51 protein-coding genes and 1 pseudogene (2 of these 52 cut by a window edge) are annotated in these 57,363 nt (G+C 73.9%); 39 read left to right on the forward strand and 13 right to left on the reverse strand.

Features of this window, described 5'->3' with window-relative positions; translation table 11 throughout:
• The 4 genes from AB0953_RS18660 to AB0953_RS18675 form a co-directional block, all read left to right on the forward strand.
• Nucleotides 1–1,338, forward strand: the 3' portion of a protein-coding gene (locus AB0953_RS18660; RefSeq protein WP_366860575.1) for a glutamine synthetase family protein. The gene continues 27 nt to the left of window position 1, outside the view; 1,338 of the gene's 1,365 nt are visible here — the last part of the coding sequence; its start codon lies off the left edge, out of view; it ends in the stop codon at nt 1,336–1,338.
• 186 nt (nt 1,339–1,524) lie between these two features.
• Nucleotides 1,525–2,904: an aldehyde dehydrogenase family protein gene (locus AB0953_RS18665; RefSeq protein ID WP_366860576.1), complete on the forward strand. Its 1,380-nt coding sequence runs from the start codon at nt 1,525–1,527 to the stop codon at nt 2,902–2,904.
• Between the two features lie 5 nt (nt 2,905–2,909).
• Complete coding sequence (locus tag AB0953_RS18670) at nt 2,910–3,713, forward strand: 3-oxoacyl-ACP reductase (RefSeq protein ID WP_366860577.1); 804 nt, start codon at nt 2,910–2,912, stop codon at nt 3,711–3,713.
• A 143-nt stretch (nt 3,714–3,856) separates the two neighbouring features.
• Complete coding sequence (locus AB0953_RS18675) at nt 3,857–5,194, forward strand: haloacid dehalogenase-like hydrolase (protein ID WP_366860578.1); 1,338 nt, start codon at nt 3,857–3,859, stop codon at nt 5,192–5,194.
• A 10-nt stretch (nt 5,195–5,204) separates the two neighbouring features.
• On the opposite strand, the gene AB0953_RS18680 is transcribed toward AB0953_RS18675, so the two are convergent.
• Nucleotides 5,205–6,410 (reverse strand): amino acid deaminase/aldolase, encoded by a 1,206-nt coding sequence (locus AB0953_RS18680; RefSeq protein ID WP_366860579.1) that lies wholly within the window; start codon nt 6,408–6,410, stop codon nt 5,205–5,207.
• Between the two features lie 580 nt (nt 6,411–6,990).
• Here AB0953_RS18680 and AB0953_RS18685 point away from each other — a divergent pair.
• Genes AB0953_RS18685 through AB0953_RS18695 form a run of 3 tightly spaced genes read left to right on the forward strand, consistent with a single transcriptional unit; the run spans nt 6,991 to nt 9,706 of the window.
• On the forward strand, nt 6,991–7,758 hold the full coding sequence (locus AB0953_RS18685; RefSeq protein WP_366860580.1) for a hypothetical protein: 768 nt from the start codon (nt 6,991–6,993) through the stop codon (nt 7,756–7,758).
• On the forward strand, nt 7,755–8,960 hold the full coding sequence (mycP, locus tag AB0953_RS18690; RefSeq protein WP_366860581.1) for a type VII secretion-associated serine protease mycosin: 1,206 nt from the start codon (nt 7,755–7,757) through the stop codon (nt 8,958–8,960). The genes AB0953_RS18685 and mycP overlap by 4 nt, the downstream gene beginning before the upstream one ends.
• Nucleotides 8,961–8,962: 2 nt before the next feature.
• Entirely contained in the window at nt 8,963–9,706 is a 744-nt protein-coding gene (locus AB0953_RS18695; protein ID WP_366860582.1) for an SseB family protein, read from the forward strand.
• A gap of 134 nt (nt 9,707–9,840) precedes the next feature.
• On the opposite strand, the gene AB0953_RS18700 is transcribed toward AB0953_RS18695, so the two are convergent.
• Nucleotides 9,841–10,227, reverse strand: coding sequence for a DUF1844 domain-containing protein (locus AB0953_RS18700; RefSeq protein ID WP_366860583.1), 387 nt, complete (start codon nt 10,225–10,227; stop codon nt 9,841–9,843).
• Between the two features lie 359 nt (nt 10,228–10,586).
• Between AB0953_RS18700 and infC the strand changes: the two genes are divergently transcribed.
• From infC to AB0953_RS18745, 9 genes are all read left to right on the forward strand, one after another.
• Entirely contained in the window at nt 10,587–11,288 is a 702-nt protein-coding gene (gene infC / locus AB0953_RS18705) for a translation initiation factor IF-3 (RefSeq protein WP_366860584.1), read from the forward strand.
• 105 nt (nt 11,289–11,393) lie between these two features.
• A complete protein-coding gene (gene rpmI / locus AB0953_RS18710) occupies nt 11,394–11,588 on the forward strand; it encodes a 50S ribosomal protein L35 (RefSeq protein ID WP_114056849.1) in 195 nt (64 codons plus the stop codon).
• A gap of 107 nt (nt 11,589–11,695) precedes the next feature.
• Nucleotides 11,696–12,088: a 50S ribosomal protein L20 gene (rplT, locus tag AB0953_RS18715; protein ID WP_008741875.1), complete on the forward strand. Its 393-nt coding sequence runs from the start codon at nt 11,696–11,698 to the stop codon at nt 12,086–12,088.
• A 132-nt stretch (nt 12,089–12,220) separates the two neighbouring features.
• Nucleotides 12,221–13,084, forward strand: a complete 864-nt coding sequence (locus AB0953_RS18720; protein ID WP_366860585.1) for an RNA methyltransferase — start codon at nt 12,221–12,223, stop codon at nt 13,082–13,084.
• Nucleotides 13,085–13,140: 56 nt separating this feature from the next.
• Entirely contained in the window at nt 13,141–14,298 is a 1,158-nt protein-coding gene (locus AB0953_RS18725) for an ATP-binding protein (RefSeq protein WP_366860586.1), read from the forward strand.
• 145 nt (nt 14,299–14,443) lie between these two features.
• The gene (gene pheS, locus AB0953_RS18730) at nt 14,444–15,574 is read left to right on the forward strand and encodes a phenylalanine--tRNA ligase subunit alpha (protein ID WP_366860587.1); all 1,131 of its coding nucleotides are present in this window, start codon (nt 14,444–14,446) and stop codon (nt 15,572–15,574) included.
• A complete protein-coding gene (pheT, locus tag AB0953_RS18735; protein WP_366860588.1) occupies nt 15,574–18,102 on the forward strand; it encodes a phenylalanine--tRNA ligase subunit beta in 2,529 nt (842 codons plus the stop codon). Before pheS ends, pheT begins: the two co-directional genes overlap by 1 nt.
• Nucleotides 18,103–18,758: 656 nt before the next feature.
• Nucleotides 18,759–20,099 (forward strand): transcriptional regulator, encoded by a 1,341-nt coding sequence (locus AB0953_RS18740; protein WP_366860589.1) that lies wholly within the window; start codon nt 18,759–18,761, stop codon nt 20,097–20,099.
• 52 nt (nt 20,100–20,151) lie between these two features.
• On the forward strand, nt 20,152–20,682 hold the full coding sequence (locus AB0953_RS18745) for an NUDIX domain-containing protein (RefSeq protein ID WP_366860590.1): 531 nt from the start codon (nt 20,152–20,154) through the stop codon (nt 20,680–20,682).
• Here the strand turns inward: AB0953_RS18745 and AB0953_RS18750 are convergent.
• Nucleotides 20,679–22,043, reverse strand: a complete 1,365-nt coding sequence (locus AB0953_RS18750; RefSeq protein ID WP_366860591.1) for an acyltransferase — start codon at nt 22,041–22,043, stop codon at nt 20,679–20,681. The genes AB0953_RS18745 and AB0953_RS18750 overlap by 4 nt on opposite strands.
• 75 nt (nt 22,044–22,118) lie before the next feature.
• On the reverse strand, nt 22,119–23,012 hold the full coding sequence (locus AB0953_RS18755; RefSeq protein ID WP_366860592.1) for a 3-hydroxybutyryl-CoA dehydrogenase: 894 nt from the start codon (nt 23,010–23,012) through the stop codon (nt 22,119–22,121).
• A gap of 155 nt (nt 23,013–23,167) precedes the next feature.
• Between AB0953_RS18755 and AB0953_RS18760 the strand changes: the two genes are divergently transcribed.
• Nucleotides 23,168–24,478, forward strand: coding sequence for a family 10 glycosylhydrolase (locus tag AB0953_RS18760; protein ID WP_366860593.1), 1,311 nt, complete (start codon nt 23,168–23,170; stop codon nt 24,476–24,478).
• 37 nt (nt 24,479–24,515) lie between these two features.
• On the opposite strand, the gene AB0953_RS18765 is transcribed toward AB0953_RS18760, so the two are convergent.
• Complete coding sequence (locus AB0953_RS18765) at nt 24,516–24,713, reverse strand: DUF1918 domain-containing protein (protein WP_366860594.1); 198 nt, start codon at nt 24,711–24,713, stop codon at nt 24,516–24,518.
• A 62-nt stretch (nt 24,714–24,775) separates the two neighbouring features.
• Complete coding sequence (locus tag AB0953_RS18770; RefSeq protein ID WP_366860595.1) at nt 24,776–25,807, reverse strand: DMT family transporter; 1,032 nt, start codon at nt 25,805–25,807, stop codon at nt 24,776–24,778.
• Between AB0953_RS18770 and AB0953_RS18775 the strand changes: the two genes are divergently transcribed.
• The 8 genes from AB0953_RS18775 to AB0953_RS18810 all read left to right on the forward strand — a co-directional run bounded on the left by AB0953_RS18775 (nt 25,806) and on the right by AB0953_RS18810 (nt 33,724).
• Nucleotides 25,806–27,239: a PLP-dependent aminotransferase family protein gene (locus AB0953_RS18775; protein WP_366860596.1), complete on the forward strand. Its 1,434-nt coding sequence runs from the start codon at nt 25,806–25,808 to the stop codon at nt 27,237–27,239. The genes AB0953_RS18770 and AB0953_RS18775 overlap by 2 nt on opposite strands.
• 31 nt (nt 27,240–27,270) lie before the next feature.
• Entirely contained in the window at nt 27,271–27,846 is a 576-nt protein-coding gene (locus AB0953_RS18780; protein ID WP_366860597.1) for a histidine phosphatase family protein, read from the forward strand.
• A gap of 40 nt (nt 27,847–27,886) precedes the next feature.
• Nucleotides 27,887–28,660, forward strand: a complete 774-nt coding sequence (locus AB0953_RS18785; RefSeq protein ID WP_366860598.1) for an N-acetyltransferase — start codon at nt 27,887–27,889, stop codon at nt 28,658–28,660.
• Between the two features lie 45 nt (nt 28,661–28,705).
• A complete protein-coding gene (gene argC, locus AB0953_RS18790; RefSeq protein ID WP_366860599.1) occupies nt 28,706–29,734 on the forward strand; it encodes an N-acetyl-gamma-glutamyl-phosphate reductase in 1,029 nt (342 codons plus the stop codon).
• A gap of 109 nt (nt 29,735–29,843) precedes the next feature.
• On the forward strand, nt 29,844–31,001 hold the full coding sequence (argJ, locus tag AB0953_RS18795; RefSeq protein WP_366860600.1) for a bifunctional glutamate N-acetyltransferase/amino-acid acetyltransferase ArgJ: 1,158 nt from the start codon (nt 29,844–29,846) through the stop codon (nt 30,999–31,001).
• Complete coding sequence (gene argB / locus AB0953_RS18800; protein ID WP_366860601.1) at nt 30,998–31,915, forward strand: acetylglutamate kinase; 918 nt, start codon at nt 30,998–31,000, stop codon at nt 31,913–31,915. Before argJ ends, argB begins: the two co-directional genes overlap by 4 nt.
• Nucleotides 31,912–33,150, forward strand: a complete 1,239-nt coding sequence (locus tag AB0953_RS18805; protein ID WP_366860602.1) for an acetylornithine transaminase — start codon at nt 31,912–31,914, stop codon at nt 33,148–33,150. The genes argB and AB0953_RS18805 overlap by 4 nt, the downstream gene beginning before the upstream one ends.
• A gap of 7 nt (nt 33,151–33,157) precedes the next feature.
• Nucleotides 33,158–33,724, forward strand: coding sequence for an arginine repressor (locus tag AB0953_RS18810; RefSeq protein ID WP_366860603.1), 567 nt, complete (start codon nt 33,158–33,160; stop codon nt 33,722–33,724).
• A gap of 24 nt (nt 33,725–33,748) precedes the next feature.
• On the opposite strand, the gene AB0953_RS18815 is transcribed toward AB0953_RS18810, so the two are convergent.
• Nucleotides 33,749–34,456, reverse strand: a complete 708-nt coding sequence (locus AB0953_RS18815) for a L,D-transpeptidase family protein (RefSeq protein ID WP_366860632.1) — start codon at nt 34,454–34,456, stop codon at nt 33,749–33,751.
• 9 nt (nt 34,457–34,465) lie between these two features.
• Nucleotides 34,466–35,028, reverse strand: a pseudogene (locus AB0953_RS18820) (pyridoxamine 5'-phosphate oxidase family protein).
• Nucleotides 35,029–36,656: 1,628 nt separating this feature from the next.
• Between AB0953_RS18820 and AB0953_RS18825 the strand changes: the two are divergent.
• Nucleotides 36,657–37,850 (forward strand): argininosuccinate synthase, encoded by a 1,194-nt coding sequence (locus tag AB0953_RS18825; protein ID WP_366860604.1) that lies wholly within the window; start codon nt 36,657–36,659, stop codon nt 37,848–37,850.
• A 91-nt stretch (nt 37,851–37,941) separates the two neighbouring features.
• On the forward strand, nt 37,942–39,372 hold the full coding sequence (argH, locus tag AB0953_RS18830) for an argininosuccinate lyase (protein ID WP_366860605.1): 1,431 nt from the start codon (nt 37,942–37,944) through the stop codon (nt 39,370–39,372).
• Nucleotides 39,373–39,567: 195 nt separating this feature from the next.
• On the opposite strand, the gene AB0953_RS18835 is transcribed toward argH, so the two are convergent.
• A complete protein-coding gene (locus AB0953_RS18835; RefSeq protein WP_366860606.1) occupies nt 39,568–40,758 on the reverse strand; it encodes a hypothetical protein in 1,191 nt (396 codons plus the stop codon).
• Nucleotides 40,759–40,853: 95 nt separating this feature from the next.
• Nucleotides 40,854–41,369, reverse strand: coding sequence for an HAD domain-containing protein (locus AB0953_RS18840; protein WP_366860607.1), 516 nt, complete (start codon nt 41,367–41,369; stop codon nt 40,854–40,856).
• Between the two features lie 82 nt (nt 41,370–41,451).
• Between AB0953_RS18840 and AB0953_RS18845 the strand changes: the two genes are divergently transcribed.
• From AB0953_RS18845 to AB0953_RS18855, 3 genes are all read left to right on the forward strand, one after another.
• On the forward strand, nt 41,452–42,003 hold the full coding sequence (locus AB0953_RS18845; protein ID WP_366860608.1) for a helix-turn-helix domain-containing protein: 552 nt from the start codon (nt 41,452–41,454) through the stop codon (nt 42,001–42,003).
• Entirely contained in the window at nt 42,000–43,559 is a 1,560-nt protein-coding gene (locus AB0953_RS18850; protein ID WP_366860609.1) for an MFS transporter, read from the forward strand. Before AB0953_RS18845 ends, AB0953_RS18850 begins: the two co-directional genes overlap by 4 nt.
• Nucleotides 43,560–43,628: 69 nt before the next feature.
• Nucleotides 43,629–45,128, forward strand: a complete 1,500-nt coding sequence (locus AB0953_RS18855; protein WP_366860610.1) for a membrane-associated oxidoreductase — start codon at nt 43,629–43,631, stop codon at nt 45,126–45,128.
• Nucleotides 45,129–45,144: 16 nt separating this feature from the next.
• Here the strand turns inward: AB0953_RS18855 and AB0953_RS18860 are convergent, their stop codons facing one another.
• Nucleotides 45,145–45,774 carry a lysophospholipid acyltransferase family protein gene (locus AB0953_RS18860; protein ID WP_366860611.1) on the reverse strand — a complete coding sequence of 210 codons (630 nt, stop codon included), beginning with the start codon at nt 45,772–45,774 and terminating at the stop codon, nt 45,145–45,147.
• Nucleotides 45,775–46,030: 256 nt separating this feature from the next.
• Here AB0953_RS18860 and AB0953_RS18865 point away from each other — a divergent pair, with 256 nt between their 5' ends.
• From AB0953_RS18865 to AB0953_RS18875, 3 genes are all read left to right on the forward strand, one after another.
• Nucleotides 46,031–47,227 carry a glycerophosphodiester phosphodiesterase gene (locus AB0953_RS18865; protein ID WP_366860612.1) on the forward strand — a complete coding sequence of 399 codons (1,197 nt, stop codon included), beginning with the start codon at nt 46,031–46,033 and terminating at the stop codon, nt 47,225–47,227.
• A 105-nt stretch (nt 47,228–47,332) separates the two neighbouring features.
• On the forward strand, nt 47,333–47,848 hold the full coding sequence (locus tag AB0953_RS18870) for a sigma-70 family RNA polymerase sigma factor (RefSeq protein WP_366860613.1): 516 nt from the start codon (nt 47,333–47,335) through the stop codon (nt 47,846–47,848).
• Nucleotides 47,849–47,885: 37 nt separating this feature from the next.
• Complete coding sequence (locus AB0953_RS18875) at nt 47,886–48,389, forward strand: GNAT family N-acetyltransferase (RefSeq protein WP_366860633.1); 504 nt, start codon at nt 47,886–47,888, stop codon at nt 48,387–48,389.
• Nucleotides 48,390–48,414: 25 nt separating this feature from the next.
• Here the strand turns inward: AB0953_RS18875 and AB0953_RS18880 are convergent, their stop codons facing one another.
• On the reverse strand, nt 48,415–48,864 hold the full coding sequence (locus AB0953_RS18880) for a hypothetical protein (protein ID WP_366860614.1): 450 nt from the start codon (nt 48,862–48,864) through the stop codon (nt 48,415–48,417).
• Complete coding sequence (locus tag AB0953_RS18885; protein ID WP_366860615.1) at nt 48,857–49,225, reverse strand: hypothetical protein; 369 nt, start codon at nt 49,223–49,225, stop codon at nt 48,857–48,859. The genes AB0953_RS18880 and AB0953_RS18885 overlap by 8 nt, the downstream gene beginning before the upstream one ends.
• 614 nt (nt 49,226–49,839) lie before the next feature.
• Here AB0953_RS18885 and AB0953_RS18890 point away from each other — a divergent pair.
• The 6 genes from AB0953_RS18890 to cobT all read left to right on the forward strand — a co-directional run.
• Entirely contained in the window at nt 49,840–50,949 is a 1,110-nt protein-coding gene (locus tag AB0953_RS18890) for an ATP-binding cassette domain-containing protein (protein WP_366860616.1), read from the forward strand.
• A complete protein-coding gene (locus tag AB0953_RS18895) occupies nt 50,946–51,614 on the forward strand; it encodes a methionine ABC transporter permease (protein WP_366860617.1) in 669 nt (222 codons plus the stop codon). Before AB0953_RS18890 ends, AB0953_RS18895 begins: the two co-directional genes overlap by 4 nt.
• Nucleotides 51,615–51,762: 148 nt before the next feature.
• Nucleotides 51,763–52,626: a MetQ/NlpA family ABC transporter substrate-binding protein gene (locus tag AB0953_RS18900; RefSeq protein WP_366860618.1), complete on the forward strand. Its 864-nt coding sequence runs from the start codon at nt 51,763–51,765 to the stop codon at nt 52,624–52,626.
• Nucleotides 52,627–52,857: 231 nt separating this feature from the next.
• The gene (locus tag AB0953_RS18905) at nt 52,858–53,541 is read left to right on the forward strand and encodes a GNAT family N-acetyltransferase (protein ID WP_366860619.1); all 684 of its coding nucleotides are present in this window, start codon (nt 52,858–52,860) and stop codon (nt 53,539–53,541) included.
• Between the two features lie 164 nt (nt 53,542–53,705).
• The gene (cbiE, locus tag AB0953_RS18910) at nt 53,706–54,983 is read left to right on the forward strand and encodes a precorrin-6y C5,15-methyltransferase (decarboxylating) subunit CbiE (RefSeq protein ID WP_366860620.1); all 1,278 of its coding nucleotides are present in this window, start codon (nt 53,706–53,708) and stop codon (nt 54,981–54,983) included.
• A gap of 259 nt (nt 54,984–55,242) precedes the next feature.
• Nucleotides 55,243–57,363, forward strand: the 5' portion of a protein-coding gene (cobT, locus tag AB0953_RS18915; protein WP_366860621.1) for a nicotinate-nucleotide--dimethylbenzimidazole phosphoribosyltransferase. Its footprint extends 1,386 nt past the window's final position; only the first 2,121 of its 3,507 coding nucleotides appear in the window; it begins with the start codon at nt 55,243–55,245; its stop codon lies beyond the right edge, outside the window.

A 57,363-nucleotide genomic window follows, 5' to 3' on the forward strand; every position in this document is an offset into this window, starting at 1 on the left:
CCAGAGGAGCTCCGCGCCCTCGTCGCCAGCGGTGAGATCGACACTGTCGTCCTGGCCTTCCCCGACATGCAGGGGCGGCTCCAGGGCAAGCGGTTCGCCGCACCGTTCTTCCTCGACGAGGTCCTCGAGCACGGCACCGAGGGCTGCAACTACCTCCTCGCCGTCGACACCGACATGAACACCGTCGACGGCTACGAGATGTCCTCCTGGGAGCGGGGCTACGGCGACTTCGCCATGCACCCCGACCTCAGCACCCTGCGCAGGATCCCCTGGCACCCCGGCAGTGCCTTCCTCCTCGCCGACCTCGCCTGGAACGACGGCACCCCCGTGGTCGCCGCACCCCGGCAGATCCTGCGCCGCCAGCTGGAGCGCCTCGGCGAGCAGGGCTACACGGCCATGGTCGGCACCGAGCTGGAGTTCATGGTCTTCCAGGACACCTACGAGCAGGCCTGGAACGCCGACTACCGCCGACTGACCCCCGCCAACCAGTACAACATCGACTACTCGGTCCTCGGGACCGGTCGCATCGAGCCCCTGCTGCGCCGGATCCGCAACGAGATGCAGGGCGCCGGCCTGACCGTGGAGTCCGCCAAGGGGGAGTGCAACCTCGGCCAGCACGAGATCGCCTTCCGCTACGACGAGGCCCTGACCACCTGCGACCAGCACGCCGTCTACAAGACCGGGGCCAAGGAGATCGCCGCGCAGGAGGGCGTCTCGCTCACCTTCATGGCCAAGTTCGACGAGCGCGAGGGCAACTCCTGTCATATCCACCTCTCGCTCACCGATGCCGACGGACGCAACGCGATGGCCGGCGACGGCCCGGGCGGCATGTCACCGGTCATGCGGCACTTCCTGGCCGGCCAGCTCGCCGCACTGCGCGACTTCTCCCTTCTCTACGCCCCGAACATCAACTCGTACAAGCGTTTCCGGCCCGGATCCTTCGCCCCGACCGCCGTCGCCTGGGGCGTGGACAACCGCACCTGCGCCCTGCGCGTCGTCGGCCACGGCCGCTCCATGCGCTTCGAGAACCGCCTCCCCGGCGGCGACGTCAACCCCTACCTCGCCGTCGCCGGCCTGGTCGCGGCCGGCCTCTACGGCATCGAGAACCGCCTCGAACTGCCCGAGGCCTGCGCCGGCAACGCCTACACCGGCGACTTCGAACACGTCCCCGCCACCCTGCGCGAGGCCGCGGAGCTGTGGGAGAACAGCGAGATCGCCAAGGCCGCCTTCGGCCCCGAGGTCGTCGCCCACTACCTCAACATGGCCCGCGTCGAACTGGACGCCTACGACTCCGCGGTCACCGACTGGGAGCGCCGCCGCTCCTTCGAACGCCTGTAGTCCCGGCGCCCGCACCCTGCGCCCCGTGCGGGCCCGGGCCCGGCCGGCGGGCCGGCCGCACCGGGCACCGACCCGTACGGACCACCGACCCGTACGGACCGGCGGCCGCACCGGGCACCGGCCGCACCGGGCACCGGCCGCACCGAGCACCACCACCGACCGCACCGACCGTCTGAGAGGCACCCCGTGTCCGACGCGCTGGCACCCGACCACCTGAGGGTTCTGAATCCGGCCACCGAGGAAACCGTCGCCATCGTCCCGGCCGCCACACGGGACGATGTCGACGCCGCAGTCGCCCGGGCCGCCGCCGCGCAGCGCGCCTGGGCGGCCGCGGCCCCCGCCGACCGCGCCCGGCTGCTGCGCCGCTTCGCCGCGGTCGTCGACGGGCACATCGAGGAACTGGCCCAGCTGGAGGTGGCCGAGGCCGGCCACACCGTCGGCAACGCCCGCTGGGAGGCAGGCAATGTCCGCGACCTGCTCGACTTCGCCGCCGGCGGGGTGGAGCGGCTCTCCGGCCGCCAGATCCCCGTCCCCGGCGGCATCGACGTCACCTTCCTCGAACCCCTCGGCGTCATCGGCGTCATCGCCCCGTGGAACTTCCCCCTGCCGATCGCCGCCTGGGGCTTGGCCCCGGCGCTCGCCGCGGGCAACGCCGTCCTCCTCAAGCCCGCCGAGACCACCCCCCTCACCGCCCTGCGCCTCGCCGAGCTCGCCCTCGAAGCCGGGATCCCCGAACACCTCTTCCAGGTGCTCCCCGGCCACGGGGCGGTCGCCGGCGACGCGCTCGTCGAGCACCCCGGAGTCGCCAAGATCGTCTTCACCGGCTCCACCCGGGTCGGCAAGCAGATCATGGCCAAGTGCGCCGACCGGGTGAAGCGGGTCACCCTCGAACTCGGCGGCAAGAGCCCCAACATCGTCTTCGCCGACGCGGACCTGGATGCCGCGGCCGCCGCGGCGCCCATGGCCTTCCTCGACAACACCGGCCAGGACTGCTGCGCCCGCACCCGGATCCTCGTCCAGCGCTCCGCCTACGACCGCTTCCTGGAGCTGCTCGTCCCCGGCATCGAGGCGGTGCGCGTCGGCGACCCCGCCGACGAGAAGACCCAGATGGGCCCGCTGATCTCCCGCGCCCAGCTGGACCGCGTCCGCTCCTACGTCACCGACGACCTCACCACCGTCCGCGGCACCGCCCCCGAGGGCCCCGGCTTCTGGTACCCGCCGACCCTCGTCACGGACGTCGCCCCCACCGCGCCCGTGGCCGCCGAGGAGGTCTTCGGACCCGTCGCCGTCGTCCTGCCCTTCGAGGACGAGGAGGACGCCGTACGCCTGGCCAACGCCACCGAGTACGGCCTGTCCGGCTCCCTGTGGACCCGCGACGTCGGCCGCGCCCTGCGCGTCTCGCGCGCCGTCGCCGCCGGCAACCTGTCCGTCAACTCCCACAGCAGCGTCCGCTACTGGACCCCCTTCGGCGGCTACAAGCAGTCCGGACTCGGCCGCGAGCTCGGACCCGACGCCCTGACCGCTTTCACCGAGACCAAGAACGTCTTCATCAGCACGGAGGCCTGAACAGCATGAGCACTGAAGCGACCGCAGCCACTGAAGAGACCGTCTGCCGCCGCCTCGTCGGCCGCACCGCCGTCATCACCGGAGCAGGCAGCGGCATCGGCCTGGCCACCGCCCGCCGCCTGGCCTCCGAGGGCGCCAACGTCGTCTGCGGCGACATCGACGAGAGGGCCGGCAAGGCGGCGGCCGAGGAGGTCGGCGGCACCTTCGTCCGCGTCGACGTCACCGACCCCGAGGAGGTCGAGGCCCTGTTCAAGACCGCCTTCGACACCTACGGCTCCGTCGACATCGCCTTCAACAACGCCGGCATCTCGCCCCCGGACGACGACTCCATCCTCACCACCGGCCTGGAGGCCTGGAAGCGCGTCCAGGACGTCAACCTCACCTCCGTCTACCTGTGCTGCAAGGCCGCCCTGCCCTACATGCAGCGCCAGGGCCGCGGCTCCATCATCAACACCGCCTCCTTCGTCGCCATCATGGGCGCCGCCACCTCCCAGATCTCCTACACCGCCTCCAAGGGCGGCGTGCTCGCCATGTCCCGCGAACTCGGCGTGCAGTTCGCCCGCGAGGGCATCCGCGTCAACGCGCTGTGCCCGGGGCCCGTGAACACCCCGCTGCTGCAGGAGCTGTTCGCCAAGGACCCCGAGCGGGCCGCCCGCCGCCTCGTCCACATCCCCGTCGGCCGCTTCGCCGAGGCCGAGGAGATCGCGGCCGCCGTCGCCTTCCTCGCCAGCGACGACTCCTCCTTCATCAACGCCACCGACTTCCTGGTCGACGGCGGCATCTCCGGCGCGTACGTCACCCCCCTGTAGCCGGACCCGCGGGCGGGCGGACGGACGCCCACCGACCGTTCACCCGCACTCCACCCACCCGACAGCCGGGCGTCGCACGACGCCCGGCTGTCGTGCCATACCGTCCGCGACGATCTTCGTCCGAACCAGGAGAGTCCCGCGCCGTGACCCGACCCACCCCCGCCCCCCTGCCCGTGCCCGTACGCCGGCTCCGGGCCGCCGCCGCTGCCGCGGCCGCCGCCGCGCTGGCGGCCGGCACCCTCGCCGCCGCCGCGCCGGCCGCCCAGGCGTCCGCCGCGTCCGGCCGCGCCGGCGCCCCCTGCACCGCCCCGCGGGTGGCCGCCGGCTGGTACGGCGACAACCAGGCCCGGCTCCAGCAGCTCATCGACACCCACGGCGCGTGCAACCCGTACCGCCCGAGCCGTGCCAAGCCCGTCGCCGTCTTCGACTGGGACAACACCGTCGTCAAGAACGACGTCGGCGACGCCACCCTGTACTGGCTCCTGCGCAACGGCAGGATCCGCCAGCCCGCCGCCGGCGACTGGACCACCACCAGCCGCCACCTCACCCCGGCCGCCGCCTCCGCCCTCGCCGCCGCCTGCACCGGCCTCGCCGCGCCCGGGAGCCCGCTGCCCACCGGCACCCCCGAGGGCACCGCCTGCGCCGACGAGATCGCCGCCGTCTACGGCACCGCGGCCACCCGGGCCGGCGCCGCCGCCTTCGCCGGCTGGAACCACCGCACCACCGAGCCCGCGTACGCCTGGCTGCCCCAGCTGATGCAGGGCTGGACCGCCGCCGAGGTCCGCGGCTTCGCGGCCGCCGCCCGCACCGAGAACCTCGCCGCGCCCGTCGGGGCGACGCAGCAGGTCGGCAGCGGCACCGCCACCGGCTGGGTCCGCTACTACGACCAGCAGAAGGACCTCATCGCCGCCCTGCAGAAGGCCGGCTTCGACGTCTGGATCAGCTCGGCCTCCCCGCAGCTCGTCGTCGAGGTGTGGGCCGCGGGCGTCGGCATCCGCGCGGACCACGTCATCGGCATCCGCAACACCACCGCGCCCGGCGGGGCGCTCACCCCCCACCTCCAGGGCTGCGGCTCGGTGCCGGACGGCGCCGACACCATGACCACGTACATCGACGGCAAGCGGTGCTGGATCAACAAGGAGGTCTTCGGCGTCCGAGGGGCCGCCGCCGAGAAGGTCCAGCCGGCCGCCCGCCGCCAGGTCTTCGCCGCCGGCGACTCCGACACCGACGTCTCGTTCCTGCGGGACGCCACCGCCCTGCGGCTCGTGGTCAACCGCAACAAGAACGAGCTGTTGTGCCGCGCGTACGACAACAGCGACGGCAAGTGGATCGTGAACCCGATGTTCATCGAGCCGAAGAAGCCGAAGACCGCGCCGTACCCCTGCTCCACCACGGGCTACGTGGACCGCGACGGCACCCCGGGCCCCGTCCGCCGCGCCGACACCAGCATCATCCCGGACCAGCAGGACACGGTGTACTGACGGCGGGCCGCTAGAGGAAGGTGCGGCCCTCGCCCCGGTAGGTCGGCACGGTGGCCGTGACCCGGTCGCCCTCGACCAGGTGCAGCGCCTCGAAGCGCTCGCACAGCTCGCCCGCCTTCGCGTGCCGGAACCAGACCCGGTCGCCGATCAGCAGATCGTCGGCCGGGCTGCCGAGCAGCGGGGTCTGCACCTCGCCGGCGCCCTCCTGCGGGTCGTAGCGCAGCCCCTGCGGCAGGTACGGCTCGGGCAGCCGGTCCGCGCCCGCCGCGCCGGAGGCCGGGTAGCCGCCGCCCAGCACCGTCACCACGCCCACCCCGGGCCGGCGCACCACCGGCTGGGCGAACAGGGCCGCCGGACGGCCGCGGAACGAGGTGTAGTTGTCGAACAGCCGCGGCACGTACAGCCCCGAACCGGCGGCGATCTCCGTGACCGCCTCCTCGGCGGCGGTCTGCTGCACGCTGCCCGTGCCGCCGCCGTTGACGAACTCCAGGTCCGGCACCACCGCGCGCACGGCCCGCACCGCCTCGGCGCGCCGCGCCGCCAGCTCCCGGCGGGCCGCCGCCTGCATGAGCCGGATCGCCCGGGAGCGCAGCGGGCGTCCCGCCAGGGCGTCCCCCACGCCGGCGACGTGGCCCTCGTACCCCATGAGCCCGACCACGCGGAACCCCGGCCGGGCGGCGACGGCCCGCGCCAGCTCGGCGAGCTCGCCGGGCTGCCGCAGCGGGGAACGCCGGGCGCCGACCCGGACGCGGCCGCCGAACAGGTGCAGGGCGGTGTCCAGTTCGAGGCAGACGCGGACCTCCTCGGCGCCGCCGGCCCGGGAGCGGTCGATCAGCTCCAGCTGCGCCGGGTCGTCGACCATCACGGTCACGGCCGCGGCCAGCTTCGGATCGCCGGCCAGCTCGGCGAAGCCGGCGCGGTCGGCGGAGGGGTAGGCGAGCAGGACGTCCTCGAAGCCGGAGCGGACCAGCCAGATCGACTCCGCGAGGGTGTACGACATGATCCCGGCGAACCCCGGGCGGGCCAGGACCCGTTCGAGCAGGGCCCGGCAGCGGACCGACTTGCTGGCGACCCGGACCGGCTTGCCGGCGGCGCGCCGCACCAGGTCATCGGCGTTCGCGTCGAACGCGTCGAGGTCCATGATGGCGAGGGGCGCGTCGAGGTGCGCGGTGGCCCGGTCGTACCGGGCCCGGTCCCGGGCGGCGGCGAAGTCCATGCGGGGCAGCTTGCCACGCCGCGTTACCGCTGGGTACCCCCGTCGCCCCGCCTCGATCTCCGACTGCGCCCCGCCGCCGGCGGCTCATGGCCGCCTCAACCGCCGGCGAGGCCGGATTTGCTCCCCGGCGGCCGGGGTTGGGCCGATGGTGGGGGCTGCGGCGCGCTGTCGACCGGCGGCAGGGCCAGCTGCGGTCCCCGGCCCTGCGGCCGTTCGCCGGCCGGGGTCTTGGGGTGGCCCGGACGCCGATCGGGGCTGTTCAGACCCGCCGGCGTTCGAGGCGACGGGACCGCCCCGCGGGCCGTACCTGGTGTCGGCGGCACGTGCGGCTTCGTACGCCCAGGGGGCGGCGTTCGGGCCCCGGGGGCAACCGGCCGGCTCGGGCCGCCGTGTCAGCCGGGGTGCGGGGCACCACCCCCAGTCCCGCCGGCGATTGAGCAGCCCCGGGGCGCGGCCGACGGGGACGGCCGCCGTTGGGGCGACGCGGAGCCGTGGGGCGGGGGACCGGGGCGGCCCCGGCGGCGACGGCGCGTAGAGTACGGCTCAGGCAGCCGGACGGGACGGGGGGCGGAGCCGCCGGATGAGCATGGCGACAGCGCAGGCCGCGGCCCCCGCCGAGCCCGGTTCCGGGGACGGGCGGCGGGCGTTGGGCGCCGTGCTCTGCGCGGTCCTCGGGATCGGCTGCCTCGGCGGGGCCGCCCTCGGCGGCTGGGCCGAGCACCATGCCGCACACCGGCCTCCGACCGCCGAGGCCGCCTACCGGCGGGCCGGCTCGCTGTGGCACACCGCGCCCGTGGACAGCCTCTTCCCGCCCGTCCTGGCCACCCCCGACACCGGCCCCGGCGGAGCCGACCGCACCTGGACGCGCGTCGCGCTCGCCCCCGACTCCGAGTGCGGGCCCGCGCTCACCCCCGACTGGCAGGCGGCCCTCGCCCCCACCGGCTGCACCCGCGTGCTCCGCGCCACCTACACCGACGCCACCCGCAGCTCCCTCGTCGCCGTCGGCCTGGTCTTCACCCCCGCCGACGCCCCGGCGGCGATGGCCGCGCTGGACGGCCGGCTCACCGCGCCGCCGGCCTACGGCTTCGGCGACGGCCGGCGCGCCGCCTGGACCGCGGCCGTGCTCCCCGACGCCCCCGTGGTCGTCTACACCGTCTCCGCCTTCGCCGACGGCCGCACCCTCCCCGCGCCCGTCCCCGCCGCGGACGCCGTGCGCAAGGACGCCGCCGGAGCGGTCGCCCAGGCGGGCCTGGGCCACGGGGCCAAGGCGGTCGGCGAGGGACTGGAGCGCACCGTGCGGGAACTGGTCGCTGCGCCGTCCGGCGAGGCGGCCGGGGGCGACCGGTGAGGCGTGCCCGCCCCGTCGCGTCCGGAGCCGTCCTCGGCCTCGTCCTCGCCGCCGCGGCCGCGGCCACCGCGCCCCCGGCCGCCGCCGACGCCGACTCCGTCCGCAACCGCCAGTGGGCCCTGACCGCCCTGCGCGCCGAGGAGGCCTGGGGCACCACCCAGGGCAGCGGCGTCACCGTCGCCGTCCTCGACACCGGCGTCGACCCAGGCCACCCCGACCTCGCCGGGCAGGTCCTGGAGGGCGTCGACCTGGTCGGCCTCGGCGCCGGCCCCGGCGACCGCGCCTGGGCCCGCCACGGCACCGCGATGGCCGGGATCATCGCCGGCCACGGGCACGGCCGCAACCGCCGCCAGGGCGTCCTCGGCCTCGCCCCGCAGGCCCGCATCCTCCCGGTCCGTGTGATCCTGGAGGAGGGCGACGCGGGCCGCGACCGGGCCCGCGAGAGCAAGGGCGCCGCCCTCGCCGAAGGCATCCGCTGGGCCGCCGACCACGGCGCCGACGTGATCAACCTCTCGCTCGGCGACGACAGCGCCTCCGCGCACCACGAGGCCGCGGAGGACGAGGCCGTCCAGTACGCCCTCGCCAAGGGCGTCGTCGTGGTCGCCTCCGCAGGCAACGGCGGCCGCGACGGCGACCGCACCTCCTACCCGGCCGCCTACCCCGGCGTGATCGCGGTCACCGCCGTCGACCGCAGCGGCCGCAAGGCCCCGTTCTCCACCAGGAACTGGTACGCGACCGTCAGCGCGCCCGGCGTCGACGTGGTCATCGCCGACCCCGACCGCGCCTACTACGAGGGCTGGGGCACCAGCGCGGCCGCCGCGTTCGTCTCCGGCGCGGTGGCCCTCGTCCGGTCCGCCCACCCGGACCTGTCCCCGGCCCAGATCAAGAAGCTGCTGGAGGACACCGCCACCGACACCCCGGTCGGCGGCCGCGACGACTCCCGCGGCCACGGCCTCGTCGACCCGGTCGCCGCCCTCCAGGCCGCCGCGGCGCTGCACCCCGAAGCGCCGGTCCCGGTGCCCGTCGCGGCCGCGCAGCGGTACTTCGGCCCCGGCCCCGGCCCGGCCCGTACGGCCCCGCGGGGCGAGGGGCTGCACGTCCCGGCGGCCGCCGGCGCCGGCCTGGCGCTGCTCGCCCTCTCCGCCGTACTGGCCCGCCGCCCGCGCACGGCCCGGCCGGCACGGCGGGATAGGGTCGGGTAACTGTGGCGAACAAAACCATCCCCGACCCCGGCTTCTCCGACGACGACGGCTCCGCCGACCCCCGGCTGAGCGCGGCCCTGGCCGCCTGGTCCGAGGACCGGGCCAAGGAGCCGGAGGTGCTGGCCGCGCTCAAGGGCGCCCGCCTGCTCGTCCCGGTCGTCGCGGTCCTCGGCGAGGTCGAGACCGACCCGGAGACCGGCCTGAAGCGCGAGAAGACCAGCGACATGGCGGTGCCGACCCTGCGCGCGGGGGACCGCCGGGCCCTGCCCGCCTTCACCTCGATCGCCTCGCTCGCCCTGTGGGACCCGGCGGCCCGCCCGGTCGCCGTCCCGCTGCACCAGGCGCTGGCCGCCGCCGCGCACGAGAAGGCCGACACCGTGGTCCTGGACCTGGCCGGCCCCGTCCCCTACCAGCTGACCGGCCCCGCGCTGCTCGCGCTCGCCGAGGGCCGCACCGACACCGACCCGCTGGCCGACCCGGCCGTGCGGGAGGCCGTACGGGCCGCCGTGTCCGCGGAGCCGGCCGTGCTGCGGGCCCACCTCGGCCCCGGCGGGGCGGACGCGGACGGCACCCTGGCGGTCGTGCTGGCCGCCGGCCCCGAGGCCCCGGCAGCCGCGGCCCGCCGCGTCGCCGAGGCGCTGGCGGCCGACGAGACGCTGCGGGCCCGGCTGGTGCGCGGCCTGGACCTGGCGCTGCTCCCGGAGACGGCCCCGCCCCCGCCCGGGGAGCCGCTGTACTGCCGCTGAGCCGACCGCGGCCCCGGATACGGCAGAGGGCCGGGGCGGCATCGCCCCGGCCCTCTGCCGTCGTCCTGGTGCCGTCGTCCTGCGGCCCGGTACGGCCCGGCGGATCCGGTGTCGTCCGTACCGCGCCCGGCCCCTCAGGCGAAGACCGGTCCGGTGAACTTCTCGCCCGGCCCCTGGCCCGGCTCGTCCGGCACGATCGAGGCCTCGCGGAAGGCGAGCTGGAGCGACTTCAGGCCGTCGCGCAGCGGGGCCGCGTGGAAGGAGCTGATCTCGGTGGCGCTGGCCGTGACCAGGCCGGCCAGGGCCGTGATCAGCTTGCGGGCCTCGTCGAGGTCCTTGTGCTCGGAGTCCGGCTTGTCCAGGCCCAGGTTGACCGCCGCGGCGCTCAGCAGGTGCACGGCCACCGTGGTGATCACCTCGACGGCGGGCACATCCGCGATGTCACGCGTCATGGCGTCGTAGTCGGGAGCGTCCGGCGTGGCGCCGGCCTCGGTGGCGGGGGTGGGGGTCGCGTCAGTCATGCCACACACGATAAGCCGGGCCGCGGAGCTCCCCGCTCCGCAGGCCGCCGGGTGAGCGGACCCGGCGCCGAATGCTATATTGGGCTAACGACCGGCCGGAGACGTATGTCCCCGGCCCACAAGTGGAGGCTCCGTTCTCCCACCTGACCGCCCTCCGGGGCGGCGGGTCACCGGTCAGGCGGCATCCATCGTTCCGTACGGACGATGGAAAGCTGCCCGAGTCTGCGCCCCGCGGTTCGCACCCGGCGGTGCTCCGGTTGTATTGGAGCCCCTGCCTGTGCCCGTCGGGGCATTTTTGGTGTTCCGCCGCGGTTGGTCGTAGACGACACAAGACGTCAGCGGCTGTCTCCCGGACAGCCGTGTGGTGCTACCGAGGAGGATCCATCAGCACCGAGCCCCGCATCAACGATCGGATTCGTGTCCCTGAGGTGCGACTCGTCGGTCCCAGCGGCGAACAGGTGGGCATCGTCCCGCTTGCGAAGGCGCTTGAACTCGCGCAGGAGTACGACCTGGACCTGGTCGAGGTCGCAGCGTCTGCACGCCCGCCGGTCTGCAAGCTCATGGACTACGGCAAGTTCAAGTACGAGTCGGCCATGAAGGCCCGTGAGGCGCGCAAGAACCAGGCGCACACGGTCATCAAGGAGATGAAGCTCCGGCCGAAGATCGACCCGCACGACTACGACACCAAAAAGGGTCACGTCGTTCGGTTCCTCAAGCAGGGCGACAAGGTCAAGATCACGATCATGTTCCGTGGTCGCGAGCAGTCCCGCCCGGAGCTCGGCTACCGACTGCTGCAGCGCCTGGCGGAGGACGTCCAGGAGCTCGGTTTCGTCGAGTCGAACCCGAAGCAGGACGGCCGCAACATGATCATGGTCCTCGGTCCGCACAAGAAGAAGACCGAGGCGATGGCCGAAGCCCGCGAGGCCCAGGCCGCCCGCAAGGCCGGGCGCCAGGGTGCCGCCGCCGACGACTCCAAGGGAGCCGCCGCGGAGGACACCGGAGTCGCCTCCGCCGAGGCCACCGAGGACGCCTCCCCCGAGGCTCCGGCGGCCGACGCCTGATTCCGGGGCAGCCTGTCCCGGATCACCCGACACAACATGACGTTCCCGCAAGCCGGTCCGGTACCGGACCGGTGGGGACGCCACCGACGAGGAGATAACGGCGCCATGCCGAAGAACAAGACGCACAGCGGTACCAAGAAGCGCTTCAAGGTCACCGGCTCCGGCAAGGTGCTCCGCGAGCGCGCCGGCAAGCGCCACCTGCTCGAGCACAAGTCGTCCAAGCTGACGCGTCGCCTCACCGGCAACGCCGAGATGGCCCCGGGCGACGCCGCGAAGATCAAGAAGCTTCTCGGCATCTGACGTCCCCCCGCCCGGTCACCGCCGGGCCAGGGACGCCGAGACCGGTACCCCATCGAACTTTCGGGCCGTGTGAAGACACCCGCGGCCCCGCTACAAGGAGTTAAAAAGTGGCACGCGTCAAGCGGGCAGTAAACGCCCACAAGAAGCGCCGGGCGATCCTCGAGGCGGCCTCCGGCTACCGCGGTCAGCGTTCGCGCCTGTACCGCAAGGCCAAGGAGCAGGTCACCCACTCGCTGGTCTACAACTTCAACGACCGCAAGAAGCGCAAGGGCGACTTCCGTCAGCTGTGGATCCAGCGCATCAACGCCGCTGCCCGCCAGAACGGCATGACGTACAACCGCCTCATCCAGGGTCTGAAGGCCGCCAACATCGAGGTGGACCGCAAGATCCTCGCGGAGCTGGCCGTCAACGACGCCAACGCGTTCGCCGCGCTGGTCGAGGTCGCCCAGAAGGCGCTCCCGGCCGACGTGAACGCCCCGAAGGCCCCCGCCGCCGCCTAAGCACCACGCGCGCGAGCAAGCCCTTCACTGGCTTCAGCCCGGACCCGCAGGCCCCGTGCCTGCGGGTCCGTGCGTTGTAGCCGACCAGCCCCACGCCACACCGCAGTACGTACGGAAGCGAGCCGACCGCCCATGGGTACCCCCGCCCCCGCCGAGCCGATCTCCCCCCGATCCCCGCGGGTGGCCGCCGCCAGGCGCCTGGCGCGGCGCAACTTCCGCACCAAGGAGCGCCGCTTCCTCGCCGAGGGCCCCCAGGCCGTCCGCGAGGCCGTCGCCCACCGCGGGGCCACGGGCGCGACCCTGATCGAGCTCTTCGCCACCGCCGAGGCCGCCGAGCGCTACGCGGACATCGTCGCCGCCGCCCGCGAGGCCGGCGCCCGCGTCCACCACGCGTCCGACGAGGTCCTCGCCGAGGTCTCGCAGACCGTCACCCCGCAGGGGCTCGTCGGCGTCTGCCACTTCCTCGACTCGCCCTTCGAGGACATCCTCGCCGCCCGGCCGCGGCTCGTCGCCGTCCTCGCCCACGTCCGCGACCCCGGCAACGCCGGCACCGTACTGCGCTGCGCGGACGCCGCCGGGGCCGACGCTGTCGTCCTGACCGACGCCTCCGTGGACCTGTACAACCCCAAGTCCGTCCGCGCCTCCGTCGGCTCCCTCTTCCACCTGCCCGTCGCCGTCGGAGTACCCGTCGAGCAGGCCGTCGAGGGGCTGCGCGCCGCCGGCGTACGGATCCTCGCCGCCGACGGGGCCGGCCAGGACGACCTCGACGCCGAACTGGACGCCGGCACCATGGGCGGCCCCTCCGCCTGGGTCTTCGGCAACGAGGCGTGGGGCCTGCCCGAGGAGACCCGCGCCCTCGCCGACGCCGTCGTACGGGTCCCGATCCACGGCAAGGCCGAGAGCCTGAACCTCGCCACGGCCGCCGCCGTGTGCCTGTACGCGTCCGCGCGTGCACAGCGGGCGCCCGGAGGGTGCCGCTCCGTGACCCCCAGCTAGTAATGTGGCGGCCCGGGGGGCCCACTGCGCTCCTCGGAGATGTGGGGTACGGGGACATGACCGTCGGTACGAACAGCTCGCCAGGAGCCGTGGAGGCGGCCGGTACGCCGTCCCCGTCGGCGGCCGCCGACGGGGACGCGCCCGCGGGCCTCGGGATCGACCCCGACGACCTGCCCGACGGGCTCGTCGTCGCCGACCGGACCGGCCGGGTGATCTGCTTCAACTCCGCCGCCGCCCGCCTCACCGCGCTCGCCCCCGCCGAGGCCCTCGGCACCCGCATCGAGCAGGCCCTGCCGCTGGAGGACCTCGACGGCCGCCGCTGGTGGGCGCTGACCGACCCGTACGGGGGCCTCGCCATCCGCCGCGGCCAGCCCGAGCGCAACCTCCTGCTGCCCGGCGGCCGCGAGGTCCTCGTCTCCGCCCGGTACGTCCGCCCCCACCCCACCGGCCCGCTGCACCGCCTCGTCGTCACCCTGCGCGGCACCGAGGCGCGCCGCCGCACCGAGCGCAGCCACGCCGAGCTGATCGCGACCGTCGCGCACGAGCTGCGTTCCCCGCTGACCTCCGTCAAGGGCTTCACCGCGACCCTGCTCGCCAAGTGGGAGCGGTTCACCGACGACCAGAAGCGCCTGATGCTGGAGACCGTCGACGCCGACGCCAACCGCGTCACCCGCCTGATCGCCGAACTCCTCGACATCTCCCGCATCGACTCCGGCCGCCTGGAGGTCCGCCGCCAGCCCGTCGACATCGCCACCGCGGTCGGCCGCCACGTCCAGGCCCTCACCGCGAACGGCCAGGCCCCCGACCGCTTCCTCGTCCGGGTGAGCCGCGCCCTGCCCGACCTGTGGGCCGACCCCGACAAGATCGACCAGATCCTCGGCAACCTGCTCGAAAATGCGGTGCGGCACGGCGGCGGAACCGTCACCATCGACGTATCGCCGAGCAGCCTGACGAACGCAGCGGGCAAGACCGAGAAGGGAACCGCCGTCACCGTGACCGATGAGGGCCCCGGGATCCCCGAGGAGTCGATGGGCCGCGTCTTCACCCGCTTCTGGCGGGGCAGCAAACGCGGCGGCACCGGCCTGGGCCTGTACATCGTCAAGGGGATCGTGGAAGCCCACGGCGGCACCATCACCGTGGGCCGCGGCCCCGGCGGCGGCGCGGAATTCCGATTTATCCTGCCCGTCGGCGCGCCCGCGTACCTCACGCAGTAGCACTGCGGAGCGTCTCGCCAGGCGGCCCACGGGCTCCTCCGCCCCCCGCGGCCCGTAGACTCGTCCTTTGGCACCTTTGTGTCCTTGTATCGAGCTCCATGAGTCGCGGGGACCTCCAGCCAGCCCATCGGAAGCACGGGAAGAGATGTCGGCACCGAACAAGTCGTACGACCCTGTCGAGGTCGAGGCACTGAAACCGGAAGAGATCGAGCGCATGCGGGACGAGGCGCTCGCCGCCTTCGCGGCCGCCGGCGACCTCGACGCACTGGCGCACGCGAAGACCGCCCACACCGGGGGCACCTCGCCGCTCGCCCTCGCCAACCGCGAGATCGGCGCGCTGCCCCCGCAGGCCAAGGCCGAGGCGGGCAAGCGCGTGGGCCAGGCCCGCGGCGCGGTGAACAAGGCGTTCGCGGAGCGCCTCGCCCAGCTCGAGGCCGAGCGCGACGAGCGCGTGCTCGTCGAGGAGGCGGTGGACGTCACCCTGCCGTACGACCGTGTCCCGGCCGGCGCCCGCCACCCCCTGACCACGCTGATGGACCGCATCGCGGACATCTTCACGGCCATGGGGTACGAGGTCGCCGAGGGCCCCGAGGTCGAGGCCGAGTGGTTCAACTTCGACGCACTCAACTTCACGCCCGACCACCCGGCGCGCCAGATGCAGGACACCTTCTTCATCCAGGGCCCCGAGGGCTTCCAGGGCGACGAGTCCGGTGTCGTGCTGCGCACCCACACCTCCCCGGTGCAGGCCCGCTCGCTCCTGGAGCGCCGCGAGCCGCCCGTGTACGTCGTCTGCCCCGGCCGCGTCTACCGCACCGACGAGCTCGACGCCACGCACACCCCGGTCTTCCACCAGGTCGAGCTGCTCGCCGTCGACGAGGGCCTGACGATGGCCGACCTCAAGGGCACCATCGACCACATGGTCAAGGCGCTCTTCGGCGACGACGTCACCACCCGCCTGCGCCCGAACTTCTTCCCGTTCACCGAGCCGTCCGCCGAGATGGACATGCAGTGCTACGTGTGCCGCGGCGAGTCGGTGGGCAACCCCGAGCGCCCCTGCCGCACCTGCTCCAGCGAGGGCTGGATCGAGCTCGGCGGCTGCGGCATGGTCAACCCCAAGGTGCTCACCGCCTGCGGCGTGGACCCCGAGAAGTACAGCGGGTTCGCCTTCGGCTTCGGCATCGAGCGGATGCTGATGTTCCGGCACAACGTGGAAGACATGCGAGACATGGTCGAAGGTGACGTCCGGTTCACCCGGCCCTTCGGGATGGAGATCTGATGCGGGTCCCGCTTTCCTGGCTGCGGGAGTACGTCGACCTGCCTGCGGGCGAAACCGGTCGTGACGTGCAGGCCAAGCTCATCGACGCCGGTCTGGAGGTCGAGACCGTCGAGCAGCTCGGCGCGGACCTCACCGGCCCCCTCGTCGTCGGCCAGGTGCTGACCATCGAGGAGCTGACCGAGTTCAAGAAGCCGATCCGCTTCTGCACCGTCGACGTCGGCACCGCCAACGGCACCGGCGAGCCGCAGGAGATCGTCTGCGGCGCCCGCAACTTCGCCGTCGGCGACAAGGTCGTCGTGGCGCTGCCCGGCGCCGTCCTGCCCGGCGACTTCGCGATCGCCGCGCGCAAGACGTACGGCAAGAACTCGCACGGCATGATCTGCTCCGGCGACGAGCTCGGCATGGGCGACGACGGCACGCACGGCATCATCGTGCTGCCGCCGGAGCACGAGGTCGGCACCGACGCCATCGAGCTGCTCGAGCTGCGCGACGAGGTCCTCGACATCGCCGTCACGCCCGACCGCGGCTACTGCCTGTCGCTGCGCGGCGTGGCCCGCGAGACCGCCACCGCGTACGGCCTGCCGCTGCGCGACCCGGCGCTGCTCGACGTGCCCGCGCCCAACTCCTACGGCTACCTCGTCAAGATCTCCGACCCGGCCGGCTGCGACCGCTTCACCGCGCGCACCGTCACGGGCCTGGACCCCGAGGCGAAGTCCCCGATCTGGCTCAAGCGCCGCCTCCAGAAGGCCGGCATGCGCCCGATCTCCCTCGCCGTGGACGTCACCAACTACGTGATGCTGGAACTCGGCCAGCCCCTGCACGCGTACGACCGCTCCCGCCTCGACGGCGCGATCGGCGTCCGCCGGGCCGAGCAGGGCGAGAAGTTCACCACCCTCGACGGGGTCAAGCGCACCCTCGACGCCGAGGACCTGGTGATCACCGACAGCAGCGGGCCGATCGGCCTCGCCGGTGTCATGGGCGGCGCCAACACCGAGATCGCCGACGCCGTCGCCGACCCCGAGACCGGCCAGGTCGCGGGGACCACGGACGTGGTGATCGAGGCCGCGCACTTCGACCCGATCACCATCTCGCGCACCGCCCGCCGCCACAAGCTGTCCTCGGAGGCCTCCAAGCGCTTCGAGCGCGGCGTCGACCCGCAGGCCGCCTCCGCGGCCGCCCAGCGGACCGTCGACCTGCTCGTGCTGCTCGCCGGCGGCACCGCCGAGGCCGGCGTCACCGAGCTCACCGCGCCGGGCGCCCCGCGCACCGTCGCGATGCGCGCGGACCACCCCGACAAGGTCGCCGGCGTCGCCTACGGCCGCGAGACCGTCGTACGCCGCCTCCAGGAGGTGGGCTGCGACGTCTACGGCCAGGACGAGCTCGTCGTCACCGTCCCGTCGTGGCGGCCCGACCTCGCCGAGCCGAACGACCTCGCCGAAGAGGTCATCCGGCTCGAGGGGTACGCCAACCTGCCCTCCACCCTGCCCCAGGTGCCCTCCGGCCGCGGCCTCACCGCCCGGCAGCAGCTGCACCGCCGGGCCGGGCGGGCGCTGGCCGGCGCAGGCTACGTCGAGGCGCTGAACTACCCGTTCATCGGCGAGGGCGTCTTCGACCAGCTCCAGCTGGCCGCCGACGACCCCGCCCGCCGCGTGGTCAGGCTCGTCAACCCGCTCTCCGACGAGGAGCCGGCGCTGCGCACCACGCTGCTGCCGGGGCTGCTCGGCGCCCTGCGCCGCAACGACAGCCGCGGCAGCCACGACCTCGCCCTCTTCGAGACCGGCCTGGTCTTCCGGGCCGGCGAGGAGCCGGGCGTCGCGGTGCGGCTGCCCGTCGACCGCCGTCCCACGGACGAGGAGGTCGCCACGCTCGACGCCGCCCTGCCCGCGCAGCCGCGGTACGCCGCCGTCGTGCTGGCCGGCGCCCGCGAGCAGGCCGGCTGGTGGGGCAAGGGCCGTCCGGCCGACTGGGCGGACGCGGTGCAGGCCGCCCGTGCGCTGGCCGCCGAGGCCGGTGCCGAGCTGGTCGTCCGGCAGGGGCAGTACGGGCCGTGGCACCCGGGCCGGTGCGCCGAGCTGGTCGTCACCCTCGACGGCGCCGAGCAGGTCATCGGCCACGCCGGTGAGCTGCACCCGCGCGTGGTCAAGGCCCTGGGCCTGCCGGCCCGCACCAGCGCCATGGAGCTCGACCTGGACCGCCTGCAGGCGGCCGGCGGCGAGGCCGTGCAGGCGCCCCGGATCTCCACCTTCCCGGTGGCGACCCAGGACGTCGCGCTGATCGTCGACGCGTCCGTTCCGGCGGCGGACGTCGAGGCGGCCCTGCGCGACGGGGCGGGCGAACTCCTGGAGTCCCTCCGCCTGTTCGACGTCTTCACCGGCGACCAGGTCGGCGAGGGCAAGAAGTCCCTCGCCTACGCCCTGCGGTTCCGTGCGGCCGACCGGACCCTCACGGCCGAGGAGTCCACGGCTGCCCGTGATGCGGCGGTGGCGTTGGCCGGCGAGCGCACCGGGGCGGTCCTGCGCGGCGCGTAGCCCGCACCCCCTCGAGGGGCGCACCCCACCCGGGGCTGCGCCCCTCACCCATGTCCCGCCCGGTCCACCGCTGCGCGGAGCCGTTCCCCCTCCCCGCCCCTTCCCGAAACCGGGCTTCGCCCGGACCCTTTTCGCCTCAGACGCCGGCGGGGCTGATTTATCAGCCCCGCCGGCGTCTGAGGCGCGGGGGTCGGGGGGCGGAGCCCCGCCACGCGGCGGAGCCGCAGATCCGGCACAGCGGGAAGGGGCGGGGAGGGGACAGCTCCGCGCAGCGGCGGCGGCAGCGCGCGCCGGGCCCCGGTGGGAGGGCCCGGCGCGCGGTCGCCCGGCTCCCGGCCGGGACCCGGCGACCAACCGGGCCCCGGCGGAGCCGAGGCGCGTCGCCCGCCCGCCGTGGAGTGTCGGGCAGACAGCGGGGCGGGCGACGCGGTGACGGGTCGTCGCACTGTACGAGGGGGGAGCCGACGACCCGGGCTGCCTCTTTGGCGAGGCTCTTCAGTGAACCGCCCCCACCCGCCTCCCCGGCAGGGTGCGTATCGCATTTATGCGCGTACTCACTTCACACCCCGTGTGAATCCCGGGCAGTCGGCCCCCGCGCGCACCGGCCAGCCACTAGCCTGGGGGCGGGCCGGACCGGAGAGCCCTGGGAGGGGTCCATGCAGCCCAACGCCCTGCTCGACGCCCTCCTCGCCGAGGCGGGCATGTCCCACGCCGGACTCGCCGCGCACGTGAACCAGGCGGGCCGCTCCCGCGGACTGGCGCTGCGGTACGAACACACCGCCGTCACCCGGTGGTTGAAGGGCCAGCGCCCGCGCGGCCAGGTCCCGGACCTGATCTGCGAGGTGCTCGGCAGCCGGCTGCGCCGCCCGGTCTCGCTGGACGACGTCGGCCTCGGCCTGCCCGGCCAGGCCGCCGCCCCGCACGCCTCCCCGCTCAGCGGTTTCGTCGACCGGGCCGCCGCCCTGTGGCGCAGCGACGAGCAGGGCCGCTTCCCCCTGCTCACCGCGGAAGCCCTCACCGGCACCCCGGCCGTGATCCCGGTCTGGGAGTGGGAGAACCCGCCCGAGGACGCCGACGTGTCCAGGGACGGGCCCCGCCGGATCGGCCCGGAGCACATCGAGATCCTGCGGGCGGCCCGCGCGCACTACGAGCTGATGTACCGCCGGGCCGGCGGAGTCGCCACCCGGGCCCGGATCGTCCGCTTCCTCGGCACCGAGACCGCGCCGATGCTGCGCGGGAGTTACCCCGACGACCTGGGCCGCCGACTGCACCGGGCCGCCGGCTCCCTGGTGGCGGTGGCGGGGATCTGCGCGTACGACTCCGACGCCCACGGCCTCGCCCAGCGCTACTTCCACCAGGCGCTGCGGCTGGCCAAGGCCAGCGGCGACCGCGGCCTCGGCGCGTACGTCATCGCCCTGCTGGTCAACCAGTCCCTGCACCTGCGCGAGCACCGCCAGGCCGTGGCCTTCGCCGAGGCGGCCCTGCGCGCCGCGGGCCGGCACACCACCCCGGCCCTGGCGGCGGACCTGTACGCGATGCAGGCCAAGGCCTACGCCCAACTCGGCGACACCGCCGCCGCCCTGACCTGCATCCGGCACGCCGAGGCGGCCGCCGAGCGGATCTCGCCCGGCTCGGAGCCCGACGAGACGGGCTACGTCCAGCCCGGGCTGGTCAACGTACAGGTGGCGGAGGCGCTGCTGAGCCTGGGGGACCTGGACGCGGCGCACGAGCAGGCGACCGCCGCCGTCGGCACGCCCGCGCACGACCGCGGCCGGGTCCACCGCCTGGCCATGCTGTGCGAGATCCAGCTGCGCCAAGGCGAGGCGGACCGTGCGGTGGCGGCCGCCGCCGAAATGGCCGAGCGGGCCAAGGGGATGGAGTCGCTGCGGCTGCGGGACCGGCTGCGGGCGGTGCGCGAGCAGCTGCTGCACAGCGGGTGCTTCGGCGCGGAGGAGACCGCCCGGCTCATCGACGGGGCGCTGCGCGTTCCGCTGTGACAGCTCCGCCTGCTGCCATGTTGCCACCGACGATCCGGAAGGCGGCAATACCGTGCAGTGGACGAACCTGAGTGAGCAGACCGTGTACAAGAACCGCTGGTTCGACGTGAACCTCGCCGATGTGGAACTCCCCGACGGCCGGCACCTGGACCACTTCGTGATCCGGCTGCGCCCGGTGGCCGCCGCCACGGCCGTCAACGGGGCGAACGAGGTGCTGCTGCTGTGGCGGCACCGGTTCATCACCGACAGCTGGGGCTGGGAACTGCCCGCCGGGGTGGTCGAGGACGGCGAGGACATCGCCGCCGCGGCCGCCCGGGAGATGGAGGAGGAGTCCGGCTGGCGGCCCGGCCCCCTGCACCACCTCATGACGGTGGAGCCGTCCAACGGCCTGACCGATGCCCGCCACCACCTGTACTGGGCGGAGGGGGCCACGTACGTGGGCGACCCGGAGGACGGCTTCGAGTCCTCACGCCGCGAGTGGGTGCCGCTGAAGCTCGTACCGGACATGATCGCCCGCGGCGAGATCCCGGCCGCCAACATGGCGGCCGGCCTCCTGCTCCTGCACCACCTGCGCCTGGGCTAGCCGGCGTCCCGCCCGGCGGCGGCCGGCCACCGGCGGGCCGCCGCCCGCTGGACGCGGCGGCCGACGTTCTGCATCGGCAGTTCGACCCAGCGGTACATCAGGTGGCTCGCGGCCAGCACGACGGCGAAGAACAGCCCGGTCCAGGCCAGTCGGCCGAGCGTCGAGGACGGCAGGGGCGGCACCCCCACCAGGTGTCCGACCGTGCGCAGCAGCGGGAAGTGCAGCAGGTACAGGGAGAAGCTGATCGCGCCGAGCCAGGTCAGCACCCGGGGGAAGCGCCGCTGGCGGAGCAGGAAGCCGAGCCCGAACACCGTCCACGCGGCCAGATAGGCGGAGGACCAGGACATCCAGCCCGTCGTCCACGTGTGGTTCTCGAAGCCGTCCCGGTTGTACAGCCATCCGACCAGCCCGCCCGAGACGACCACGAACCCGCAGGCGGCCAGGGAGGGCATGCGGCCGCTCCGGGCGTGCTGCGCCCGGTACACCGCCGTCCCGGCGAACATGGTCGCGAAGATCGTCCAGGTCTCGAACCAGGGCGCCCGGCTGTTGAGCGTGATCAGCACCAGGCCGAGTCCGCCGAGCAGTGCGGCGCCCGCCCGGGTAAGCCCCGGCCGGCCGCTGAGCACTCCGGCGAAACCCGCGAGCACGACCGGCGTGACGATCAGCAGCAGCGGCCGCACCGCACCGGGGCCGGGCGTCAGGAGGTGCTCGCCGACGGCCGTGCCGACCGCGAGGGCGAGGGCGGCGCAGCCGACGGCGATGGGGGCGCTGTGCCGGTGCAGGCCGCGGGTGAACAGGGCGGTGACGAAGAAGTAGAAGAGCATCTCGTAGCAGAGCGTCCAGGTGACGTTCATGCCGTTGGGGATGCCCAGGAAGTCCGGGAGCAGCAGGCCGTTGGCTATCAGCGAGGCCGGGTCGTCGCCGGTGCGCAGGAGGCGGACCGAGCCGTCGCCGGCCGGCAGCATCATGATCGAGACGGTCAGGGTGACGATCAGGGCGGGGTGGATCCGGAAGATCCGCCCGATCCAGAACCCCCGCACGTCGCCGCGGCGTTCGAGCGAGGCGGGGATGATGTAGCCGCTGACGATGAAGAACAGCATGACCCCGAAGAGGCCCAGGTCGAAGTTCTGCCGCACGAGGTTCCCGTGCGGCAGCATCTGCAGCAGGCCGAAGTGCTGGATGACCACGACCAGGGCGGCGACGCCGCGCAGCGCGTCGAGCCAGCCGAGCCGGGAGCCCTGCCCGGAGGCGGCGGCGGGGCTCGGGGCGGCGGCCGGGCCGGGGGTGGCGGCCGGGCTCGGGGCGGCGGCCGGGGCGCCGGTGGGCAGCGGCCGCGCGGGTGTGGGCGTGCGGTTCTTCACGCAGGGACCTTAGCCGCACCCCGGCCGCCCCCAGGGCGACCGAGGTTCTTCTCACACTGCAGCGGCGACAACGGCTCAGCCGTACGGGTAGAAGCCCGAGCCGGTCTTGCGGCCGAGGCGGCCCGCGTCGACCATGCGCTGCAGGAGCGGGGGAGCGGCGTAGAGCGGCTCCTTGAACTCCGCGTACATCGAGTCGGCGATCGAGGCGATGGTGTCCAGGCCGATGAGGTCGGACAGCTTCAGCGGGCCCATGGGGTGGGCGCAGCCGAACTCCATGCCGTTGTCGATGTCCTCGCGGCTCGCGATGCCGGACTCGAACATCCGGATCGCGGAGAGCAGGTAGGGGACGAGGAGGGCGTTGACCACGAAGCCCGACCGGTCCTGGGCGCGGATCGCGTGCTTGCCGAGCACGTTCTGCACCAGGGCCTCGGACCGCTTGATGGTCTCCTCGCCCGTGGTGAGCGCCGGGATCAGCTCGACCAGCTTCTGCACGGGGGCGGGGTTGAAGAAGTGGATGCCGATGACCTGGTCGGGCCGCGAGGTCGCGACGGCCAGCTTGACCAGCGGGATCGAGGAGGTGTTCGAGGCGAGGATCGCGTCGGGACGGGTGATCACCTGGTCCAGGATCTGGAAGATCTCCGTCTTGACCTGCTCGTTCTCGACGACCGCCTCGATCACGAGGTCGCGGTCGGCGAACTCGCCGAGGTCGGTGGTGAAGGTGAGCCGGGCGAGGGTGGCGTCCCGCTCCTCCTCGCTGATCTTGCCGCGTTCGGCGGCCTTCGTCAGGGAGTTGTGCAGCCGCGTCCGCCCGATCTCCAGAGCCTCGCCGGTGGTCTCGGCGACCATCACCTCAAGGCCGCTGCGGGCGCACACCTCGGCGATGCCCGCGCCCATCTGGCCACAGCCCACTACGCCGACTCGGGTGATGTCGGAAGGGAGGTCAGTCACTTCGTGCCTTTCGCTGCTCATCCGTGGGCGGGTCCCCCGTGTGGAGCAGTGGTAACTGCGTTCCGGCGCCCGCCGCGCCCCCCGACGTTACCCCCGACCCTGGCGTTGATGCGGCGCCGGGGCGGGCATGCTGAGCGCACGGACCGCAATGTCACGCTACGGAACGGAGTCGTCACATGGAGTACGTCGGACGGCGGGGGCTGCTGGCCGCAGCCGCGGGGGCGCTGGCCGCCACGGCCGGGGGACCGGCGGGGGCGGCGGAGCCCGCGCAGGCGGGAGAGGGGGCGGGCGCGGGAAGGGCGGCGGAAGCCGGCCGGGCGGAGCGGCGGCGGCCCGGCCGGGGGCGGACGACCGCCGCGGGCGCGGAGTTCCGGGGCATGTGGATCGCCACGGTGGAGAACATCGACTGGCCCTCCGAGAGCGGCCTGGACGCCGGGGAGCAGCGGGCCGAGCTGCTGGCGCTCCTCGACACCGCGGTGCAGCGCCGTCTCAACGCGGTGGTCCTCCAGGTCCGGCCGGCCGCCGACGCGATGTGGCCCGCCGCCCGCGAGCCCTGGTCGCAGTGGCTGACGGGCGAGCAGGGCGGGGATCCCGGCTGGGACCCGCTCGGCACCGCGGTCGCCGAAGCCCATGCCCGGGGGCTGGAACTGCACGCCTGGTTCAACCCCTACCGGATCGCCAACGACCACACCGATCCCGCGGCGCTCGCGCCCTCGCACCCGGCGCGGCGCAACCCCGGCTGGACGGTCGCCCACGGCGGCAAGCTGTACTACAACCCGGGGCTGCCGGAGGTGCGGGCGTTTGTGCAGGAGGCCATGCTCGACGCGGTCTCCCGCTATGCCGTGGACGGGGTGCACTGGGACGACTACTTCTACCCCTACCCCGTCGCGGGTGAGGAGTTCGACGACGACGAGGCGTTCGAGCGCCACGGCGCCGGCTTCGCCTCGCGCGCCGACTGGCGCCGCCACAACACCGACACCCTGGTCCGCGAGATGTCCGCGCGGGTGCGGCAGGTCCGGCCGGCGGCCCGGTTCGGCATCAGCCCCTTCGCGGTCTGGCGCAGCAAGGACCGCGACCCGCTGGGCTCGGACACGCAGGCCGGCGTGGCCACGTACGACGACCTGTACGCCGATACCCGCAAGTGGGTGAAGGAGGGGTGGATCGACTACATCGCGCCGCAGGTGTACTGGCACATCGGCCACCCGACCGCCGACTACGCCAAGCTCGTCCCGTGGTGGGCGCAGACGGTCGCCGGCACGGGGGTGTCCCTCTACGTGGGGGAGGCGCTGTACCGCTGCGACCGCAACAGCTCCACGCCCGCCTGGCGCGACCCGGCCGAGCTCTCCCGGCACCTGTCCTTCGCCCGCCAACACGCCGAGGTCCGCGGCCACCTCTACTTCTCGGCGAAGCAGGTGGCCGCGGACCCCAACGGAGCCATGGCCCGGGTCGTTGCCGACCACTACCCGACGGCGGTGCCGCCGCGGTGACGTGATGGATGGAGCGGTGGAGCGGTGAAGCGATGAGTCACTGGTCGGGTTCCACCGGGTGCCTCACCACGCAGTCCGGGCCCGGGGACATGACTGCCTCGTGGCCGTCAGGGAAACGGACCCGGTAGGGAGGGGTGCCGTTCTCGCCCAGTACCTGAGTGATCTCGCCGACCTTGTCGTGCTGCCCCACGACTCTGCCGTGCTGCACCAGCTGGTCGCCCTCGGTTGCGCGCATGTGATGACCTCCTTGGAGGCGGTCTGGATCCGGTGACAGCAGTTTACGGCGATTCGTCCGGATTAAGCCCGCTGTGTGATGGTGATGCAGATCAGCACGGCACAAGCGGCCAGCGGGGCGGCGGGCGACAGGTGCTCGCCCAGCAGCCCCACCGACCACACCAGCGTCAGCAGCGGCTGCGCAAGCTGGAGCTGGCTGGCGCGCGGGGCGCCGATCTCCGCGATGCCCCGGTACCAGACGTACAGGCCGAGGAAGGACGAGCCCGCCGCCACCCACACCAGGCCCGCGACGCCCTGCGCGCTCAGGTGCACCGGCTCGTACGCGAGCGCCACCGCCGAACCGGCCAGGCTGAGCGGCAGGCACAGCACCAGCGCCCAGCCGATCACCTGCCAGCCGGGCAGGGTGCGGGCGAGCCGCCCGCCCTCGGTGTACCCGGCCGCACACACCAGCAGCGCCCCGAAGAGGTACACGTCGCCCGGCGACACCGAGCCGCCGCTCTGCGCCAGCGTGAAGCCGAGGACGACTCCGGCGCCGGCCACGGCAGCGCCCCAGAACCGGCGCGAGGGCCGGACCCCGGTGCGCAGCGCGGAGAGGGCGGCGGTGGTGAGCGGCAGCAGCCCGACCACGACGGCGGCGTGCGAGGTGGTGGAGGTGGTCAGCGCCAGGGTGGTGAGCAGCGGGAAGCCGACGACCACGCCGAGGGCGACCACGGCCAGCCCCGCCCGGTGCTCGCGGGCCGGCAGCCGGACCCTGCCGGCCAGCAGGAAGGCGCCCGCGATCAGGGCGGCGAGCACGCTGCGCACGGCGACGAACGACCAGGGGCCGAAGCTGTGCAGGCCCCAGGCGGTGGCGGGGAACGTCAGCGAGAAGACGACGACGCCGGCGAAGGCCAGTGCGGTGCCGCCGCCGAGCGCGCTGCCGAGTCGGCTGCCGGCCAGGCGGCCGGTGCCGACGGGGCCGCTGCCGGTGCGGCCGGGGCCCACCGGGGCGGCTGCGGAGCCTGCGGCTCCCGTGCCCGCCGGGCCGGCGGGCACGGCGCCCCCATGGGCGACCGCTATCGTGGTGGAACCGGTAGCGCTATTCTGTGCTCTCATGCAAGAGCGTAGCAGTGTCGCCGAACTGGCCGCTTCCTTGAGGTCCGAGCTCAACCGCTACTCGGTCGGTGGAAAGCTGCCGTCGAGCCGGGCCCTCGTCGAGCGCTACCGGGTCAGCCCCGTCACCGTCTCCCGTGCCCTCGCCCAGCTCGCCGCCGAGGGGCTCGTCGTCACGCGGCCCGGCGCCGGCGCGTACCGGGCCCGCCCGCGTACCGCGGAGCCCGCGCCCGGCGACACCTCCTGGCAGGAGGTCGCGCTCAGCGCCGAGGGCGCCGGAGAGGTGGTCCCCCGCTCCGTCGACGCCTCCGGCGTGCTGAAGTCCCTGGCCGCCCCGCCGCCCGGTGTCATAGAGCTGAGCGGCGGCTACCTGCACCCCTCGCTCCAGCCCGAGCGGGCCATGGCCGCCGCCCTGGCCCGGGCCGGCCGGCGCCCCGGCGCCTGGGGCCGGCCGCCGATGGAGGGGCTGACCGAGCTGCGCGACTGGTTCGCCCGCGAGATCGGGGGCTCCGTCACCGCCGCCGACGTACTGGTCGCCGCGGGCGGGCAGAGCGCCCTGACCACCGCGCTGCGGGCCCTGGCCCCGCCCGGGGCGCCGGTCCTGGTCGAGTCCCCCACCTACCCCGGGCTGCTGGCCATCGCCCGCGCCTCCGGCTGCCGGCCCGTGCCCGTCCCCGTGGACGCCGAGGGAGTCAGGCCGGAGCTGCTGGCCGCCGCCCTCGACGCCACGGGCGCGCGGGTGTTCGTGTGCCAGCCGCTGTTCCAGAACCCGACCGGCGCCGTCCTCGCGCCGGCCCGGCGGAGCGAGGTCCTGCGGATCGCCCGAGCCGCCGGTGCCTTCGTCGTCGAGGACGACTACGCCCGCAACCTCGCCCACGAGGACGCAGGGGCGCTGCCCGCGACCCTCGCCGCCGAGGACCACGACGGGGTCGTCGTGCACGTCCGCTCCCTGACCAAGGCCACCTCGCCCAGCCTGCGCGTGGGCGCGCTCGCCGCACGCGGCCCCGTCCTGGACCGGCTGCGCGCCATCCAGGTCGTCGACAGCTTCTTCGTGCCCCGCCCGCTCCAGGAGGCCGCCCTGGAGCTGGTCGGTGCCCCCGCCTGGCCCCGCCACCTGCGCACCGTCGCCGCCGAGCTGCGCCACCGCCGCGACGTGCTGGCCGGGGCCCTGCGCCGCGGCCTGCCCTCGCTGCGGCTGCCCCATCTGCCGCGCGGCGGCTACCACTTGTGGGCGCAGCTGGCCGACGGCGCCGACGACGCCGACTTCACCGCGGCCGCCCTGCGCGCCGGCGTCGCGGTCACCCCGGGCCGCCCGTACTACTGCGCCGAGCCGCCCGCCGCGTACGTGCGGATCGCCTTCGCCGGCGTCTCCGGCGCGGTCGAGCTCGGCGAGGCCGTCCAGCGGCTGCGCAGCGGACTCGGTCCGGACGCTTGACCCCGTGCGGCACGCGGCTCACCATCGCCGCATGAACGTTCGGGTCTCGCTCGTCGCCGCTGCCCGCGGGTGCTCGCTGCTCGCCGAGCGCTTCGACGACGACCGCCCGCCGGACCCGGAAGGCTGGCGGGCGCTGGAGTCCGCGGCGCACGGCCTCGTGCCCCTGGGCGCCGCCGCACTGCGCTACTGCTCGCCCGGCCCGCGCAGCCGGGCCACGGGACGGGCCCTCGGCTACGCCCCGCTCGCCCAGCCGGCGCTGCGCGAGTGCGACATGGGCCGCTGGCGGGGCCTGACCCTGGCCGAGGTGGCGGCCCGCGAACCGCGGGCGGTGGAGCTCTGGCTCGCCGACCCGCTCGCCGCCCCGCACGGCGGCGAATCCCTCCTCGCCTTCATCGCCCGCATCGGCGGCTGGCTCGACACCCGGCCCGCGGACGACGGCGGCGCCATCGTCGCCGTCGCCGAGCCCTCGGTGGTCCGGGCGGCCCTGGTGTACGCGCTGAAGGCCTCCCCGCAGACGTACTGGAACGTGGACGTCCGCCCCCTGTCCACGGTCACCCTGACCGGCTGGTCGGGCCGCTGGCACCTCTCCCTCCAGGCCCCGGCCTAAACCGCTGGAGCGCGCCCTTCCACCGCCCTAACCTGCGGTCATGACCGCAATAGAGATCACCACCATCGCGCAGCGCCCCGAACTCGCCGACCGCCTCTGGGACATGGCGGACTCGTGGCCCGCGTTCTCCCCGCACGACTCGCTGGGCTGGCTCCTGTACCCCCGGATGGTCGCGGAGCTGCCGGAGTACGTCCTCATCGCCACGGAGGGCGACACCGTCGTGGCCCGCGGCTTCAGCGTCCCCTTCGCGCAGCACGCGCCGGGCCGCGACGGGGTGCTGCCCGCCCGCGGCTGGGACCAGGTGCTCATGTGGGCCTTCTCCGACCTGCGCCGCGGCGTCGCGCCCGACACGGTCAGCGCGATCGAGATCAGCGTCGACACCGCCCGCCAGGGCGAGGGCCTGTCCGGGCGGATGCTGGCCGCGATGCGGGACAACGCCCGCGAGCGCGGCTTCGCCGAGGTCGTCGCCCCGGTCCGCCCCAGTGGCAAGCCGGCCGAGCCGGACACCCCGATCCGGGAGTACGCGTACCGCACCCGCGGGGACGGCCTGCCGTACGACCCCTGGCTGCGGGTGCACGTCCGCGCGGGCGGCGTGATCGACTCGGTGGCCCCGCTGTCGATGACGATCACCGGCTCCCTCGCCGAGTGGCGCAGCTGGACGGGCCTGCCCTTCGACACCGCGGGGCCGGTGCACGTCCCCGGCGCCCTGACCCCGGTCCACTGCCACCCGGAGCAGGGCTACGCGGCGTACGTGGAGCCGAACGTCTGGGTGCGCCACCCGCTCGCCCGGCCGGCGGGGGAGCCGATTGCATAAAAGTGCAGCGGTACGTATAGTCATGCCATCGAAGAGGAGGGTCCGATGGTGGTACGTGCAGCGGTGGCCGGAGCGAGCGGATATGCAGGCGGGGAACTCCTGCGCCTGCTCCTCGCCCACCCCGAAGTGGAGATCGGTGCGCTGACCGGGCACTCCAACGCCGGTCAGCTCCTGGGCCCCCTCCAGCCGCACCTCCTGCCGCTCGCCGGCCGGACCCTCCAGGCGACGACGCCCGAGGCCCTCGCCGGCCACGACGTCGTCTTCCTCGCCCTGCCGCACGGGCAGTCCGCGGCCGTCGCCGCCGAGCTCGGCGACGACGTCCTCGTCGTCGACATGGGCGCCGACCACCGGCTGAAGGACTCCGCCGACTGGGACGCGTTCTACGGCGCGCCCCACGCCGGCACCTGGCCCTACGGACTGCCCGAGCTGCCCGGCGGCCGCGCCGCGCTGGAGGGGTCCAAGCGCATCGCGGTCCCCGGCTGCTTCCCCACCGCCGTCTCGCTCGCCCTGTACCCCGCGTACGCCGCCCGGCTCGCCGAGCCGGAGGCCGTGATCGTCGCCGCCACCGGCACCTCCGGCGCCGGCAAGGCCCTCAAGCCGCACCTGCTCGGCTCCGAGGTCATGGGGTCCGTCAGCCCCTACGGGGTGGGCGGCGGGCACCGCCACACCCCCGAGATGGTGCAGAACCTGTCCCCGATCGCCGGGCAGCGCGTCTGCGTCTCCTTCACGCCCACCCTGGCCCCCATGCCCCGCGGCATCCTCGCCACCTGCTCGGCCAAGGCGCTGCCCGGCACCACCGCGGACGCGGTGCGCGCCGCGTACGAAAAGGCGTACGCGGACGAGCCGTTCGTCCACCTCCTGCCCGAGGGGCAGTGGCCGGCGACCGCCTCCGTGTACGGCTCCAACGCCGTACAGATCCAGGTCACCCACGACCGGGCGGCGCAGCGGATCATCGCGATCAGCGCCATCGACAACCTCACCAAGGGCACCGCAGGCGGCGCGGTGCAGAGCATGAACATCGCCCTCGGCCTCCCGGAGACGCTGGGCCTTTCCCCGATCGGAGTCGCACCGTGAGCGGCGCACGCGCAGCCACCGGGCTGCGGACGACGACGGTCCCGCACGGGCGCTGCGCGGGCGGCAGCGACACGAGCCGCCTCCGCGGCGGAGCGAACAAGGAGAAGCAGTGAGCGTCACGGCAGCACAGGGGTTCACCGCGGCGGGCATCGCCGCGGGAATCAAGGAGAACGGCAACCCGGACCTGGCCCTCGTGGTCAACAACGGGCCCCGCTTGGCCGCCGCGGGTGTCTTCACCTCCAACCGCGTCAAGGCCGCGCCCGTCCGCTGGTCCGAGCAGGTCCTGCGCGGCGGCACCGTGAGCGCGGTCGTCCTCAACTCCGGCGGAGCCAACGCCTGCACCGGCCCCCGCGGCTTCCAGGACACCCACGCCACCGCCGAGAAGGTCGCCGCGGCCCTCGGCGGCGAGCACAACGCCGGCGAGGTCGCCGTCGCCTCCACCGGCCTGATCGGGGTCCTGCTCCCCATGGACAAGCTGCTGCCCGGCGTCGACACCGCCGTCGCCGCGCTCAGCGAGGACGGCGGCGAGGCCGCCGCCATCGCCATCAAGACCACCGACACCGTCCACAAGACCGCCGCGGTCAGCCGGGACGGCTGGACGGTGGGCGGCATGGCCAAGGGCGCCGGCATGCTCGCCCCCGGCCTCGCCACCATGCTCGTCGTCCTCACCACCGACGCCGATCTCGACAGCGCCACCCTCGACAAGGCGCTGCGCGCCGCCACCCGCACCACCTTCGACCGCGTCGACTCCGACGGCTGCATGTCCACCAACGACACGGTGCTCCTGCTCGCCTCCGGCGCGTCCGGCCTGGCCCCCGCGTACGAGGCCTTCGCCGAGGCCGTCCGCACCGTCTGCGACGACCTCGCCCGGCAGCTGATCGGCGACGCCGAGGGCTCCACCAAGGACATCCGCATCGAGGTCATCGGCGCGGCCACCGAGGAGGACGCGGTCGAGGTCGGCCGGTCCATCGCCCGCAACAACCTCCTCAAGTGCGCCATCCACGGCGAGGACCCCAACTGGGGCCGCGTGCTCTCCGCCATCGGCACCACCCGGGCCGCCTTCGACCCGGACCGGCTGGGCGTCGCCATCAACGACGTCTGGGTCTGCCGCAACGGTGCGGTCGGCGAGGACCGCGACCTGGTCTCCATGAAGGACCGCGAGGTCCGCATCACCGCCGACCTGGCGCACGGCACCGAGTCCGCCGTGATCTGGGCCAACGACCTGACCGCCGAGTACGTCCACGAGAACAGCGCCTACTCCTCATGAGCGACCACACCCCCGCCCGCAAGCACACCGCGCTGCCCAAGGCGCAGATCCTCATCGAGGCCCTGCCCTGGCTCACCCGCCACAACGGCAAGACCGTCGTCATCAAGTTCGGCGGCAACGCCATGGTCGACGACGCCCTCAAGGACGCGTTCGCCCAGGACGTCGTCTTCCTGCGCCAGGCCGGCCTCAAGCCGGTCGTGGTCCACGGCGGCGGCCCGCAGATCAACGCCCAGCTGGACAAGCAGGGCCTCGTCAGCGAGTTCAGGGCCGGCCTGCGGGTCACCACCCCGGAGGCCATGGACGTCGTCCGGATGGTCCTGGCGGGCCAGGTCCAACGGGAGCTGGTCGGCCTGCTCAACCAGCACGGGCCGCTCGCCGTCGGCCTGACCGGCGAGGACGCCCACACCCTCACCGCCACCAAGCACACCCCGCAGATCGACGGCGAGCCCGTCGACATCGGACGGGTGGGGGAGATCACCGCCATCGACACCGGGGCCATCGAGGCCCTGCTGGCGGACGGCCGGATCCCGGTCATCTCCTCCATCGCCCGCAGCGCCGACGACGGACACGTCTACAACGTCAACGCCGACACCGCCGCGGCGGCGCTGGCCGCCGCCCTCGGCGCCGAGACGCTCATGGTCCTCACCGACGTCGAGGGCCTGTACGCGGACTGGCCGAACAGCGACGAGGTCATCAGCCGCCTCACCGTCAGCGAGCTGGAGAAGCTGCTGCCCGAGCTGTCCAGCGGCATGGTGCCCAAGATGGAGGGCTGCCTGCACGCCGTCCGCCGAGGCGTCAGCACCGCACGCGTGATCGACGGGCGCGTCCCGCACTCGATCCTGCTGGAGATCTTCACGGACGAGGGCATCGGCACGATGGTCGTGCCCGACGCACAGGGAGGGGAACAGCAGTGACCGACACCGACACCGACACCGGCACCGGTACGCAGACCACCGGGAACGAGACCTACGCGGCCCGCTGGCGGGGCGCGCTGACCGACAACTACGGCACCCCCGCGGTGGCCCTCGTACGCGGCGAAGGCGCCCAGGTCTGGGACGCCGACGGCAAGCAGTACACCGACTTCGTCGGCGGCATCGCCGTCAACGCCCTCGGCCACGCCCACCCCGCGGTCGTCGCCGCCGTGACCGGCCAGATCTCCACCCTCGGGCACGTCTCCAACCTGTACGCCTCCGAGCCCGTCCTCGCGCTCGGCGAGCGGCTGCTGCAGCTCTTCGGCCGCCCCGGCCGGATCTTCTTCTGCAACTCCGGGGCCGAGGCCGTCGAGGCCGCCTTCAAGATCGGCCGGCTGACGGGGCGGAGCCACATGGTCGCCACCGACGGCGGCTTCCACGGCCGCACCATGGGCGCCCTCGCCCTCACCGGCCAGCCCAAGAAGCAGGGCCCCTTCCTCCCGCTGCCCGGCGACGTCACGCACGTCCCGTACGGCGACGCCGACGCCCTGCGCGCCGCCGTCACCGAGGAGACCGCCCTCGTCGTCATCGAGCCGATCCAGGGCGAGAACGGCGTCGTCGTCCCGCCCGCCGGCTACCTCGAGGCCGCCCGCGAGATCACCCGGGCCACCGGCACCCTCCTCGTCCTCGACGAGGTCCAGACCGGCATCGGGCGCTGCGGCCACTGGTTCGAACACCAGGCCCACGAGAGCGTCGAGCCCGACCTCGTCACCCTCGCCAAGGGGCTCGGCGGCGGCCTGCCCATCGGCGCCGTGGCCGCCTTCGGCCCCGCCGCCGACCTCCTGCGGCCCGGCCAGCACGGCACCACCTTCGGCGGCAACCCCGTCGCCTGCGCCGCCGGCCTCGCCGTCATCGACACCATCGCCGCCGACGGCCTGCTCGACCGGGTCAAGGCGCGCGGCGAGCAACTGCGCTCCGGAATCGAGGCCACGGGGCACCCTCTGGTCTCCCATGTCCGTGGCGAGGGCCTTCTCCTGGGTATCGTGCTGACCGGGCCGCACGCACCGCAGGTGCAGCAGGCGGCCCAGGACGCCGGCTTCCTGGTCAACGCGCCCGCCCCCGACGTCGTACGGCTCATGCCCCCGTACGTGCTCACCGAGGCCGAGGCGGACGCATTCGTCCAGGCGCTGCCCGGCATCCTCGACGCAGCCAACGGGGACGGACGAACCGGGGAATGAGAAGACGATGAGCCAGGCGCAGGACAACGAGCGCTGGGGGTCCCCCCAGGCGGCGGAACCCGGGGGCGGACCCGCCGTTCCCCAGACGCGCACCGCCCGCCACCGCCGGATCGTGGACATCCTCAACCGGCAGCCGGTCCGCTCCCAGAGCCAGCTGGCCAAGCTGCTCGCCGACGACGGGCTGAGCGTCACCCAGGCGACGCTCTCCCGCGACCTCGACGAGCTCGGCGCGGTGAAGATCCGCAACACCGGCGGCGAACTCATCTACGCGGTACCCAGCGAGGGCGGCTTCCGCACCCCGCAGGCCCCGCTCGGCGAGTCCGCCAAGGAGGAGCGCATGCGGCGCCTCTCCGGCGAACTGCTGATCTCGGCGGAGGCCTCCGCGAACCTCGTCGTCCTGCGCACCCCGCCCGGAGCGGCCCAGTTCCTGGCCTCGGCCATCGACCAGGCCGAACTGCACTCCGTCCTCGGCACCATCGCCGGCGACGACACGCTGATGCTGATCAGCCGCGACCCCAAGGGCGGCCAGGCCCTGGCCGACCACCTCCTGCGCCTGGCCCAGAAGGAAACCTGACGGACCCGGGGACCCGGGCCGCTGTCAGTAGCGGGTGATGTCCAGCGGGCCCGGGGCCGAACCCGGGCCCGCGGCCGTCCCGATGGCGATGTGGGGCAGGCGGGCGGGGTCGGCCCAGCGGAGGATCGCGCGCATCGCGCCCACCGGGACCGAGACGCAACCCGCCGTCGCCCCCTTGCCGTTGACGTGCAGGAAGATGCCCGCGCCGCGGCCGCGCACCGGCTGGTCGTAGTTGAAGGCGATGACCAGGGCGTGCGCGTACTGCGTCCCGTACGCCGCCAGGTGCTCGGACTCGCCCGGCGCGCAGTCCGCGGGCAGCGGCTCCACCCAGCGGTTGTAGCTGGCCGACGCATTGTCCTGGCACCACCAGGACCCCTCCGTCACCCGCCGGTAGGGGTAGTCCGTACCGCCCGGGGCGGGCCGGATCCCGAAGGCGTACGGGAGCGCGAAGAGGCCGGCCGGGGTGGTTTCGGTGCCCTGGACGCGCGTCGCGCCCTCGGTCAGGCCCTTGGCGCCGAAGCGGGCGTCGGTGCTGCCCTTCTCGTACCAGCGGCCCGCCCACTTCTCCCACCAGGTCACCCGCCCCGTGGTGGAGCCGGGCGCGGGCGCGACGGCGGTGATCAGCTGGCTGCCGCCGCCCGTGTCGGCGAGCAACTCCGGCAGGGGCGCAGTCCCCTGCCCCGGCAGCAGGCCGGTGACGATCAGTGAGCCGGTGACGAGAGCGGTACGCAGCAGCACGTGTCAGACGGTACGCGCAGGAAGGGCCAGAGGCAGCGCAGGCAGGCCGTCGACGCTCACTCCGACGACGTCCTTTTTCTCGCAGCAGTCCGCGAACTCCTCGTCGGTCTCGCGGCCGAGGAACCGTGCAGGGAGGGGTGCGCTCGCCCTGGCTACTCCATGAGGGGGACGGCCTACCCGTACGCGTCGTCGATCCGCTGGGCGTGCACGAGGATGACGGCCCGCGCACCGGCCCCGTCGGCCTGGGCGAACAGCCCGACGAGCTCGGCCCACCGCGGGTCGTCACGGAAGACGGCCTCGGCCTCGCCGTGGATGCGGACGATGTTCGGCGGACCGGTGAACGCGCACCACATGAGGGTGATCCGGCCGTTCTCACGGACGTGGGCGATCGTTTCCGCACCGCTGCCGCCGAAGTCGAGGTAGGCGAGGGTCTCCTCGTCGAGGACGACGAGGTTCCCCTTGCAGCCCTTGGGGGCCACGTCGACGTGGCCGTCGGCGGCGAGCGGGGCGGTCGCGGTGAAGAAGACCGGCTGCTCCTCGATGAACGCGCGCAGTCGGCCGTCCATGCGGTCGTGGAGTTTCCCCGACGGCCACGCCTCCCGCAGCCTCGGGTTGCCGTGCCTCGGGTTCACGTGTTCCGCCGGGTCCCAGGCCGCCTTCAGGGCCGGCGTGCCGTCCTGGATGCGCAGGAGGCGAGAGGCCGCCCGGCGCGTGTGCACGGCGTACCTCCAGGTGCAGCGCGCGGTCAGGGCCGCCGGATCCAGCCGGGAAGCCACCGGCCGCAGGGCCCGGCCCGCCTCCCGGGCCACCGACGGGGCGGGGTCGTCCAGCAGGGCGAGCAGCACCGCGTCCTCCGGCGTCGCGTCCAGCCGCCGCAGCCCCGCCACCGCTGCGGCGCGCACCCGGCCGGCGGGGTGCGCCAGGAGGTCCCGCAGCAGCGGGACGTCCGCTGCCTCGCCGCATTCGGCGAGCCCCGACACCGCGTACGGGGAGGGCCCCGCCGGGTCGGTCACCAGGCGGCGGTAGTGCTCGCGCGGGTCCCCGCCGCCCTGGCCCACGAGCCAGCGGGCGCAGGCCCGTACCGAGCGGGCCGGGTCGGCCAGGTACCGTACGCCCTCCTCGGCCCGGCCGGCGCCCCGCAGCGCGGTCACCCCGGCGGCGCGCACCGCTGCCAGGCGACCGGCGAGCAGCGCCTCGATCGCCTCGGCCCGCTCCGCCTCCCGCCTCCCGCCGGCCCGCTGTGCCGCCAGCTTCCGCAGCACGGCGTCCGTCCACATCCGGGCGGTCATCGTGTCGCCCTCGGCGCCGGCCTCCCGGGCCATGTCCGGTACGGACATCGCCCAGCGGGTGCGGGCCAGGGTGATGCGGGCGGCGAAGCGCCGGGCCGGCACGTCGCGGGTGCGGCGCAGCCACCCCAGGATCTCGTCGGCCTGCCGCCGCGTCGGCCGGCCCGTCAGGAGCCCGACGCGCCACCACTGCGCGAGGCGCGGCTCCCGCGCGTGGAGGGCGGCTTCGAACAGCTCCAGCGCCCAGCCGCCCTCCTCCCGTCCGGCCAGCCGCAGGACGAGGGGGAGGGCCCTGAACACGGTGTACCGGGCGTCGGCGGCCAGGGATTCGACGAGCAGCCGCCGGGCCCGGGCCCGCACGGCCGGAACCCAGTCGGCGCAGCGGATCACCACGAGGGGCAGCGGCAGCGAGGCCGGCGCCGCCACCTGTCCCGGCATCCGCGGCCGCAGCGAGAGCAGCGCCGCCTCCCGTACCCGCCCGTCGGGGTGGCACAGCCGCAGCTCCACGGGGGCGTCGGCGCGGTCGCGGGCGGTCGCACCCCTCGCCCGGCGCGCGCATTCGTCGAAGGCCAGCCACGCCCGGGCCCCGGTGTCCGGAAGGACGTGCCGCAGCGATACCGCACTGCCGCAGAGCAGCGCCATTGCGGCGCCGCGCCCCTCCGCCACCGCCCACCGGTGATCCGCTCCCATCCGCGCCCCCGCCCTCCCTCTTCCCCTGCTCCCTGGGGCACCTCTCGGCACCCCCGGGGCACCCGTGTGCGCCCTGGCGCCCGAGCGTACTGGCGGGGTCCGGCGCGCGTCGCCCGAAATTTCCGCTGGTCAGGAGGGCGCCACCCGCCCTCATTGACGAAACATACGGAGTAGTGCATAGTTATGCCTGTCGTTGAATGCACCGTAAGGAGAAACCCGTGACCGAGCGCGTCGTACTCGCCTACTCGGGCGGCCTGGACACCTCCGTCGCCATCGGCTGGATCGCCGAGGAGACGGGCGCCGAGGTCATCGCCGTTGCCGTGGACGTCGGCCAGGGTGGCGAGGACCTGGACGTCATCCGCAAGCGCGCGCTCGCCTGCGGTGCCGTCGAGGCCGAGGTCGCCGACGCCAAGGACGAGTTCGCCGACGAGTACTGCCTCCCGGCGATCAAGGCGAACGCCCTCTACATGGACCGCTACCCGCTGGTCTCGGCCCTCTCCCGCCCGACGATCGTCAAGCACCTGGTCGCCGCCGCCAAGAAGCACAACGCCGGCATCGTCGCCCACGGCTGCACCGGCAAGGGCAACGACCAGGTCCGCTTCGAGGCCGGCATCCAGGCGCTCGGCCCGGACCTCAAGTGCATCGCCCCGGTCCGCGACTACGCGATGACCCGCGACAAGGCCATCGCCTTCTGCGAGGCGAAGAACCTCCCGATCGCGACCACCAAGAAGTCCCCGTACTCCATCGACCAGAACGTCTTCGGCCGCGCCGTGGAGACGGGCTTCCTCGAGGACATCTGGAACGCCCCGATCGAGGACATCTACGAGTACACCTCCAACCCCGCCACCCCGCGCGAGCCCGACGAGGTCGTCATCTCCTTCAAGGAGGGCGTGCCCGTCGCCGTCGACGGCAAGCCGGTCACCGTTCTGCAGGCCATCCAGCAGCTCAACGAGCGCGCGGGCGCCCAGGGCATCGGCCGGATCGACATGGTCGAGGACCGCCTCGTCGGCATCAAGTCCCGCGAGGTGTACGAGGCCCCCGGCGCGATCGCACTGATCACCGCCCACCAGGAGCTGGAGAACGTCACCGTCGAGCGCGAGCTGGCCCGCTACAAGCGGCAGGTCGAGCAGCGCTGGGGCGAGCTCGTCTACGACGGCCTGTGGTTCTCCCCGCTCAAGCGCGCCCTGGACGGCTTCATCAACGAGGCCAACCAGCACGTCACCGGCGACATCCGGATGACCCTGCACGGCGGCCGCGCCGTCGTCACCGGCCGCAAGTCCGAGGAGTCCCTCTACGACTTCAACCTGGCCACCTACGACACCGGCGACACGTTCGACCAGTCCAAGGCCCAGGGCTTCATCGACATCTTCGCCCTCTCCGCGAAGATCGCCGCGAAGCGCGACCTCGCCTGAGTCGTCGTTGAGCGCAGCACCCCGACGGCCTCCCCGTTACCTCCGCGGCGGGGAGGCCGCCGTACACCCACCCTTTTGAGGAGCAGTACCTGTGAGCAGCAACAACGGTGGTGACGTCCGGCTCTGGGGCGGCCGGTTCGCCGACGGCCCGGCCGAGGCCCTGGCGAAGCTCTCCGCGTCGGTCCACTTCGACTGGCGCCTCGCGCCGTACGACATCGCCGGATCCCGCGCCCACGCCCGGGTCCTGCACAAGGCGGGGCTGCTCACGGCCGACGAGCTCGACCGCATGATCGCCGGCCTGGACCGGCTCGAGGCCGACGTGGCCGACGGGTCGTTCACCGGCACGATCGCCGACGAGGACGTCCACACCGCCCTGGAGCGCGGCCTGCTGGAGCGGCTCGGCGCCGAGCTCGGCGGCAAGCTGCGCGCCGGCCGGTCCCGCAACGACCAGGTGGCCACGCTCTTCCGGATGTACCTGCGCGACCACGCACGGATCATCGGCGGCCTGATCGCCGACCTCCAGGACGCGCTGGTCGGCCTCGCCGAGGCGCACGCGGACGTGGCGATGCCCGGCCGGACCCACCTCCAGCACGCGCAGCCGGTGCTCTTCGCGCACCACGTCCTCGCGCACGTGCAGGCGCTGTCCCGGGACGCCGAGCGGCTGCGCCAGTGGGACACCCGCACCGCGGTCTCCCCGTACGGCTCCGGCGCCCTGGCCGGCTCCTCGCTCGGCCTGGACCCCGAGGCGGTCGCCGCCGACCTGGGCTTCGAGCGGGGCTCGGTCGGCAACTCGATCGACGGCACGGCCTCGCGCGACTTCGTCGCCGAGTTCGCGTTCATCACCGCGATGATCGGGATCAACCTGTCGCGGATCGCCGAGGAGATCATCATCTGGAACACGAAGGAGTTCTCCTTCGTGACCCTCCACGACGCCTTCTCCACCGGCTCCTCGATCATGCCGCAGAAGAAGAACCCGGACATCGCCGAGCTGGCACGCGGCAAGTCGGGCCGGCTCATCGGCAACCTGACGGGCCTGCTGGCCACCCTCAAGGCCCTGCCGCTGGCCTACAACCGCGACCTGCAGGAGGACAAGGAGCCCGTCTTCGACTCCTGCGACACCCTGGAGGTCCTGCTGCCGGCCTTCACCGGCATGATGGCCACCCTCACGGTCAACCGGGAGCGGATGGAGGAGCTGGCGCCGGCCGGGTTCTCCCTGGCGACGGACATCGCGGAGTGGCTGGTCAAGCAGGGCGTCCCGTTCCGGGTGGCGCACGAGGTGGCCGGCGAGTGCGTCAAGGAGTGCGAGTCGCTCGGGATCGAGCTCGACGAGCTCACCGACGAGCAGTTCGCGAAGATCTCCGAGCACCTCACCCCCGAGGTCCGCACCGTGCTGAACGTGCCGGGGGCGCTCGCCTCCCGCAGCGGCCGCGGCGGCACCGCCCCCTCGGCGGTGGCGCTCCAGCTCAACGAGCTGAAGGCGGACCTGGTCATCCAGCACGCCTGGGCCGCGCACAAGCAGTAGCCCCACGGCGCCTGCCGTACGGCACCCGCCCGTACGGCGCCCCCGTACCCCCCGCGGCCCTGCGGCCCGCACGCCACCGGCCCCCACGGGCCAGGGCCCTGTACGTCCGCACGCCGAGGGATGCCCGGAGGGGCGGTCGGAGCCCAGTGCTCCGACCGCCCCTCCGTCGTGTCCGCGCCCTCGCCGCAAGACGGCTCAGCCCACCGGGTGCTCCGGCTCGTAGTTGGTCAGGACGCAGCCCTCGACCTGGGCCTTCTCCAGCCGGTACCCCGTCGGGGCGGAGAAGCCGGGTACGCAGTTCAGGTACAGGAAGCGGGGGTGCTGGTACAGCACGAACCGGGCCGAGGCGTTGTTGGTCTCCACGGCGACGTTCTCGCCGACGAGCAGCACGCTGGCCGTGGCGCTCAGCCTGCCGTCGTCCTTCAGGTCGGCCAGCTGGGCGGCCTTCGCCTTCGTCTGCAGCTTCTTCATGTCGCCGACGGTGTCGAGCCAGCTCAGGTCGTGGGCGCGCCGCTCCCCGGCCGGCTGGCCGCACAGGGCCCGGCCGGTGATGCCCCAGTCCGCCGCCTTGCCCTTGACCACCGGCTGGTAGTCGATGGACTCGATCCCCACCGCCTCCGGATCGGTGGAGAAGTGGTCCTTGCAGGCGAGGGGGCTGTTGCTCACGAGCGTGCGCAGCTCGGCGATGCTGCCCGCCCGCGGGAGGCCGAGGCTGCCCGTGGCGGGCTGGCCGGGCCCGCCGTTCGGGCCCTCCTGCGGGGTCTCGAGGTTCGGGCTGCCCGCGCCGTCCTTCGCAGGGACGAAATCACTGAGGTTGCAGTACTCGACCAGCGCCTTCTCCCGCTTGTAGCCCTGGGGCACGGGGGCGGTGGGGTTGCAGGTCAGGACGCGCATCTCGGAGCGCACCAGGGCCATGGAGGTCTTCGGCAGGGTGGGGAAGGCGACGAAGCCCTTGCCGACGATCACGTTGCTGAAGAGCCCGTACGCCCCGTCGCCGCCGGCGATCCGGTCCAGGACGTACTGCTTGTAGCCCGCCTGGAACTCCTTCATGTCCTTAGGGACGGCGATGACGATGTCGCTCTTGTCGGCCGTGGTGCTGCAGACGCCGACCTCCGTCACCGACCACTGCCCGACCTTCGGGAAGTCGCCGCTCGGGATCCTCGGGTCGTCGGCCTTCGCGCTCAGGTTCTCGCAGCCGGCCCACTCGCGCATGTACTGCTGCGCCTTGACGAGCGGGCCGTCGCCGGCGCCCTCGGCCGCAGCGGGGGAGGCGGAGGAGGCGGGGGTGCCCGGTGGTGCCGCCTGGCCGCCGCCTCCCTTGCACGCGGGCAGGACGGCGAGGCAGGTGAGGGCGGCGGTCGTGGCGAGGATCCGCTGGATGCGCATGGGTCGCTTTCGTCGGACGAAGGTCGCAGGGGGTGGCATGCGCATGCTATGGCGGCCACGCGAGCATGATCAAAACCGCCGCCCCGCACGGCGTTTCACGCCGCCCAGTCCGCCAGTGCGTCGAAGTCGCCTCGACTGAGCCCCACTTGCTCGTCGATGCGCAGCAACAGCGACCGCACCGGGTGGCGTTGGTCGACGTACTCGCGGTCCAGCGCCGTGATGTCGTCGTCGATCCATGCGAACTCCCGCTCGCCCGCGTACTCCAGGACGTACTGCGTCTTCCAGAAGGTTCCGCGCGGGGCGCGCCCGTGCATCTGCGGCCAGTCGATGTACGGCAGCCGCGGCAGGCCCAGCTGCGGGCCGATCCAGTCGTTGGCCTCGTCCTTCCAGGTCGTCGCCCACACCAGGTCGTACGCGTCCGCCAGCGCGAGCAGCTGCGCACCGTGGGCGGGGTTCAGCCACACGCGCAGCGGCTTGCGGCTCTCGGCCTCGGTCCAGCCGGTGGGGCGCATGCGGTGGGTGGTGTAGCCCTCGGGGCGGCGCTGGGGCTGGGCGGCGTAGGGGTTCAGCGGGCCGTCCACGTCGATCAGGAGCAGCGGCTTTGGCGTCATGTACACAGCATTCCTCTCGGGGCGCCGACGGGCACCCGAAATAAATGAGACGCCAACGTCTCATTTGGTGTATTGTTGTCTCATGGCCATGGATCGTGACCAGGTGCTCCGCGACGCCGCGGCCCTGCTCTCCCGCAAGTCGACCGCCACGATGGACGAGGTCGCCCGCGCCGCCGGCATCGGGCGCGCCACCCTCCACCGGCACTTCGCCGGGCGCGACGCCCTCGTGCGGGCCCTGGAGGAACTCGGCATCCGCGAGTTCGAAGGGGCTTTCGACCGCGCCCGCCTCGACGAGGGCACCGCGGTCGACGCCCTGCGCCGGCTCGTCGCGGAGAGCGAGGCCAACGCCCAGCTGCTGGCCTTCCTCGTCACCGAGAACCAGCTCTTCGAGGGCGACCAGGTCAACGAGGGCTGGGCCCGGCTCGACGCCCGCGTCGGCGCGCTCTTCCGGCGCGGCCAGGCCGAGGGCGACATCCGCATCGACCTGAGCCCGGCATGGCTCACCGAGGCCCTCTACGGCCTCATCGGCACCTGCGCCTGGGCCGTCATGGACGGCCGGGTCGCCGCCAAGGACTTCCAATACATGATCATCGAGCTGTTGCTCGGTGGCGCCAGACGGAGTGATAGGACATGACCAGGACCGAGCAGCTGAAGCCCCGTACGGGGGCGGAGGTCACCGGTGGCGGCGGCAGCCGCGGGCGCTGGCTCGCGCTCGCCGTGCTGGTGCTCGCCGTCCTCCTCGTCGCCGTCGACGCCACCGTCCTCGGCCTCGCCACCCCCTCCCTCTCCGAGGACCTCAAGCCGTCCGGCACGCAGCTGCTGTGGATCGGCGACATCTACTCCTTCGTCATCGCCGGCCTGCTCGTCTCCATGGGCTCCCTCGGCGACCGCATGGGCCGCAAGAAGCTGCTCCTGACGGGCGCGACCGCCTTCGGCGCGGTCTCCGTCCTCACGGCCTGCGCCACCAGCCCCGAGATGATGATCGTGGCCCGGGCCCTCCTCGGCGTGGCCGGGGCGACCCTGATGCCGTCGACCCTGGCGCTGATCCGGAACATCTTCTCCGACCCCCGCGAGCGCAGCCTCGCCATCGGGATCTGGGGCGCCACCGCCTCCGCCGGCGCGGCCGTCGGCCCCGTCGTCGGCGGTGCGCTGCTCCAGCACTTCTACTGGGGCTCGGTCTTCCTGATCAACCTCCCCGTGATGGTCGTCCTGGTCGTCGTCGGCATCAAGCTGCTGCCCGAGTCGAGGAACCCGGTCGCCGGGCCCTGGGACCTGCTCAGCGTCGGCCTCTCCCTCGTCGGCGTCATCGGCGTCGTCTACGCCGTCAAGGAAGCCGCCACCCACGGCCTGACCTGGCAGGTGGCGCTCGCCGCCGCCGTCGGCGCGGCCGCCCTCGTCGCCTTCGTGCGCCGCCAGTTCACGCTCTGCGCGCCGCTGCTCGACATGCGGCTGTTCAAGGACCGCGGGTTCTCCGGCGCCGTCGTCGCCGACCTGCTGACCGTCTTCGGGCTGTCCGGGCTGCTGTTCTTCCTCTCGCAGTTCCTCCAGCTCGTCCAGGGCCGGGAGCCGCTGGAGGCCGGACTCGCCGAACTGCCGGCCGCCATCGGTGCGGTGGTCACCGGCCTGGCGGCCGGCCACGCGGCCCGCCGGTTCTCCGTCCGCACCGTCGTGGCCGGGGGCCTCGGCGCCATCGGCCTGGCGCTCGGCGCGCTCACCCTGGTCCACCAGGACAGCGGCTACCCGCTGCTGGGTACGTCCCTGCTGGTCGTGGGCCTCGGCGCGGGGTTCTCCTTCACCGTCACCGCCGACGTGATCCTCTCCAGCGTGCCCAAGGAGCAGGCCGGCGCCGCCTCGGCCGTCTCCGAGACGGCGTACGAGCTGGGCGCCGCCCTCGGCATCGCCCTCCTCGGCTCCATCGTCACCGGCGTCTACCAGGGCTTCACCGCCCCCGCCGAGGTCCCCGCGCCGGTCGCCGAGGCCGCCCACGACTCCCTCGGCGGCGCCGTCGAGGCGGCCGGCACCCTGGACCCGCAGACCGCACACACCATGGTCGCCGCCGCCCAGGACGCCTTCGTGGACGGACTGCGCCTCGCCTCCGGCGTCAGCGCGCTCGTCCTGCTGGCCACCGCCGTCGCCGCCTGGTTCCTCCTCACCGGGCAGAAGCTCCAGGAAAGCCCCGCGCAGCACTGAAGGCTCCCCATGACAGGGCGCACGGAACGGAGTTGACAGCCCGTCGGGGAGCGGGACACCATCCCGGCGATGGAGATCACCGAGCTGACCCCCGCCGAACGCCGCGTGTGGGAGGCCTTCCCGCGCGGCGAGGGCGTCGACTTCCGCGAGGGCCCCGACGAGGACGCCTCCGCCGGGGACGCCTGGGGTCCCGAACGGACCGTACGCGCCGACGTGCTCGCCGCCCTCCTGCTGAGCGGCCCCACCGAGACCGGGCAGGTCGCCGAACTCAACGTCCGGGGCGCCCGGATCACCGGGAAGCTGAACCTCAAGTACGCCGTCGTGGACCACCCGATACGGCTGCGCGGCTGCCGGTTCGAGCGCAAGCCCCAGCTGTTCGGGGCCCGGCTGCGCGCCCTGGTCCTGAACGACTCGGCGCTGCCCGGACTCACCGCGTCCACCGTCACCGTCGACATCGACCTGCGCCTGTCCTGCTGCCGCATCACCGGGCCCGTCCGGCTCGCGGGAGCCCGGATATCCGGCGGGCTCTTCCTGCGCCGGGCGGTCATCGGCACCCCGGGCACCGGTGAGGCGCCCCCGGGGGAGAACCCCGAGGCGGCCGAGGAGCCGCCGCTCCAGATCAACCACGCCGACATCGGAACCGACATCATCGCCATGGAACTCACCGTCCACGGCCAGATCCGCATGAACGGCACCACGGTCGGCGGCCAGATCAACCTCGACCGGGCCCGCCTGGACGCCCCCGGCGGGATCGCCCTGCACGCCGAGACCCTGTCCGTCGGCACCGACCTGCGCTGCAACCGGCTGGAAGCCGACGGGATGTTCAACCTCACCGGCGCCCGGATCCCCGGCCAGCTGATCCTCAGCCGCGCCCGGCTCGCCAACCCCGGCGGGGTGGCCCTGAGGGCCAGCAGCTGCGCGGTCGGCGAGTTCTGGCTCCGCCTGTGCCCGCCCATCGACGGCATCGTCAACCTGCGCCGCAGCCAGCTGGACATGGTGTACGCCGAACCCGGAGTCTGGCCGCCGGTGGTCCGCACCGAGGGGCTCACGTACCGCGTGCTGCACCCCCACCTGCCGGCCGAGGAGCGGCTGCCGCTGCTGGAACGCGAGGAGACCGGCTACCTCCCGTACGCCTACGAGCAGCTCGCCGCGGCCTACCGCACGGTCGGCGACGAGGCGGGCGCCCGGACGGTGCAGTTGGCCAAGCTCCGCCGGCACCGGCGCACCCTGCCCCGGCACACCCGGCTGTGGGGGCTGCTCCAGGACGGCACCGTCGGCTACGGCTTCCGGCCGCTGCGCGCGGCGGGCTGGCTCCTGCTGCTGGTGCTGACGGGCTGGGTCGCGTACGGGCTGCACCACCCCCGCCCGCTGAAGCCGGGGGAGGCCCCCGACTTCAACCCGCTCTTCTACACCATCGACCTGCTGCTGCCGATCATCGGCTTCGGGCAGGAGGAGGCCTTCGCGCCGGCCGGCTGGTACCAGTGGCTGTCGTACCTGCTGATCGTGACCGGCTGGATCCTCGCCACGACCACCGCGGCGGGCGTCAGCCGGTCACTCCGGCGCCAGTAGGGGAGTACCGGGCGGGTCAGGCGGCCTTGGCCTTGGTGGCGTACATGTCCACGTACTCCTGCCCCGACAGCCGCATGACCTCGGCCATCACCGAGTCGGTGACCGCGCGCAGCACGTACCGGTCGCGGTCCATGCCGTCGTAGCGGGAGAACTCCATCGCCTCGCCGAAGCGGATGGTGACCCGGCCCGGGCGGGGCATGCCCTTGCCGCCGGGCTGCAGCTTGTCGGTGCCGATCACCGCGAACGGGACGACGGGGGCACCGGTCATCAGGGTCAGGCGGGCGATGCCGGTGCGGCCTCGGTAGAGGCGGCCGTCGGGGGAGCGGGTTCCCTCCGGGTAGATCCCGAAGATCTTGCCCTCCTCCAGGATCCGGCGGCCGGTCATCAGGGCCGCGACGCCGCCGTTGGCGCCGTCACGGTCGACCGGGATCATGCCGGAGCCGGTGAAGAACCAGGCCATGGCGCGGCCCTTGATGCCCTTGCCCGTCACGTACTCGTCCTTGCCGATGAAGTGGACCGTGCGGTCGCACACCAGCGGAAGGATCATCGAGTCGATGAAGGTGAGGTGGTTGCCCGCCAGGATCACCGGACCGGATCCCGGGATGTTCTCGATGCCCTCCACCCGGGTACGGAACATCATGCGCATGACCGGTCCGACAGTGGCCTTGATGAGCGCGGTACGGAACAACGTGAGCCCTCCGGCATCCAAAAGCGGCAGCGCACGACGCGGCGGTCGTGCAGGTGAGGACGATACTCGCGGGTCAGCTCTGATCGCACATCGGGTTCACCACATGGAAACGCAGTGTTGACGCGCGTTTGCGCCATGTTTGACCCGTTCCCCCCTGTCCGCCACCCCTCCCTGCCTACGATCGGCTCTCCTCTCACACCAAGGAGTGGCACAGATGACGCAGGGTGGGGCAGCACGGCGTACGGTCCTGGGGGCCGCCGTCCTGGCGGCGGGCGCCGGCGCGGCGGGACTCTCCGCGGGACCCGCGGCCGCCGCGGAGCCGGTGGGGGCCGGACGGGCGGGGCAGCCGTCGGAGTCGGAGCGGGCGCGGCACGGCGGGGGCTACAAGGACCTCCCGGTGCCGCTGGTCATCGGCCACCGGGGCGCCTGCGGGTACCGGCCCGAGCACACCCTGGGCTCGTACGCCCTCGCCCTCGACCTCGGTGCCGACGTCGTCGAGCAGGACCTCGTCCCGACGCGGGACGGCCACCTGGTGTGCCGTCACGAGAACGAGATCGGCGGCACCACCGACGTCGCCGACCGCCGCGAGTTCGCCTCCCGGCGTACGACCAAGACCGTCGACGGGGCCGCGGTCACCGGCTGGTTCACCGAGGACTTCACCCTCGCCGAGCTGAAGACCCTGCGGGCGAAGGAACGCATCCCCGCCGTGCGCCAGCGCGGCACCCTGTACGACGGCCGCTGGGACGTGCCCACCTTCGAGGAGGTGCTGCGGTGGGCCGAGCAGGAGGGCAAGCGCCGCGGCAGGCGCATCTGGCTGCACGTGGAGACCAAGCACCCCACCTACTTCCGGGGCCTCGGGCTCGGCCTGGAGGAACCCCTCGCCCGGCTGCTGCGCCGCTACGGGCGCGACGGGCGCACCGCCGCCGTGTTCCTGCAGTCCTTCGAGCCCTCCAGCATCCAGCGCCTGGGCCGGCTGGTCGCGGCGCCGCGCGTGGTCCTGCTCGGGGCCGCGAACACCCGGCCCTGGGACTTCGAGGCTGCGGGGGACCGGCGCACGGTCGCCGACCTGGTCACGCCCGAGGGGCTGAAGTGGATCGCCGGCTTCGCCCAGGGCATCGGCCCGACCATGGACCTGATCCTCCCGCGCGATGCGGCCGGCCGGCTCGGCGCCCCGACCACCCTGGTCAAGGACGCCCACGCACAGGGCCTGGTGCTGCACCCCTACACCGCGCGCAACGAGAACAGTTTCCTGCCGGCCGAGTACCGCAGGGGCACCGACCCGGCGGCGTACGGCGATGCCTTCGGCGCCTTCCGCACGTACTTCGAGCAGGGCATCGACGGCATCTTCACGGACAACCCGGACACCGGCCTGCTCGCGGCCGAGGACTTCCGCCCGGGGCGCGGCCGGTAGCCCCGGCAGGGCAACGGCGGGGCGGCCGTAAAGCGGAAGATCCCGTTCGGGTGGGCTGCGTCGGGCGGGGAAACCGCCGGGCGCAGCCCGTGCGTCCCGCCCGGCATGGACCTGCTGAAGGACTCCGAACTCCTGGACCGACTGCGCCCGCTGCTCTCCGCCGAGGCCGCCGCGGAGGCCCCGGGCGCCGGCGTGGAAGCGGCCGACCTGGAACAAGCCGTCTGGGTCAGGCTGCTGGAGCGCCGCCCCGCCCCCGCCGAGCCGGCCCGCTGGCTGCGCCGGGCCGTGCGCGCCGAGGCCCGGGTCGCCCGGCGCCGCGCCCGCAGGGAGATCCCCTACGGCTGCCGGCCCGGCAACGCCGGGGCCGCGCCCGAAGAGGCCCTGCTGCACGGGGAGGAGAACCGGGCCCTCCGATCGGCGGTCGCCCGATTGCCCGGGCGCTGTCCGGAGCTCATGCGGGCACTTCTGTCGCCCCGCGACCTGACGTACCGTGAAATCGCAGGGGAGTTGGGTATCTCACAAGGAAGTTTGGGACCCGTCCGTTCCCGTTGCCTGGGATGTCTGCGCAGAATGCTCGCGTCGGAGGTTGCGGCTCCCCGCCCGCGGGGAAGGGAGCGGTAGACCAATGGGCTACCAGGTGAGCGGGAGGCATGCGCACATGGGCATGAGCGTGACCATTTCGGCGGCGGTCGCCGAGGACACCGAACAGATCCTCAAACTCCAGTACCTGGCGTTCCAGCGCGAGGCCGAGCTGTACGGCAACTACCGCATCGAGCCGCTCACCCAGACCCTCGACTCCCTCCGGGCCGAGCTGGACTCCGACACCGTGCTCGTGGCCCGCCTCGGCGAGGAGGTGGTCGGCACGGTGCGCGGCCGCATCGACGAGGAGGGCGTCGGGAGCATCGCCAAACTCTGCGTCCACCCGCGCCTCCAGGGCCACGGCCTGGGCGCCCGGCTGCTGAGCGCCGCGGAGCAGGCCCTGAAGGGCCACGGCGAGCCCACCCGCTTCCGCCTGCACACCGGCCACAGGAGCGAGTCGAACCTGCGCCTGTACCGCAAGGCCGGCTACGTCCAGGTCGGCGGCCGCACGGCCGACGACGGCGTGAAGCTGGTGATCCTGGAGAAGGAGGCCGGCGCCGCCGACTTCGCGGTGAGCGCCTGACCCGTGGCCGGCGGCTGACGCCCGGTCAGTGCCGGTCGCGGCGCAGCCAGAGCATCCCGGTGACCGGCAGGATCACCGGGATGAACAGGTAGCCCATCCCGAACTGGGACCACACGGTGCTGTCGGGGAAGGACTCGGGGCGCACCAGCGTCCAGGTGCCCACGATCAGCACGCCGGCCAGCTCGGCGGCGCAGCACACCCGCGCCGCCCGGCGGGCCGTCTCTCCGCCGCGCACCAGCGAGTACGTGATGAAGCAGTACACCAGTGCGGCCAGGCCGGTCAGGGTGTAGGGCAGCGGGGCCCGGTCGAACTCGGTGGAGATCTGGTAGACCGAGCGCGACACCGCGCCGACCGTGATCACCCCGTACACCCACACCAGCAGCAGGCCGGGCCCGGAGACCAGCCGCTTGCGCGGCGCCGTGGCGGCGGAGCCGCCGGGAGCGGCCGACTCGGCGGCCTTGTCGGTGTCAGGCACCGGGAGTCCCCCAGATGTCGTAGAGCCGTACTTCGAGGACGGCGAGGACGACCGCGCCGGCGGCCACCGTCACCGAACCCCACTTGGTCCGCTCCGTCAGCGAGAGCAACCCGGCGGCCGGGACCGCGGCGAACGCGCCGACCAGGTAGGCCACGAAGATCACCGAGCCCTCGTCGGGCCGCTTGCCCTGGGCCAGGTGGACCAGGCCGATCGCGAGCTGGGCCAGGACCAGCAGGGTCACGACACCCATGCCGATGAAGTGCCAGTCCTTGGTGGGCTGGTTGCGCAGCGAGGCGAAACCGCACCAGGCGGCGAGGGCGAGTGCGGCCACACCGATGGCCACCGTCAGGGCGTCGAGCATGCAAGGGAGCGTAGTACGGGGCCGCCGGCCCGGTGCGCCCGGCCCTGGCCCGCCAGGGCGCCGGCGCGGTCGGCGCCCGCGGCGCCGCGGGGAGTGGTCTTGACCACAGCGCGGGCCCGCCGGGGCCGCGACGCCCCCCGGGCGCGCGCCCCCTCGTATGCGCCCTGCCGACCGCGTCCGTGCAGCTCAGCCCCTGTCCGGGCCTCGGGACGGGCGGCCGGTACTGTCCGGTGTCGTCCGGAATGCGATCAGGTTCTGTCCGCTATCCGGACAGTTTTGATCGGTGAAGGGATGTGTCTGCTTTACTGGGGCCCATGACCACGACGAGCAGCCGCACCCTTGCGACCGAGGCGACGATGACGCCCGGTGCTCGTTGTATGTGTCGAATGTGCGCCTTCTGAGGGCCCCTCTCCCCCCCCGTCCCGCGCCCCGAAGCGAGACCGGCCGAGCCCGTCCGCCCCGTAGCCGACCACCGGTACGGACCGGACCGCTCCTGCCCCGCGCATGCGTGAAAACCGCCGACAACGTCCGGTTCGACCCGTATCGCGCCCCCAGATCTTTGCCCCGTGCCCGGCGCACCGCAACGCCGCGCACTCGACAGCGACGGAATTCCTGTGATCACCACATCGGGCCTCACGAAGGTCTACCAGTCCCGTGGCCGCGACGTCACAGCCCTGGACGGCGTCGACCTCCACGTCCGCGAGGGCGAGGTCTTCGGCGTCATCGGCCAGAGCGGCGCCGGCAAGTCCTCCCTCATCCGCTGCGTGAACCTGCTGGAACGCCCCACCTCCGGCACCGTGACCGTCGACGGCGTCGACCTCACCGCCCTCGCCGGCCGCGGCCGGCGCGCCGGCAAGGAGCTGCGCGAGGCCCGCAGCCGCATCGGCATGGTCTTCCAGCACTTCAACCTGCTGTCCTCGCGCACCGTCCAGGCCAACATCGAGCTCCCCCTGGAGATCCTCGGCGTCCCCGGCCGCGAGCGCTCCCGCAAGGCCCTCGAACTCCTCGACCTCGTCGGCCTCTCCGACAAGGCCAAGGCCTACCCCGGCCAGCTCTCCGGCGGCCAGAAGCAGCGCGTCGGCATCGCCCGCGCCCTGGCCGGCGACCCCAAGGTGCTGCTCTCCGACGAGGCCACCAGCGCCCTCGACCCCGAGACCACCCGCTCGATCCTGCAGCTGCTGCGCGACCTCAACCGCCAGCTCGGCCTGACCGTCCTGCTCATCACGCACGAGATGGACGTCGTCAAGACGATCTGCGACTCCGCCGCCCTCATGAAGAAGGGCCGGATCGTGGAGTCGGGCACCGTCTCCGCACTGCTCGCCACCCCCGGATCCGAACTGGCACAGGAGCTCTTCCCCGTGAGCGGAACCGCCACCGGCCCCGACCGCACCGTCGTCGACGTCACCTTCCAGGGTGAGGCCGCCACCCAGCCGGTCATCTCCCAGCTGTCGCGGACGTACAACATCGACATCTCGATCCTCGGCGCCGCGATGGACACCGTCGCCGGCCGCCAGATCGGCCGCATGCGCATCGAACTGCCCGGACGGTACGAGGACAACGTCGTCCCCGTCGGCTTCCTGCGCGAGCAGGGCCTCCAGGTCGACGTGGTCGCCGACGAAGCCGACGCCCCCGCCGGCGTGGTCGCCGCCGCGGTCGCAGCCGCAGCCGCAGCCGCCTCCGCCGACGCCGAACTCGCCCAGCTCGTCAAGGACGGTGCCCAGTGACCTGGTCGGAGATGCAGCCCCTGCTCGGCCAGGGCACGTACGACACCCTCTACATGGTGCTGTGGTCCACGCTGGTCACCGTCCTCGGCGGCCTGCCCGTGGGCATCCTCCTCGTCCTCACCGACAAGGGCGGCCTCCTGCAGAACCGGCCGCTCAACAAGGTCCTCGGCGTGATCGTGAACATCGGCCGCTCGCTGCCGTTCATCATCCTGCTGATCGCCCTGATCCCGGTCACCACCGCGGTCGTCGGCACCTTCATCGGCCCCACCGCCATGATCGTCCCGCTCGCCATCGGCGCCATCCCCTTCTTCGCCCGCCTCGTCGAGACGGCCGTCCGCGAGGTGGACCACGGGTTGGTCGAGGCCGTCGAGTCCATGGGCGGCGGCATCCCGACCATCGTCGGCAAGGTGCTCCTGCCCCAGGCCCTGCCCTCGCTGGTCGCCGGCATCACCACCACCCTCATCACCCTCGTCGGCTACTCCGCCATGGCAGGCGCCGTCGGCGGCGAAGGCCTCGGCTCCAAGGCCGTCACCTACGGCTTCCAGCGCTTCGAGACCGGATTCATGCTCGCCACCGTCGTGATCCTGATCGCCATCGTCACGGTGATCCAGCTCATCGGCGACGGCGTCGTCCGCCTCCTCGCCCGGCGCGGCCGCACGGCCTGACCGGCCGGCCACCCGCCCCCGCAAGACCACCGCCCGGCCCTCCCCAGGGCCAACCACCCCCCAGAGCCCGCACTCGTCGTGCTTGGGCCTCCACCCGCAAGTACCGCGCACCCCTCGCGCACTTGCACCGCCAGGAAAGGCACTCTTCGTGCGCAAGAACATCAAGCTCACCGCTTTCGCCGCCGCCTCCGCCGCGCTCGCCCTCGGCCTCACGGCCTGCGGCAGCTCCTCGGACCCGTCCTCCGGCCAGGCCGGCGGCGCCCAGGCCGACGAGAACAAGCCCCTCGTCGTCGCGGCCTCCCCGAGCCCGCACGCCGACATCCTGAACTTCGTCAAGGACAAGCTCGCGGCCAAGGAAGGCCTCAAGCTGGAGATCAAGGAGTTCACCGACTACGTCCTGCCCAACACCGCCACCGAGCAGGGCCAGGTCGGCGCCAACTTCTTCCAGCACAAGCCGTACCTCGACGACTTCAACAAGAAGAACGGCACCCACATCGTGCCCGTCGTGAACGTGCACCTGGAGCCCCTCGGCCTCTACTCCAAGAAGGTCAAGGCCCTCGCCGACATCAAGGCCGGCCAGACCATCGCCGTCCCCAACGACACCACCAACGAGGGCCGCGCCCTCCAGCTCCTCGCCGCGAACAACCTGATCACCCTCAAGGAAGGCGTCGGCACCAGCGCCAAGCTGTCCGACATCGCCGACAAGAAGGGCCTGGAGTTCAAGGAGCTGGAGGCCGCCACCGTCCCGCGCGCCCTGAACGACGTCGACGCCGCCGTCATCAACGGCAACTACGCCCTCGAGGCCAAGCTCAACCCGGCCAAGGAAGCCCTCGCCCTGGAGAAGGCGGACAACAACCCCTACGCCAACTTCCTCGCGGTGAAGGCCGGCAACGAGAAGGACCCGCGCGTCGAGAAGCTCGCCAAGCTCCTCAACTCCGACGAGGTCAAGAAGTTCATCGAGGAGAAGTACCAGGGCTCGGTCATCGCGGCCTTCGGCGCCCCGAAGTCCTGACCCCCGCGCACCCGGCGCCACACCGGCACCCGGCCCCGCACGCCCTCAGGGGCGGGCGGGGCCTCGGCCTGCCCGCCCGGCGGGGCCGCGCCGTGCCCGCTTCCGGGCAGGGGCGGGCCTGCACATCAGCCGGATGATGCTGCATGCTGTGGCTGGACGGCCCCGCACGACGGCGCCCCCGCCCACCGGTCCGCACCACGGTCGCCCCACCTCTCAGGCATGGAGCTGCGCATGACTACCACCTTCCCGGACGTCACCATCAGCACGGACCGGCTGGTGCTGCGCCCCTTCGACGTGGAGGACGTCACCGCGCTCGCCGAGATGATGAACGACGAGCACGTCACCGCCTGGACCTCCGTGCCGCACCCCTACACCCACGCCGACGCCCACGGCTGGGCCACCCGCCACTCCCACGCCGAACGCACCGAGGGCCGCGGCATCGTCTTCGCGGTCGCCGAGTTCCTCACCCAGCGCCTCGTCGGCACCGTGCACCTGAAGAACACCAACTGGCGCACCCGCAGCACCGAAGTCGGCTACGTCACCGCCCCCTGGGCCCGCGGCGAGGGCTACGCCAGCGAGTCCGTCCTCGCCGTCGCCCAATGGCTCTTCCGCGACCAGGGCTTCGAACGCCTCGAACTGCGCACCGCCGCCGACAACACCGCCTCCCAGCAGGTCGCCCAAAAGATCGGCTGCATCAGCGAGGGCGTCCTGCGCAACGCGTGGATAGTGCGCACCCAGAACGCCGACGGCACCTGGAGCGACACCCGCACCGACCTCATCGTGTGGAGCCTCCTGCCCGAGGACCTGGACGATCTGGACGAAATCGGCGAATACGCCCTGCGTGACGGGTACGGGTACGCCGTCGCGCAGCAGGCCGAGGCAGGCGGCCGCCCCGTCGGCGCCGACTGGAGCTGAACCGGCGACCGGGTAGTCTCACCGTGCCCGGGCCGCGACCCCGGGCCCGCCGGCTCCCGGCCCCCGGCCGCAGCCCGGGGCCCCACCCCCCGCGCCCCACCCCCCACGCAACCGCAACCCCACCCGCAACCTCCCACCGCCCCCACCCCAGGAGACTGACGACGATGGCCGACCGGGTCACGGTGATCGGCTGGGACGGCTCCCCCCTGACCGCGGCCGCCCGGTCCGCGCTCTCGGCCGCCACCCTCGTCGCCGGAGCCGCCCACCACCTCGCGCTCCCCGAGGTCCCGCCCGCCGCCGAACGCATCCGGCTCGGCAGCCTCGGCCTCGCCGCCCGCCGCATCGCCGGCCACCGCGGCACCGCCGTCGTCTTCGCCGACGGCGACCCCGGCTTCTTCGGCGCCGTACGCACCCTGCGCGCCCCCGAGCACGGCCTCGAAGTCGAAGTCGTCCCCGCCGTCTCCGCCGTCGCCGCCGCCTTCGCCCGCGCCGGCATGCCCTGGGACGACGCCCAGGTCGTCGTCGCCCACCCCCGCACCCTGCGCCGCGCCGTCAACGTCTGCCGCGCCCACGGCAAGGTCGCCGTCCTCACCTCGCCCGGCGCCGGACCCGCCGAACTCGCCCTGCTGCTCGGCCCCGTCCACCGCACCTTCGTCATCTGCGAGGAACTCGGCACCGCCCGGGAGCAGGTCACCGTGGTCACCTCCGACCGCGCCGCCGACCACAGCTGGCGCGACCCCAACGTCGTCATCGTCATCGGGGGAACCGCAGCCCACCCCGCACCCGCCGCACCCGCAGCCGCCGGCGCACACGGCGCGCACGGCGCTCCGGCCGGGCACGGCGGACAACCGCGCGCCGCCGACCCCGCCTGGCTGCTCGGCCACCACCCCGCCCGCACCGCCGAACGCGGCTGGGCCCGCCCGCAGCCCGGCGCCGGCGAAGGCGAGTCCGCCCCGCTGCGCGCCGCCCAGCTCGCCCGCCTCGGCCCGCGCACCGGCGACCTGGTCTGGGACATCGGCAGCGGCACCGGAGCCTTCGCCGTGGAGGCCGCCGCCTTCGGCGCCGCCGTCATCGCCGTCGACGCCGACCCGGAGGCCTGCGCACGCGCCACGGCCGCCGCCCGCCACCGCGGCGTACAGCTCCAGGTCGTCACCGGGCGCGCCCCGCACGCCCTGGAGGACCTCCCCGAGCCGGACGTGGTCCGCGTCGGGGGAGGGGGCGCCGAGGTCGTCGCCGCCGTCGCCGAACGCCGCCCCGAACGGATCGTCAGCCACGCCTCCACGCGCGACGAGGCCGAGGCGATCGGCCGCGCCCTCGCCGCCGGCGGCTACACCGTCGAATGCGCCCTGCTCCAGTCCGTCGGCCTCGACCCCCGCACCTGGGACGAACAGGACCGTACCGTCGTGTTCCTCCTGGCAGCAGAGCGCCCGGTGAACCGCTAGGCCACGCGCCGGGGTAGGCTGGCCGATCGTCGTACTGCCCTGGTATGCCCCGGGGTGACGGCACAGGAAGACGCGCGACGTGGCGCAGTCCACAGCAGACCGTGGCGGTTTCGGCCGCCATGGTGGCGAACGGGCGCGACAATGCTTACTGGTTGTCGCACAGGACGTACGCGAGACAACGCGTCGCACGGCAACCCCGCTCGTTGGTCATGTGGGCGCCGGGCGATCGAAGAGGCAAGACGATGGGCGAGGGGTACGCATGACTGACGCCGGCCAGGTACCGGGCGAGGGACTCCCGGACAACGCGGGCATGGTGGATCAGCAGGGCATTCCCGCTCCCGCCCCGCAGCCGGGCCCCGTCCCCGCTCCCGTCCCGGGGGGCTACGCCTTCCAGGGCCTCGTGGACAACCCGGCCGAGGCGGAGGACGAGGAACTGCTGCTGATGCCGAGCGGCCACGGGCAGGGCTCGTGGAGCGACCCGCAGGTCGTGCCGCCCGCACCCGTCTTCCCCGTCGAGACCTCCTACGGCGACGCCCCGTACGCCGAATACCCCGATGCGCAGGCCGCGTACGCGGAGGCCGCCTACCCCGCACCCGCCGCCGAGGCCCCGTACGCCGCGGGCGCCCACGAGGCCGGCGGCCGCGACTCCGGCGCCCTCGACCTCGGCGGGCTCGTCGTCCCGCCGCCGGCCGGCGCCGTGCCCCCCGCCTCGCCGGTCGGACCCGCGGCCGGCCGCCGGCCGCTGCACATGGGCCCGCCCGTGCCCGACGCCACCGGCGGCGTCGTCCGCTCCCTCGCCGACCGCGGCCCGGCCGCGCCCGCCGCCCCCATGATGGGCGGACCCGTCACGCAGGTCCCGGTGCGCCAGCCCGGGCCGCCCACCACCGGGCCCGAGTACCTGGACGTGCCGCGGCCCGACGCCGCCGCCGTACCCGGCGCGCCGCAGCAGCTCGGCGAGATCCCGCCGCAGGCCGGCGCGCCGTGGGGCGCGGAGCCGGCGCCGGTGGCCCAGCCGGGCATGCAGCAGCAGCCGCAGCCGGGGGCCGGAGTGCCCGCGGAGGCCGGGGCCGGGGCCGGGGCCGGGGCCGGTGTCGCGCCCGAGGCGGCCGCGGCCGAGGCCGTGGCGGTCGCTGCGCCTGCGGGTGAGGCCGTGGCCGCCGCTGCGCCTGCCGGCGAGGCCGCTGCCGAAGCCGTGGCCGCCGCCGAAGCCGTGGCCGCCGCTGTGCCTGCGGCTGCGCCTGCCGGTGAGGCCGCCGCCGTGCCCGCCGCCGCGCCGGTGGCCGAGGCCGCCGCCGCGCCCGCCGCCGAGGAGGTCGCCGTTGCCGCGCCCGCGCCCGCCGCCGAGGCCGCCGGTGTGCCGGCCCAGCCCGTCGCCGCCGCCGCGGCCGAGGGCGTGCCCGCGCAGGCCGCCGGGGCCGAGCCGCAGCCGCAGCCCGTCGCCGCCCCCGAGGGTGCGCCCGCGCCGGAGGGCGTCGCGGTCGCGCCGGAGGCCGCTCCCGTGGCGGAGGGCGTCGCCGCCGCCGAGGCTGCCGCCACCGCTCCCGAGGCCGCTGCGGCTCCCGAAGCCCCCGTCGCCGCCTCCGAGGGCACTGTGGCCCCCGAGGGGCTCGTCGCCCCCCAGGCTCCCGCCGCGCCCGAGGCGCCCCAGCCCGAGCCGCAGGCCGCCGCGGCCGCCGAGCCCGTCGCCCCGGCCCCGGCGGAGGCCGCGGCTCCGGCCGCCGCCCCGGAGGCCGCTCAGGCCCCGGCCGCGCCCGCCGAGCCGGTGGCCGCCGCCGCGGAGCCGGCCGCCGTACCGGCCGAACAGACGTCCGCCGAGCCGGTGGCCCAGCCGCAGCCCGGGCCCGAGGCAGCAGAAACGGTGGCCCAGCCCGCCGAAGCCGTGCCGGAGCCCGCCGCCGCGGCCCCCGCACCGGCCGAGGAGCAGGCCGCCCCCGAGGAAGCCGTCGCCGCCGAGGCCGAGGGCGCCCCCGAGGCGGTCCCGGCCGCCGCGCCCGAGGGCGCCCCCGCCGGCGAAGCCCCGGCGCCCTCTCCCGGGGAGGCCGCGCCCGGCTACGCCGACGCCGAGCGCGAGGCCGTGCTGCGCGTCATGCGCGAGCGCCGCGACATCCGCAACGGCTTCCGCACCGACCCGATCCCGCACGAGGTGCTGCTCCGCGTCCTGGAGGCCGCACACCACGCCCCGAGCGTCGGGCACTCCCAGCCGTGGGACTTCGTTGTCATCCGGTCGGCGGAGACCCGCCGCACGATGCACGAGCTCGCCCAGCGCCAGCGCGAGGCCTACGCGAAGTCGCTGCCCAAGGGCCGGGCGAAGCAGTTCAAGGAACTCAAGATCGAGGCCATCCTCGACACCCCGGTGAACATCGTCGTCACCGCCGACCCC

Origin of the sequence: Streptomyces sp. NPDC046866, assembly GCF_040704625.1 — a bacterium.
Classification (GTDB): Bacteria; Actinomycetota; Actinomycetes; order Streptomycetales; family Streptomycetaceae; genus Streptomyces.

Bases quoted from the DNA above. Each gene is read 5' to 3' on its own strand.
- AB0953_RS18670 (WP_366860577.1), top strand. From the start codon at position 2,910: ATGAGCACTGAAGCGACCGCAGCCACTGAAGAGACCGTCTGCCGCCGC.
- AB0953_RS18680 (WP_366860579.1), bottom strand. From the start codon at position 6,410: ATGGACTTCGCCGCCGCCCGGGACCGGGCCCGGTACGACCGGGCCACC.
- AB0953_RS18685 (WP_366860580.1), top strand. From the start codon at position 6,991: ATGAGCATGGCGACAGCGCAGGCCGCGGCCCCCGCCGAGCCCGGTTCC.
- AB0953_RS18700 (WP_366860583.1), bottom strand. From the start codon at position 10,227: ATGACTGACGCGACCCCCACCCCCGCCACCGAGGCCGGCGCCACGCCG.
- rpmI (WP_114056849.1), top strand. From the start codon at position 11,394: ATGCCGAAGAACAAGACGCACAGCGGTACCAAGAAGCGCTTCAAGGTC.
- AB0953_RS18720 (WP_366860585.1), top strand. From the start codon at position 12,221: ATGGGTACCCCCGCCCCCGCCGAGCCGATCTCCCCCCGATCCCCGCGG.
- AB0953_RS18725 (WP_366860586.1), top strand. From the start codon at position 13,141: ATGACCGTCGGTACGAACAGCTCGCCAGGAGCCGTGGAGGCGGCCGGT.
- pheS (WP_366860587.1), top strand. From the start codon at position 14,444: ATGTCGGCACCGAACAAGTCGTACGACCCTGTCGAGGTCGAGGCACTG.
- pheT (WP_366860588.1), top strand. From the start codon at position 15,574: ATGCGGGTCCCGCTTTCCTGGCTGCGGGAGTACGTCGACCTGCCTGCG.
- AB0953_RS18740 (WP_366860589.1), top strand. From the start codon at position 18,759: ATGCAGCCCAACGCCCTGCTCGACGCCCTCCTCGCCGAGGCGGGCATG.
- AB0953_RS18755 (WP_366860592.1), bottom strand. From the start codon at position 23,012: ATGAGCAGCGAAAGGCACGAAGTGACTGACCTCCCTTCCGACATCACC.
- AB0953_RS18760 (WP_366860593.1), top strand. From the start codon at position 23,168: ATGGAGTACGTCGGACGGCGGGGGCTGCTGGCCGCAGCCGCGGGGGCG.
- AB0953_RS18765 (WP_366860594.1), bottom strand. From the start codon at position 24,713: ATGCGCGCAACCGAGGGCGACCAGCTGGTGCAGCACGGCAGAGTCGTG.
- AB0953_RS18775 (WP_366860596.1), top strand. From the start codon at position 25,806: ATGCAAGAGCGTAGCAGTGTCGCCGAACTGGCCGCTTCCTTGAGGTCC.
- AB0953_RS18770 (WP_366860595.1), bottom strand. From the start codon at position 25,807: ATGAGAGCACAGAATAGCGCTACCGGTTCCACCACGATAGCGGTCGCC.
- AB0953_RS18780 (WP_366860597.1), top strand. From the start codon at position 27,271: ATGAACGTTCGGGTCTCGCTCGTCGCCGCTGCCCGCGGGTGCTCGCTG.
- AB0953_RS18785 (WP_366860598.1), top strand. From the start codon at position 27,887: ATGACCGCAATAGAGATCACCACCATCGCGCAGCGCCCCGAACTCGCC.
- argC (WP_366860599.1), top strand. From the start codon at position 28,706: ATGGTGGTACGTGCAGCGGTGGCCGGAGCGAGCGGATATGCAGGCGGG.
- argB (WP_366860601.1), top strand. From the start codon at position 30,998: ATGAGCGACCACACCCCCGCCCGCAAGCACACCGCGCTGCCCAAGGCG.
- AB0953_RS18810 (WP_366860603.1), top strand. From the start codon at position 33,158: ATGAGCCAGGCGCAGGACAACGAGCGCTGGGGGTCCCCCCAGGCGGCG.
- AB0953_RS18835 (WP_366860606.1), bottom strand. From the start codon at position 40,758: ATGCGCATCCAGCGGATCCTCGCCACGACCGCCGCCCTCACCTGCCTC.
- AB0953_RS18840 (WP_366860607.1), bottom strand. From the start codon at position 41,369: ATGACGCCAAAGCCGCTGCTCCTGATCGACGTGGACGGCCCGCTGAAC.
- AB0953_RS18845 (WP_366860608.1), top strand. From the start codon at position 41,452: ATGGCCATGGATCGTGACCAGGTGCTCCGCGACGCCGCGGCCCTGCTC.
- AB0953_RS18850 (WP_366860609.1), top strand. From the start codon at position 42,000: ATGACCAGGACCGAGCAGCTGAAGCCCCGTACGGGGGCGGAGGTCACC.
- AB0953_RS18855 (WP_366860610.1), top strand. From the start codon at position 43,629: ATGGAGATCACCGAGCTGACCCCCGCCGAACGCCGCGTGTGGGAGGCC.
- AB0953_RS18860 (WP_366860611.1), bottom strand. From the start codon at position 45,774: ATGCGCATGATGTTCCGTACCCGGGTGGAGGGCATCGAGAACATCCCG.
- AB0953_RS18865 (WP_366860612.1), top strand. From the start codon at position 46,031: ATGACGCAGGGTGGGGCAGCACGGCGTACGGTCCTGGGGGCCGCCGTC.
- AB0953_RS18870 (WP_366860613.1), top strand. From the start codon at position 47,333: ATGGACCTGCTGAAGGACTCCGAACTCCTGGACCGACTGCGCCCGCTG.
- AB0953_RS18875 (WP_366860633.1), top strand. From the start codon at position 47,886: ATGGGCATGAGCGTGACCATTTCGGCGGCGGTCGCCGAGGACACCGAA.
- AB0953_RS18885 (WP_366860615.1), bottom strand. From the start codon at position 49,225: ATGCTCGACGCCCTGACGGTGGCCATCGGTGTGGCCGCACTCGCCCTC.
- AB0953_RS18905 (WP_366860619.1), top strand. From the start codon at position 52,858: ATGACTACCACCTTCCCGGACGTCACCATCAGCACGGACCGGCTGGTG.
- cbiE (WP_366860620.1), top strand. From the start codon at position 53,706: ATGGCCGACCGGGTCACGGTGATCGGCTGGGACGGCTCCCCCCTGACC.